The sequence below is a fragment of the Streptomyces sp. NPDC026538 genome (genome assembly GCF_055567535.1).
This window is the reverse complement of sequence record NZ_JBVHQG010000014.1, coordinates 230,687-287,387: the sequence shown is the minus strand read 5'-3', so window position 1 is coordinate 287,387 and position 56,701 is coordinate 230,687. Positions and strand designations below refer to the sequence as shown.

Annotated in this window: 48 protein-coding genes and 1 pseudogene (2 of these 49 cut by a window edge); 19 read left to right on the top strand and 30 right to left on the bottom strand. The window is 71.2% G+C overall.

What is annotated here, in order from left to right:
- Both ACZ4N4_RS40835 and ahcY read right to left on the bottom strand, forming a co-directional pair.
- Positions 1-259: the beginning of a hypothetical protein gene (locus tag ACZ4N4_RS40835; RefSeq protein WP_467598638.1), read on the bottom strand. The gene continues 359 nt to the left of window position 1, outside the view; the window shows 259 of its 618 coding nt (coding positions 1-259); the start codon lies at positions 257-259; the stop codon falls past the left edge of the window.
- Between the two features lie 251 nt (positions 260-510).
- Complete coding sequence (gene ahcY / locus ACZ4N4_RS40830; protein WP_453564556.1) at positions 511-1,968, bottom strand: adenosylhomocysteinase; 1,458 nt, start codon at positions 1,966-1,968, stop codon at positions 511-513.
- A gap of 468 nt (positions 1,969-2,436) precedes the next feature.
- Here ahcY and ACZ4N4_RS40825 point away from each other — a divergent pair.
- Positions 2,437-2,678 (top strand): annotated as a pseudogene (locus ACZ4N4_RS40825) (PTS fructose transporter subunit IIB); the annotation flags it as partial.
- Between the two features lie 181 nt (positions 2,679-2,859).
- Here ACZ4N4_RS40825 and ACZ4N4_RS40820 read toward each other — a convergent pair.
- The 6 genes from ACZ4N4_RS40820 to ACZ4N4_RS40795 all read right to left on the bottom strand — a co-directional run bounded on the left by ACZ4N4_RS40820 (position 2,860) and on the right by ACZ4N4_RS40795 (position 9,393).
- Positions 2,860-3,840 carry a cation diffusion facilitator family transporter gene (locus ACZ4N4_RS40820; RefSeq protein ID WP_467598635.1) on the bottom strand — a complete coding sequence of 327 codons (981 nt, stop codon included), beginning with the start codon at positions 3,838-3,840 and terminating at the stop codon, positions 2,860-2,862.
- A gap of 169 nt (positions 3,841-4,009) precedes the next feature.
- Positions 4,010-5,161 carry a mannose-6-phosphate isomerase, class I gene (manA, locus tag ACZ4N4_RS40815; RefSeq protein ID WP_453564561.1) on the bottom strand — a complete coding sequence of 384 codons (1,152 nt, stop codon included), beginning with the start codon at positions 5,159-5,161 and terminating at the stop codon, positions 4,010-4,012.
- Positions 5,162-5,439: 278 nt separating this feature from the next.
- Complete coding sequence (locus tag ACZ4N4_RS40810) at positions 5,440-6,567, bottom strand: SIS domain-containing protein (protein ID WP_467598632.1); 1,128 nt, start codon at positions 6,565-6,567, stop codon at positions 5,440-5,442.
- Between the two features lie 73 nt (positions 6,568-6,640).
- Positions 6,641-6,811: a Trm112 family protein gene (locus ACZ4N4_RS40805; RefSeq protein ID WP_020940431.1), complete on the bottom strand. Its 171-nt coding sequence runs from the start codon at positions 6,809-6,811 to the stop codon at positions 6,641-6,643.
- 71 nt (positions 6,812-6,882) lie between these two features.
- Positions 6,883-8,247 (bottom strand): phosphomannomutase/phosphoglucomutase, encoded by a 1,365-nt coding sequence (locus ACZ4N4_RS40800; RefSeq protein WP_467598628.1) that lies wholly within the window; start codon positions 8,245-8,247, stop codon positions 6,883-6,885.
- Positions 8,248-9,018: 771 nt separating this feature from the next.
- Positions 9,019-9,393 carry a DUF3499 domain-containing protein gene (locus ACZ4N4_RS40795; protein ID WP_450765716.1) on the bottom strand — a complete coding sequence of 125 codons (375 nt, stop codon included), beginning with the start codon at positions 9,391-9,393 and terminating at the stop codon, positions 9,019-9,021.
- Positions 9,394-9,722: 329 nt separating this feature from the next.
- On the opposite strand from ACZ4N4_RS40795, the gene ACZ4N4_RS40790 reads away from it, so the two are divergent.
- Entirely contained in the window at positions 9,723-10,175 is a 453-nt protein-coding gene (locus ACZ4N4_RS40790) for a metallopeptidase family protein (RefSeq protein ID WP_450765758.1), read from the top strand.
- Positions 10,176-10,223: 48 nt separating this feature from the next.
- On the opposite strand, the gene ACZ4N4_RS40785 is transcribed toward ACZ4N4_RS40790, so the two are convergent.
- From ACZ4N4_RS40785 to ACZ4N4_RS40775, 3 genes are all read right to left on the bottom strand, one after another.
- Positions 10,224-11,714 carry a DUF5719 family protein gene (locus ACZ4N4_RS40785; protein ID WP_467598625.1) on the bottom strand — a complete coding sequence of 497 codons (1,491 nt, stop codon included), beginning with the start codon at positions 11,712-11,714 and terminating at the stop codon, positions 10,224-10,226.
- Positions 11,711-15,376, bottom strand: coding sequence for a glycosyltransferase family 2 protein (locus tag ACZ4N4_RS40780; protein ID WP_467598622.1), 3,666 nt, complete (start codon positions 15,374-15,376; stop codon positions 11,711-11,713). The genes ACZ4N4_RS40785 and ACZ4N4_RS40780 overlap by 4 nt, the downstream gene beginning before the upstream one ends.
- A 183-nt stretch (positions 15,377-15,559) precedes the next feature.
- On the bottom strand, positions 15,560-15,823 hold the full coding sequence (locus ACZ4N4_RS40775) for a WhiB family transcriptional regulator (RefSeq protein ID WP_003975777.1): 264 nt from the start codon (positions 15,821-15,823) through the stop codon (positions 15,560-15,562).
- A 616-nt stretch (positions 15,824-16,439) separates the two neighbouring features.
- Here ACZ4N4_RS40775 and ACZ4N4_RS40770 point away from each other — a divergent pair.
- From ACZ4N4_RS40770 to ACZ4N4_RS40755, 4 genes are all read left to right on the top strand, one after another.
- Entirely contained in the window at positions 16,440-16,934 is a 495-nt protein-coding gene (locus tag ACZ4N4_RS40770) for a cysteine dioxygenase (RefSeq protein ID WP_362569832.1), read from the top strand.
- 33 nt (positions 16,935-16,967) lie between these two features.
- Positions 16,968-17,927, top strand: a complete 960-nt coding sequence (gene cofD / locus ACZ4N4_RS40765) for a 2-phospho-L-lactate transferase (RefSeq protein WP_467598617.1) — start codon at positions 16,968-16,970, stop codon at positions 17,925-17,927.
- Positions 17,924-19,270 (top strand): coenzyme F420-0:L-glutamate ligase, encoded by a 1,347-nt coding sequence (locus tag ACZ4N4_RS40760; protein ID WP_467598614.1) that lies wholly within the window; start codon positions 17,924-17,926, stop codon positions 19,268-19,270. The genes cofD and ACZ4N4_RS40760 overlap by 4 nt, the downstream gene beginning before the upstream one ends.
- Before the next feature lie 149 nt (positions 19,271-19,419).
- Complete coding sequence (locus tag ACZ4N4_RS40755; protein WP_467598612.1) at positions 19,420-20,433, top strand: DNA-3-methyladenine glycosylase family protein; 1,014 nt, start codon at positions 19,420-19,422, stop codon at positions 20,431-20,433.
- A gap of 235 nt (positions 20,434-20,668) precedes the next feature.
- Here ACZ4N4_RS40755 and manB read toward each other — a convergent pair whose 3' ends face one another.
- Both manB and ACZ4N4_RS40745 read right to left on the bottom strand, forming a co-directional pair.
- Positions 20,669-21,751 carry a mannose-1-phosphate guanylyltransferase gene (manB, locus tag ACZ4N4_RS40750; RefSeq protein WP_453564581.1) on the bottom strand — a complete coding sequence of 361 codons (1,083 nt, stop codon included), beginning with the start codon at positions 21,749-21,751 and terminating at the stop codon, positions 20,669-20,671.
- Between the two features lie 161 nt (positions 21,752-21,912).
- On the bottom strand, positions 21,913-23,301 hold the full coding sequence (locus ACZ4N4_RS40745; RefSeq protein WP_467598608.1) for a peptidoglycan recognition protein family protein: 1,389 nt from the start codon (positions 23,299-23,301) through the stop codon (positions 21,913-21,915).
- A gap of 111 nt (positions 23,302-23,412) precedes the next feature.
- On the opposite strand from ACZ4N4_RS40745, the gene ACZ4N4_RS40740 reads away from it, so the two are divergent.
- From ACZ4N4_RS40740 to ACZ4N4_RS40720, 5 genes are all read left to right on the top strand, one after another.
- Positions 23,413-24,168 carry a TIGR03089 family protein gene (locus ACZ4N4_RS40740; RefSeq protein ID WP_467598605.1) on the top strand — a complete coding sequence of 252 codons (756 nt, stop codon included), beginning with the start codon at positions 23,413-23,415 and terminating at the stop codon, positions 24,166-24,168.
- Between the two features lie 274 nt (positions 24,169-24,442).
- Positions 24,443-25,567, top strand: coding sequence for an LCP family protein (locus tag ACZ4N4_RS40735; RefSeq protein ID WP_453564588.1), 1,125 nt, complete (start codon positions 24,443-24,445; stop codon positions 25,565-25,567).
- A gap of 242 nt (positions 25,568-25,809) precedes the next feature.
- Positions 25,810-27,546 carry an LCP family protein gene (locus ACZ4N4_RS40730; RefSeq protein ID WP_467598602.1) on the top strand — a complete coding sequence of 579 codons (1,737 nt, stop codon included), beginning with the start codon at positions 25,810-25,812 and terminating at the stop codon, positions 27,544-27,546.
- Between the two features lie 193 nt (positions 27,547-27,739).
- A complete protein-coding gene (locus ACZ4N4_RS40725) occupies positions 27,740-29,428 on the top strand; it encodes an LCP family protein (protein ID WP_467598599.1) in 1,689 nt (562 codons plus the stop codon).
- Between the two features lie 233 nt (positions 29,429-29,661).
- Positions 29,662-31,224, top strand: coding sequence for an LCP family protein (locus ACZ4N4_RS40720; RefSeq protein WP_467598663.1), 1,563 nt, complete (start codon positions 29,662-29,664; stop codon positions 31,222-31,224).
- Between the two features lie 25 nt (positions 31,225-31,249).
- Here the strand turns inward: ACZ4N4_RS40720 and ACZ4N4_RS40715 are convergent, their stop codons facing one another.
- Positions 31,250-32,302, bottom strand: a complete 1,053-nt coding sequence (locus ACZ4N4_RS40715; RefSeq protein ID WP_467598596.1) for a glycosyltransferase family 2 protein — start codon at positions 32,300-32,302, stop codon at positions 31,250-31,252.
- A gap of 126 nt (positions 32,303-32,428) precedes the next feature.
- Here ACZ4N4_RS40715 and ACZ4N4_RS40710 point away from each other — a divergent pair, with 126 nt between their 5' ends.
- Entirely contained in the window at positions 32,429-33,931 is a 1,503-nt protein-coding gene (locus tag ACZ4N4_RS40710) for an LCP family protein (RefSeq protein WP_467598594.1), read from the top strand.
- 152 nt (positions 33,932-34,083) lie between these two features.
- Here ACZ4N4_RS40710 and ACZ4N4_RS40705 read toward each other — a convergent pair whose 3' ends face one another.
- Positions 34,084-34,632 (bottom strand): acyl-CoA thioesterase, encoded by a 549-nt coding sequence (locus ACZ4N4_RS40705; RefSeq protein ID WP_351738700.1) that lies wholly within the window; start codon positions 34,630-34,632, stop codon positions 34,084-34,086.
- Positions 34,633-34,751: 119 nt separating this feature from the next.
- Here ACZ4N4_RS40705 and ACZ4N4_RS40700 point away from each other — a divergent pair, with 119 nt between their 5' ends.
- Positions 34,752-36,041 (top strand): LCP family protein, encoded by a 1,290-nt coding sequence (locus tag ACZ4N4_RS40700; RefSeq protein ID WP_467598590.1) that lies wholly within the window; start codon positions 34,752-34,754, stop codon positions 36,039-36,041.
- A gap of 63 nt (positions 36,042-36,104) precedes the next feature.
- On the opposite strand, the gene ACZ4N4_RS40695 is transcribed toward ACZ4N4_RS40700, so the two are convergent.
- Positions 36,105-36,470, bottom strand: a complete 366-nt coding sequence (locus ACZ4N4_RS40695) for a four-helix bundle copper-binding protein (RefSeq protein ID WP_453564603.1) — start codon at positions 36,468-36,470, stop codon at positions 36,105-36,107.
- Positions 36,471-36,613: 143 nt separating this feature from the next.
- Positions 36,614-37,771, bottom strand: a complete 1,158-nt coding sequence (locus ACZ4N4_RS40690) for an acyl-CoA dehydrogenase (protein ID WP_467598587.1) — start codon at positions 37,769-37,771, stop codon at positions 36,614-36,616.
- Between the two features lie 178 nt (positions 37,772-37,949).
- Here ACZ4N4_RS40690 and ACZ4N4_RS40685 point away from each other — a divergent pair, with 178 nt between their 5' ends.
- Positions 37,950-39,293: a UDP-glucose dehydrogenase family protein gene (locus ACZ4N4_RS40685; RefSeq protein WP_467598584.1), complete on the top strand. Its 1,344-nt coding sequence runs from the start codon at positions 37,950-37,952 to the stop codon at positions 39,291-39,293.
- Between the two features lie 256 nt (positions 39,294-39,549).
- On the opposite strand, the gene ACZ4N4_RS40680 is transcribed toward ACZ4N4_RS40685, so the two are convergent.
- Positions 39,550-40,056: a CGNR zinc finger domain-containing protein gene (locus ACZ4N4_RS40680; RefSeq protein WP_453564610.1), complete on the bottom strand. Its 507-nt coding sequence runs from the start codon at positions 40,054-40,056 to the stop codon at positions 39,550-39,552.
- Positions 40,057-40,174: 118 nt separating this feature from the next.
- On the opposite strand from ACZ4N4_RS40680, the gene ACZ4N4_RS40675 reads away from it, so the two are divergent.
- Positions 40,175-40,534: a VOC family protein gene (locus tag ACZ4N4_RS40675; RefSeq protein WP_467598581.1), complete on the top strand. Its 360-nt coding sequence runs from the start codon at positions 40,175-40,177 to the stop codon at positions 40,532-40,534.
- 13 nt (positions 40,535-40,547) lie between these two features.
- On the top strand, positions 40,548-40,934 hold the full coding sequence (locus ACZ4N4_RS40670) for a VOC family protein (protein ID WP_467598578.1): 387 nt from the start codon (positions 40,548-40,550) through the stop codon (positions 40,932-40,934).
- Between the two features lie 122 nt (positions 40,935-41,056).
- Here the strand turns inward: ACZ4N4_RS40670 and ACZ4N4_RS40665 are convergent, their stop codons facing one another.
- The 4 genes from ACZ4N4_RS40665 to ACZ4N4_RS40650 all read right to left on the bottom strand — a co-directional run bounded on the left by ACZ4N4_RS40665 (position 41,057) and on the right by ACZ4N4_RS40650 (position 45,460).
- On the bottom strand, positions 41,057-42,157 hold the full coding sequence (locus tag ACZ4N4_RS40665; RefSeq protein ID WP_467598575.1) for a dipeptidase: 1,101 nt from the start codon (positions 42,155-42,157) through the stop codon (positions 41,057-41,059).
- 442 nt (positions 42,158-42,599) lie between these two features.
- On the bottom strand, positions 42,600-43,778 hold the full coding sequence (locus ACZ4N4_RS40660; protein WP_453564620.1) for a dipeptidase: 1,179 nt from the start codon (positions 43,776-43,778) through the stop codon (positions 42,600-42,602).
- 21 nt (positions 43,779-43,799) lie between these two features.
- Entirely contained in the window at positions 43,800-44,324 is a 525-nt protein-coding gene (purE, locus tag ACZ4N4_RS40655) for a 5-(carboxyamino)imidazole ribonucleotide mutase (protein ID WP_453564623.1), read from the bottom strand.
- Positions 44,321-45,460: a 5-(carboxyamino)imidazole ribonucleotide synthase gene (locus ACZ4N4_RS40650; RefSeq protein ID WP_467598571.1), complete on the bottom strand. Its 1,140-nt coding sequence runs from the start codon at positions 45,458-45,460 to the stop codon at positions 44,321-44,323. Before ACZ4N4_RS40650 ends, purE begins: the two co-directional genes overlap by 4 nt.
- 207 nt (positions 45,461-45,667) lie before the next feature.
- Between ACZ4N4_RS40650 and ACZ4N4_RS40645 the strand changes: the two genes are divergently transcribed.
- Positions 45,668-46,177, top strand: coding sequence for a GtrA family protein (locus ACZ4N4_RS40645; protein WP_467598568.1), 510 nt, complete (start codon positions 45,668-45,670; stop codon positions 46,175-46,177).
- A gap of 54 nt (positions 46,178-46,231) precedes the next feature.
- Here the strand turns inward: ACZ4N4_RS40645 and ACZ4N4_RS40640 are convergent, their stop codons facing one another.
- Both ACZ4N4_RS40640 and ACZ4N4_RS40635 read right to left on the bottom strand, forming a co-directional pair.
- Positions 46,232-47,506 carry an ATP-binding protein gene (locus tag ACZ4N4_RS40640; RefSeq protein ID WP_467598565.1) on the bottom strand — a complete coding sequence of 425 codons (1,275 nt, stop codon included), beginning with the start codon at positions 47,504-47,506 and terminating at the stop codon, positions 46,232-46,234.
- A gap of 149 nt (positions 47,507-47,655) precedes the next feature.
- Positions 47,656-48,333 (bottom strand): response regulator transcription factor, encoded by a 678-nt coding sequence (locus tag ACZ4N4_RS40635; RefSeq protein WP_007382513.1) that lies wholly within the window; start codon positions 48,331-48,333, stop codon positions 47,656-47,658.
- Between the two features lie 491 nt (positions 48,334-48,824).
- Here ACZ4N4_RS40635 and ACZ4N4_RS40630 point away from each other — a divergent pair, with 491 nt between their 5' ends.
- Positions 48,825-50,321 (top strand): oligopeptide:H+ symporter, encoded by a 1,497-nt coding sequence (locus tag ACZ4N4_RS40630; protein ID WP_467598561.1) that lies wholly within the window; start codon positions 48,825-48,827, stop codon positions 50,319-50,321.
- Between the two features lie 134 nt (positions 50,322-50,455).
- On the opposite strand, the gene ACZ4N4_RS40625 is transcribed toward ACZ4N4_RS40630, so the two are convergent.
- From ACZ4N4_RS40625 to ACZ4N4_RS40600, 6 genes are all read right to left on the bottom strand, one after another.
- Positions 50,456-51,769: a hypothetical protein gene (locus tag ACZ4N4_RS40625; protein ID WP_467598559.1), complete on the bottom strand. Its 1,314-nt coding sequence runs from the start codon at positions 51,767-51,769 to the stop codon at positions 50,456-50,458.
- A gap of 2 nt (positions 51,770-51,771) precedes the next feature.
- Positions 51,772-52,842, bottom strand: coding sequence for a hypothetical protein (locus ACZ4N4_RS40620; protein WP_467598556.1), 1,071 nt, complete (start codon positions 52,840-52,842; stop codon positions 51,772-51,774).
- The gene (locus ACZ4N4_RS40615) at positions 52,839-53,690 is read right to left on the bottom strand and encodes a COG1470 family protein (RefSeq protein WP_467598553.1); all 852 of its coding nucleotides are present in this window, start codon (positions 53,688-53,690) and stop codon (positions 52,839-52,841) included. Before ACZ4N4_RS40615 ends, ACZ4N4_RS40620 begins: the two co-directional genes overlap by 4 nt.
- A 29-nt stretch (positions 53,691-53,719) precedes the next feature.
- Positions 53,720-54,439, bottom strand: a complete 720-nt coding sequence (locus tag ACZ4N4_RS40610; protein WP_467598551.1) for an LPXTG cell wall anchor domain-containing protein — start codon at positions 54,437-54,439, stop codon at positions 53,720-53,722.
- Between the two features lie 310 nt (positions 54,440-54,749).
- On the bottom strand, positions 54,750-55,268 hold the full coding sequence (locus ACZ4N4_RS40605; RefSeq protein ID WP_453564651.1) for an ATP-binding protein: 519 nt from the start codon (positions 55,266-55,268) through the stop codon (positions 54,750-54,752).
- Between the two features lie 173 nt (positions 55,269-55,441).
- Positions 55,442-55,846, bottom strand: coding sequence for an STAS domain-containing protein (locus ACZ4N4_RS40600; protein ID WP_453565566.1), 405 nt, complete (start codon positions 55,844-55,846; stop codon positions 55,442-55,444).
- 303 nt (positions 55,847-56,149) lie between these two features.
- Here ACZ4N4_RS40600 and ACZ4N4_RS40595 point away from each other — a divergent pair, with 303 nt between their 5' ends.
- A protein-coding gene (locus ACZ4N4_RS40595; RefSeq protein ID WP_467598547.1) for an RNA polymerase sigma factor SigF crosses the window boundary here: on the top strand, positions 56,150-56,701 show its 5' portion. Its footprint extends 342 nt past the window's final position; the window shows 552 of its 894 coding nt (coding positions 1-552); the start codon lies at positions 56,150-56,152; its stop codon lies off the right edge, out of view.

Genomic DNA, 56,701 nt, shown 5'->3' with positions numbered 1-56,701 from the left:
CGGTGGGGTCCGTGCGGACCCAGGTGACGCCGTCGAGAGCGGCGCCGCGCACGCGCCAGCTTCCGGCGTGGAGTTCGAGGCGGATGGGGCGGCCAAGGTCGTCGAGGGCGAGGTCGACCGAGCCGCCGTGGTCACCGGAGGGGGTGATCACCTGGGAGACATAACGCCAGCCGGAGGGGCCGGGGGCGCACTGGAAGTGTTCTTCGCCGAGGAGGGTGTGATCGTGCGGATCATGGAGCGAATAACGGCCGCGGGGCATGGGGGGTCCTGAGTCTCGGCGGGCTGCGGGTCCGGGTGCCGGTCCTGCGGTACGGCCGCGCGGGTGGGTCGGCGGACCAAAGGGGCAGGCCCCCGACACGGGGGTGCGGGGGCCTGCCTCGACGGACCGGAGCGCCTGCCTCCGGGAGAGCGCGTCAGTGCACTGGCGTGCTCTCCCGGACGGCGGGCCACGGACTCAGCTGAGGCACCTCGGTCGCGGTACCTCAACAGCGGTACCCGAGTAGCGGTATCTCAGTAGCGGTAGTGGTCCGACTTGTACGGGCCCTCGACCTTCACGCCGATGTACGAGGCCTGCTCGGGGCGCAGCGTCGTGAGCTTCACGCCGAGTGCGTCCAGGTGCAGGCGGGCGACCTTCTCGTCGAGGTGCTTGGGCAGCGTGTAGACGCCGACCGGGTACTCGTCGGGCTTGGTGAACAGCTCGATCTGGGCCAGGGTCTGGTCCGCGAAGGAGTTGGACATCACGAACGACGGGTGACCGGTGGCGTTGCCCAGGTTCAGCAGGCGGCCCTCGGAGAGGACGATGATCACCTTGCCGTCGGGGAACTTCCAGGTGTGAACCTGCGGCTTGACCTCGTCCTTGACGATGCCGGGGATCTTGGCGAGGCCGGCCATGTCGATCTCGTTGTCGAAGTGACCGATGTTGCCGACGATGGCCTGGTGCTTCATCTTGGCCATGTCCGAGGCCATGATGATGTCCTTGTTGCCGGTCGTGGTGACGAAGATGTCGGCCTTGTCGATGACCTCGTCGAGGGTCGTGACCTGGTAACCGTCCATCGCGGCCTGCAGGGCGCAGATCGGGTCGATCTCGGTGACGATCACGCGGGCGCCCTGTCCGCGCAGGGACTCCGCGCAGCCCTTGCCCACGTCGCCGTAGCCGCAGACGACCGCGGTCTTGCCGCCGATCAGAACGTCGGTGGCGCGGTTGATGCCGTCGATCAGGGAGTGGCGGCAGCCGTACTTGTTGTCGAACTTCGACTTGGTGACGGCGTCGTTGACGTTGATCGCCGGGAACAGGAGCTCCCCGTCGCGCTGCATCTCGTACAGGCGGTGGACGCCGGTCGTGGTCTCCTCGGTCACGCCGCGGATCTCGGACGCCAGCTGGGTCCACTTCTGCGAGCCGTCCGTGATGGTGCGGTGCAGGAGTTCGAGGATGACGCGGTGTTCGTCGGACTCGGCGGTGTCGACGGACGGCACCTTGCCGTCCTTCTCGTACTCGACGCCCTTGTGGACGAGGAGGGTGGCGTCACCGCCGTCGTCCAGGATCATGTTCGGGCCGCCGGTGGGGGTGTTCGGCCAGGTCAGCGCCTGCTCCGTGCACCACCAGTACTCCTCCAGCGTCTCGCCCTTCCAGGCGAAGACGGGGACGCCCTGCGGGTTGTCCGGCGTGCCGTTCGGGCCGACGGCGATGGCGGCGGCCGCGTGGTCCTGAGTGGAGAAGATGTTGCAGGACGCCCAGCGGACCTCGGCGCCGAGGGCGACCAGGGTCTCGATCAGGACGGCGGTCTGCACGGTCATGTGCAGGGAGCCGGTGACGCGGGCGCCGGCCAGCGGCTGCGCGTCGGCGTACTCCTTGCGGATCGCCATCAGGCCGGGCATCTCGTGCTCGGCGAGGGTGATCTCCTTGCGGCCGAAGTCGGCCAGGGAGAGGTCGGCGACCTTGAAGTCCTGTCGGTTGTCGACAGTCGTCATTGCGAGCTGCTCCTCGGTATCGGGTCGAGGGTGGGTACGGCTGGTCTGCGCGGCGGCGGACACAGGGGTGCCCGAGAAGAGGACACAGGCATGCCCACGTGCGCGCAGCGCAGTCCGTCGGAGGCCCTCTCTCCCTCGGCCGGCCCGCATGGGACCGCCCGACCGCCATCAGCAGCGACGTCTGGCTCCGTCCCAAGCTACACCGGTGGGGCGGGCGTCCCCAGTCCGCCTCCGAACAGTTCACGCCGTTCGAGGGGGCGAGCGCCGTCGGATGGGCGGGATGTGAAGAGGTGATGAGGGTCTCGGCGAGGGGGTGCGCAGGGTCGAACAGAAGGGGATCAACCAGGACTTTCGCGTCTTTGGGCAGGGGTGGGGGTGTTGCAGGATGCAGGGAGATCGGGAGTTCCGATCGCGCGCACGGGGCGTCCGGGACGGCGTTTCGTGTGACGAAGGCGTGAGGAGATCGACGTGACCAGTCCGGCCGGCCCTCCCCCCACGGGCAGCCACGGTGACGAGCCGAAGAAGGTGAAGCTGCTGGCGGTGACCGCATGCCCGACAGGTATCGCGCACACCTACATGGCAGCCGAGAAGCTCGCGCAGGCCGCTCAGAGCCGCGGTGTCGAGATGAAGGTGGAGACACAGGGGTCCATCGGGGCCGAGACGTATTGGCCGACAACGATGTCAGAGACGCAGACGGCGTCGTGCTGAGCGAGGTCGGGTGATCGGATGACGGCGGGCCCGCCTCCCCGTTCGACGGGGGCGGCGGGCCATGTTCGGCGTGCGCTGAGCCAGAACCGTGGCCCCGGGGCACGGGCGCAGCCGCGGCCACAGCCGGTGGCGCGGACGCGACCGTAGGCGTCGCCCAGGACCATCGTGGCGGTCCGGGAAGGCTCAGTGGCCGGCGGGGTGGGGGGTCGGGCCGCCCGGGGTGGCTTCCGGGTCGGGGCCCTTGGCGGCCTCGGCCTCGTTGTAGATGTCGGGTTCGAGGTAGATCACGCGGGCGATGGGGACCGCGGTGCGGATGCGGGCCTCGGCGGCGTTGATGGCGTTGGCGACCTCGGCGGCCGTGTCGTCGTGCTGCACGGCGATCTTGGCGGCGACGAGCAGTTCCTCGGGGCCGAGGTGGAGCGTGCGCATGTGGATGATGCCGGTGACCGCGTCGCCGTCGACGATCGCGGCCTCGATCTTCTGGACCTGTTCGACGCCTGCGGCCTCGCCGAGAAGAAGGGACTTGGTCTCGGCGGCGAGGACGAGGGCGATCAGGACGAGGAGGACACCGATGCAGACCGTGCCGATGCCGTCCCAGACGCCGTCGCCGGTGAGCAGGGCGAGGCCGACGCCGCCGAGGGCGAGGACCAGGCCGATGAGGGCGCCGAAGTCCTCGAGGAGGACCACCGGCAGCTCGGGGGCCTTGGCGCGGCGGATGAACTGCGACCAGGACAGCTTGCCCCGCAGCTGGTTGGACTCCTTGATGGCCGTGCGGAACGAGAAGCCCTCGGCGATGATCGCGAAGACCAGGACACCCACCGGCCAGTACCAGTGTTCGACCTGGTGGGGGTGGCTGATCTTCTCGTAGCCCTCGTAGATGGCGAACATGCCGCCGACCGAGAAGAGGACGATCGAGACGAGGAAGGCGTAGATGTACCGCTCGCGGCCGTAGCCGAAGGGGTGTTGCGGGGTCGCTTCGCGCTGGGCCTTCTTGCCGCCGATGAGCAGCAGGAACTGGTTGCCGGAGTCGGCGACCGAGTGCACGCCCTCGGCGAGCATCGACGAGGAACCGCTGAAGGCGAACGCCACGAACTTCGCTGCCGCGATCGCGAGGTTGGCGCCGAGTGCCGCCACGATCGCCCTGGTGCCGCCTGACGCGCTCATGTGTCCGCGATGTCCCTTCTCGCCGTCGTCCGTCTACGCCGTCCAGGCGTGCGCTCGTCTTTGCCCGTGCTTTGCCGGATGGGTCATTCTTGCAGCCCTGCCGGGGAGCGGCTCGTCAGGTATCCACAATCCCGTACGACAATCAGACCCATCCGGAAACACGGATCCCTCAGACGATCACCGTGGCACGGAAGACCGTGCCCGCGCCCGAGACCTCCGCCTTTTCGCCCGCGGGGACGAACACCGACTGGCCGGGGGTCAACTCCTCCTCGCCCGCCCGGACCGCGCCGGCCGTGCAGAGCAGGATCTGCGGGGTCGACAGGGTCAGGTCGTGGGGGCCGACACCCTCGGGCAGGACGTACCGGGAGAGCCGGAACTCGTCGATCGGCGTCTCGTAGACCTCTTCGCCGTCCGGGGCGGCCTCGGGACGCAGCACGCCGGCGTCGCCCGCCTCGAAGCGGACGACACGCAGGAGTTCGGGGACGTCGACGTGCTTGGGGGTCAGGCCGCAGCGCAGCACGTTGTCGGAGTTGGCCATGATCTCGACGCCCAGGCCGTCGAGGTAGGCGTGCGGGATGCCGGCGCCGAGGAAGAGCGCCTCGCCGGGCTGGAGGCGGACGTGGTTGAGGAGCATGGCGGCGATCACGCCGGGGTCGCCCGGGTAGTGGTGGGCGAGGTCGGCGTAGGGCGCGTGGTCGCCGCCGAGGCGGGTGCAGGCGGCGGCGGTCTCGGCGACCGTGTGGGCCATCTCCTCACGGTCTGCGGTGAGGATCGCGGTGAGGACCTCGCGCAGGGCCGCTTCCTCAGGGTGGGCGCGCAGCAGGTCGACGTACGGCTTGAGGGAGTCGACGCCGAGGGCTTCGAGGAGTTCGGCGGCCTGTTCCGGGGCGCGGAAGCCGCACAGCCCGTCGAACTCGGTGAGCGCGCAGATCAGTTCGGGCTTGTGGTTGGCGTCCTTGTAGTTCCGCTGCGGGGCGTCCACCGGGATCCCGCGCCGCTCCTCGTCCTCGTAACCCTCCCGCGCCTGCTCCAGGTTGGGGTGCACCTGGAGGGAGAGCGGGGCGCCGGCCGCGAGGATCTTGAGCAGGAAGGGCAGCCGCGGACCGAACTTGGCCACGGCCGCCTCGCCCAGCTCGGCCTTCGGGTTCGCGTCGATGACCTCGCCGAGCGTGCCGCGCGCGGTGCGCGAGGGAGCGCCCGGGTGCGCGCCCATCCACATCTCCGCCTGCGGCTCGCCGCTCGGTTCGACCCCGAGCAGCTTCGGGATGGCGGTCGGGGAACCCCAGGCGTAGGGGCGGATGGTGTTGTCGAGGCGGTCCATGACTTCTCTCTGCCGGTTCTCTTACGTACGGGGCGGCCGGCGAACAGGGTCGCCTGGGGGACGCGGGGCGCGCCGTACAACGGCGTACGACGTTCCGCGATCCGCGATCCGCGACGGGTCCACGGCCACGTACGCCGGTGGACGAGCACGTACGCCGAGGTACGTGCGCGTGTACCGGTGTCCAGCGGCCGTGTTCACCGCGTGTTTCCCCACCGGTTCGCCTTCGGTACGGCCCTCAGGTCGTCCTTCGTACGGCGAGACCGGTGTCGGTGTCCATCTCAGGCCCCCGATGCGAGCGCCAGGTAAACGGCGGCGAAATCCGTGACGGCGATCAGTTCCGCGAGGGTCTCCAGCTCGTCGCCCTCCTCGGGCTCCAGCTCGCTGACCGGGGTGTCGTGGCCGAGTGCGAGCTCGCGGGCGGCGGGCGCGGCGGTGAGGCCGCCGAGGGGGCGGTCGCGCAGCAGCACCACGTGCGCGTGCAGCGCGGGGGCCTCCTCCACGCGGTCGCGGAAGAAGTCGTCCGGGTCGGCGCTGGCGGCGAGCGGGCCGGCCAGCAGGGCGTGGTGGGCCGCCAGCGCCTCGGGGAGTTCGGCGGCCAGGGCGGGGCGGCCGGCCAGTTCGGCGAGGGCGGCGGCGAAGCGGCGGCCCGCGGGGCCGGCCGAGACGCCCTCCGTCCAGACCACCGGGAGCGCGTCGGCGAGGTCCGAGGCGAGGGTCTTGGCGGGGTTGCTGTAGGTCACGATGGCCGGGCCGCAGCGCTCGGCGACCCGGTCGAGGCGGTCGGCGACCTTCTCCAGGTCCTCCGGCGGGGCGGTGACCAGGCCGATGCGGTCGAGGAGCACCAGCAGCGGAGTGAGCAGCGCCCACAGGACGCCCGGGGAGGAGCCGGCGAGCGGCTCGCCCTGGTCGTACGGGGCCGTCGCCATCGGTACGAACATGCCGTGGGCGCCGGCCACCGCCTCGGCGAGCGGGGTCCCCGCGGGGGCCACGGCGGCGACCGAGCAGCCGCGCCGGTAGGCCTGGTCGGCGAGGAGGGACAGGCTGGGTTCGGTGCCGTCCGGCGTGGCGATCAGCAGCAGGTCGACGGAGCCGGCCCAGCCGGGCAGCTCCCAGCGCAGGGCACCGGCGGCCGGGGCGACACCGGAGGGGGCCAGCCGGATGACCGGGCTGCCGGGGCCGGCCAGCGAGCCGAGGAGGTCGGCGGCGTGGGTGGCGGCGACCCCGGGACCCGCGATCAGGACGGCGCGCGGGCGGCCGTCCGGCTTCAGCTCCTGGACACCCGCCTCGATGGCGTGCCGGGCCGCGGTGCGGACGCGGGCGCCGGCCTCGGCCGCGCCGCGCAGCAGACCTCGGCGGTCTGCCTCGGCGAGGCCCTCCGGTGTGTCGAGCAGCGATTCGTCGAGCATGGGAGCGGCCTCCGGTTGCCGGGGTCCTGGTGCTTTGCGGTCGCGGTTGTGGCTGTGGTTGTGCTTGTGGTGCTTACGCGGGGCGGCGGGCCTCGTCGACGAGAAGGACCGGGATGCCGTCGCGGACGGGGTACGCCAGGCCGCAGTCCTGGCCGGTGCAGATCAGCTCGGCGTCCTGCTCCTTGAGGGGGGCGTGGCAGGCCGGGCAGGCGAGGATCTCCAGAAGGCCGGCTTCGAGCGGCATGGGGTTTCCCTTCGGGGAGTGGGCGTTCGCGTTCGGTCAGATTACCGCCGCCGCGCTGGGCGGGGCCGACCTCAGCCCCTGATGATCGCCAGTACCTCGTCCCGTACCTTCGTCATCGTCGCCTCGTCCCTGGCCTCCGCGTTCAGGCGCAGCAGCGGTTCCGTGTTGGACGGGCGGACGTTGAACCACCAGTCGGCGGCGGCGACGGTGAGCCCGTCCAGGTCGTCCAGGGTGAGGTCGTCGCGGTCCCCGTAGGCCGCCCGGATCTCCGCGAGGCTGGCCTGCTGGTCGGCGACCGTGGAGTTGATCTCGCCGGATCCGGCATACCGGTCGTACTGGGCGACGAGGGAGGACAGCGGGCCGCTCTGACCGCCGAGGGCGGCGAGGACGTGCAGGGCGGCCAGCATGCCCGTGTCCGCGTTCCAGAAGTCCTTGAAGTAGTAGTGGGCCGAGTGCTCGCCGCCGAAGATCGCGCCGGCCCTCGCCATCTCGGCCTTGATGAACGAGTGGCCGACGCGGGTGCGGACCGGCGTGCCGCCGTTCTCCCGAACCACCTCCGGGACGGTCCAGGACGTGATCAGGTTGTGGATGACGGTGCCCTTGCCGCCGTTCCGGGCCAGTTCGCGGGCGGCGACCAGGGCGGTGATCGCCGACGGCGAGACCGGCTCGCCGCGCTCGTCCACGACGAAGCAGCGGTCGGCGTCGCCGTCGAAGGCCAGGCCGAGGTCGGCCGACTCCTCGCGGACGCGCCGCTGGAGGTCCACGATGTTGGCGGGGTCGAGCGGGTTGGCCTCGTGGTTCGGGAAGGTGCCGTCCAGCTCGAAGTACATCGGGACCAGGGTCAGGGGCAGGCCCTCGAAGACCGTCGGGACCGTGTGGCCGCCCATGCCGTTACCCGCGTCGACCACGACCTTCAGGGGGCGGATGGAGGTCAGGTCCACGAGCGCGCGCAGATGGGCCGCGTAGTCCGACAACGTCTCGCGGGAGGTGATGGTTCCGGGTGTGGCTGCCGGCTCCGGCGCGCCTTCCTCCGACCAGCGCTCCGTCAGCTCCCGGATCTCCGTCAGACCCGTGTCCTGACCCACCGGGGCGGCTCCCGCGCGGCACATCTTGATGCCGTTGTACTGCGCCGGGTTGTGCGAGGCCGTGAACATCGCGCCGGGCAGGCCGAGTGCGCCCGAGGCGTAGTACAGCTGGTCGGTCGAGCACAGGCCGATCTCGGTGACGTCGACACCGCGGGCCGCCGCGCCGCGCGCGAAGGCGCGGGACAGACCGGGCGAGGAGGGCCGCATGTCGTGGCCGACGACGATCGCGGCGGCGCCGGTCACCTGTACGAACGCGGCACCGAACAGCTCGGCGAGCGCCTCGTCCCACTGGTCCGGAACCACCCCGCGCACGTCGTACGCCTTGACGATCTGCGACAGATCAGCAGCCACGGCCAACCCTCCTGAAGTCCTATCGGTCGCCCCAAACTACCTGCCCGGGGGCAGGGCTCGGACGCGGGATCCACCTGCGGACTCCGAGCCGACACCGGGCCGTGATCTGCGGCGATCCTTCGGCGGTCCCGCGCGATCCCAGGCGATCCATCGCGATCGAACACGGTCAGTCCCGCACAGCCGGCGCCGTACCGGCCGCCGCCACCAACTGGCCGACGGTGGCCGCCTGTCCGGGAGGCGACAGGCCGAACGCGGCGCCCTGGGCGGCACTGGAGAGCATCTGACCGGGCGGAGCGGGCGGCCATGCCCGCAGCCGACGGAGGCGACAAGTACGGCCGTCAGAAGGCCCGTCAGGCCCGCGCGGTGGGCTTTCGCCCGGACCCCGCCGGGCGGGATCAGGACGGCCGCGGGGGGCAGGGCGGCCACAAGGGCCGACCGGCCCAGGGGGTCGGTGACGGGTTCCGGTTCCTGGAGGTACACGGACACCTTCCGGATTCCGGCATGCGGAAAGCTATTTCCCGCCAGCCACATGGAATGGCCGACTCCGCGACGGCGACAGCGACAGCGACAGCGACAGCGACGACACGTCAATGCGCCCGCATCACCCGACAAGGCGGAGTGGGAGAACCGAACGAGGGCAACGGGGAGACCCAGTCGAGGGCAACGCGGAGAACCCGTCGAGGGGCAACGCGGAGAACCCGACGAGGCACAACGCGGAGAACCGGACGAGGCACAACGGGAGGAAGCCCCTGCGCGGCTGCGAGGAACGGCTCAGTTGTCCGGTGACCGAAGTACCCGCAGATGGCCGCGTCGCGCGACCTCCATCGGGTCCGCACCACGCCCGCCGCCGCCCGCCTCGGCCGCCCGCTCCTGGGGGCGGGCCGCCTCGCGCACCGCGTTGGCGAGCGCTTCCAGGTCGTCCCCGCTGGGACGGGCCGGGGCGGAGCCGTCGATGAGCCGGACGACCTCCCAGCCGCGCGGGGCCGTGAGGCGCTCGGAGTGCTCGGCGCACAGGTCGTAGCAGTGGGGTTCGGCGTAGGTGGCGAGCGGGCCGAGGACCGCGGTCGAGTCGGCGTAGACGTACGTCAGCGTCGCGACGGCGGGTCGGCCGCAAGCGGTTCGCGAACAGCGACGTACAGGGCTCACGACGTTGGACGGTACCGCACTCTTGAGCGGGCCGCGACGACTCTCCCCCAGGTCACTCCACCGTGTCGGGTTGTGAAACGCCCCACACACCCCTCCGGACACGCCCCGCTGACCTGCACGGACAGCCCTTTCCGGGATCCCGGGCCGGGCCGCATCCGGTCATAGGTCGGTACAAACACCGTCAATTGCCTTGAGCTCGCCGGTCTTGTGGAGATACGGAAACGAGCCCAACCTTGGCTGGAATGGTCATCCTCCGACATGTCACCCCGGGCGGTCCGGAGGCGTGGAGCGGCGCGCCCGGAGCCCGCGAGGACTACGCTTCACCAGTGATGGACAACCGTGTACCGCCCCGTGCCGCCGGCCCCGGGCCCCGTCGACGCGATCGCCACGGTCGGGGCATGCGCGGGCCGATCGCACCACCTCAGGTGCCGCTGGCCGCGAGCCGCGCCGACGTGTTCGCGGATCTGGTGCAGGACTCCGTGGAACGCCTGGAGCGGCGCTGGCCTCAGCTCGCGGACATCGATTTCCTGGTCCTCGAAGTGCCCCGGCTCCAGGACCGGCACGACGAGAGCTGGAGCGACGAGACGGTGCCGCTGGGCGGGATCATTCCCGCGCGCGAGGGACGCCGGGCGCGTGTGGTCGTGTACCGGCGGCCGGTCGAGATCCGCACCAAGGGCCGCGACGAGCGGGCCGCGCTGGTGCACGAGGTCGTCGTGGAACAGGTCGCCGAACTGCTCGGGCTCACCCCGGAGACGGTGGACCCCCGCTACGGCGAGGAGTGAGCGGGGGTCCCTTAGGCGCGGCCTGCCGGCACGGGCTGCCGGCACGGCCTACTTCTGCAGCACCGACACGTCCTGGTCCGCGTCCGGTACGGCCACCGTGCCGCGGTCGTCGGGGAGGGTCTGGATCGTGAAGCCCGGGATGCCGTCCTCGGTGGCGGCCAGGGTGCGGGCGCCGTAGACCGGGCCACCGGAGATCGGCTCCACGGTCAGCGCGTAGGTGCCCTTCAGGCCGGACGGGACCGGGGCCTCGACGTCCTGCGTGGTGCCGGACTTGATCGTGAACGTCTTGGACACCGCCGTGCCGCCACCGCTGCCCGCCGACGCCGTGACCTTGACCTTGGCGGTGCCGGTGGGGGCGGTCAGGGAGAGGGTGGTGCCCTTGCCGCTGTTGTCGGCGGACGTCGCGCGGGTGCCGACCGGCGCGGTCGCCGGGATGTACGCGGTCTCCTGCTTGCCGCTCTTGCCGCGGGTGATGCGCAGCGCGGCCACCACCGGGACGGACTGGTCGGTGGGCGTGAGGACCAGCGAACCCGCCTCGCCGCGGGTGACGTCGCCGAGGTCGGCGGCGGTGGTCATGCCCGCCTTCACGTGCAGCGTCTCGTTGCCGGCCGGGGTGATCAGCCCGTCCGGGGAGGCCAGGCGCACCTTCAGGTCGGCGTCGGAGTCGCCGTCGGTGAAGGCGATCAGCCGGACGTCCGTGGCGTCCTTGGGGATGCCCGGCAGCACCAGACTGCCCGCGGGGTCGGCGGAGGCGGCCAGCCAGTCGCCGCCGGTCTTGTCGTCCAGGGCCTGCACACTCGCGCCGACCCGCCCGCTGCGCACGTTCACGTGCACGGTCAGGTCGGTCTGCTTCTCGTCGGTGAGCGTGGACAGCAGGACCGGCTCGCCGGCGTGCGGCGCGACCGTGATGCCCTCCCCCACCGAGGACTTGAGCTGGCCGTCCTTGCCGTACAGCTCGATGTCGACCACGGCGGCGCTGTCGTCGGGGTTGGTGAGGTGGACGTAGTCGGTGCGGCCGGAGGCGGTGCTGGCGCCCGGGAACCAGAAGTCGGTGTCGGCGGAGGTGCAGTTGACCCCCTGGAGGCCGCGCCCGGTGCCTGCCGCGACCTCGGTGGTCTCCTGCACGGTCCAGCCGGGGGCGTACCTGCCCTCGGCGGTGCCGACGTAGGCGGGTCCGTCGGAGCCGGAGGTGTCCCCGGTGGCCGGGGTGCCGGGCGCCTTCGGGGTGAGGACGGGCTTGGACGCCTTCTTCTTCTTGCCGCTCGTCCCGTCCGCCGACTGCTCGGTGGCCGCCTTGAGTTCGGCCTTGCCGTCGCTCGTGGTGCCCTTGGTGACGGGCGTGAACGACGTGTACGACGTGTCGGCGATGTCGGACAGGCTCGGTGCCGGGCACAGCAGGGTGGTGCGCTCCACGGGCAGCTGGGCGGCCGCCTCGGCGGTGTGCGCGGGTGCGGCGGCAGGCGGGTTGAGCGCGGCGAACCCGGTGACCGCCGCGAGGGCGGCCGTACCGGCGAACAGGGACAGGGTGGTGCGGTTCACTGCTGGCTCCCGTCGTGGTGCTCGCCGCCGGTGCCCTGGTGGTGCTGGGCGGCCGGGTCATAGGCGGGGTCGTAGCCCTGCTGATACGTCGGGTCGTACGCCGGCTGCCCCTGCTGTCCGCCGTAGGCGTACGGGTCGTACTGGCCGGTCTGGTACGGGTCGTAGGTCTGCTGGTCGTAGCCGGCCGTCTGGTACTGACCGGTGTCCTGGTACTGGTCGGCGTAGCCGGGCTGGTAGCCGTCGGCCGCCGGGTAGGACGCGGGGTCCCATTCGTCGTAGGACGGCTGCTGTGGGACCGCGACCGGGGATTGCTCCTCCCCGGCGGCCGGGAAGTCGGCGCCGTCCTCCGTGGTCGCCTCCTCCTCGGACTCCGCCTGGGCGCGCAGGCGCCGGGCGCGGCGGCCCTCGCCCTCGACGGGCTGGGCGGGGATCGGCTGCTCCTCGGGGAGGTCGTCGTCGACGTCACGGCGGCGGCCGGGCAGGGCGAGGACGACCAGGACGACGGCGAGCGCGCCCTGGGCCCACAGCCAGACGGTGTGGGTGAACGGGGTGTCGTAGGTGACGTCCAGCTTCCCGCCGGAGGCGGGGAGTTCGAAGCCCTGGGCCCAGCCGTCGACCGTGGTGCGGGTCAGCGGCTTGCCGTCCAGGGTGGCGGTCCAGCCGGGTGCGGCCGAGTCGGCCAGGCGCAGGATGCGGCCGTCGGAGCCGGTCGGGACGGTGGTGTGGATGTCGACTGGTCCGGCGGCGACGGAGGCGGGGGTGCCCGAGCCGTTCGCGGAGACGATGGTCGCGCGGGAGACCTGCTGGTCGACGCGCCACAGGGCGCTGCCGTTCTGCTGGCTGAGACGGGACAGGCCGGGCGTTGCGTCCAGCACGCGCGTGATGTCACGCGGGGTGCCCTTGTGGACGAGGACGTAGCGCACCGCGAACCCGCCGAGCTGGTCGGCCTGGTCGGCACCGGAGCCGGCGACCAGGTTGGCGACGACCTTGTCGAGCTTGGCGTTCTCGCCGTCGGCGGCGGTCACCTCGGCGTCTCCCATGCGGGCGCCGGAGCCGCGCACCAGCATGTAGTCCACGCGCGCGGTGCTGTCGCTGTCGAGGACGAGGGTGCGGACCTGGTCGGTGGTGGAGCTGTCCTCGGCGACGAAGGCGGGCACCTGGGTGGCGTCGCGCCGTTCGACCGGGCCGTCGGCGCCCGCGATCATCCAGCCGGCCGCCAGGAGCAGCGGGCCGGCGGCCGAGGCGAAGGCGATGAGCGCGGCCACCGGCTGGCGCCAGCCGAAGCTCTGCTCGGCGACACGGGAGCGTGCCCCGTCGGCGCCGAGCGCGGCGGCGGAGACGATCGCGATGCCGTAGACGAGGGTCGCCGGGCCCGCCCAGGCGGACTTGTTGGACAGGACCGCGAAGACCAGGCCGACCAGGGCGACCGCCCAGGCGGCGCGGACGGCCGACTGGCGCTCGGAGCGCAGCAGGGCGGCCAGCGCGGCCAGGACGATGCCGATGAGCATCAGCGCGTCGACCGTGCCGGGGCCGCCCGGGCTGGCGCCGAGCAGGTCGAGGGCGGAGGCGGCCGAGGCGCCGTACTCCAGCCCGGCCTCCTTGAAGAAGCCGAACGGCAGCAGCGTCAGCGACCAGGGGGCGAGGACCAGCAGCGGGGTGCCGAGCTGGGTCAGCAGCCGCAGGCCGGAGGCGACCAGGTCGGAGCGGCGCACGGCGAGCACGACGACACCGAGGACCAGGGCGATCGGCCAGACGATCGGCGTGAACGCGGTGGTGATGGTCAGCAGCAGCGCGTACGCCCAGGTGGCACGCCAGCTGCCGCGGCCGCCGGAGGTGTTGGTGAGGCCGCTGGCGGCGATGCCCGCGCGGGCCATCAGCGGCAGCAGGACGGCGAGCACGGCGGTGCCGATGCGGCCGCCCGCGAGCGCGCCGGTGGCGGCGGGCAGGAAGGCGTAGGCGATGGCCGCCCAGGCGCGCAGCAGGCGCGAGGTGACCAGCGGCCGGGAGGCGAAGTAGGCGGTGAACCCGGCCAGCGGCACCGAGGCGACCAGCAGCACGGTCACGGCGAGACCGGTCGAGCCGAACAGCAAGGCGGCCAGCGAGGCGACGAGGGCGAGATACGGCGGGGCGGCCGGGGTGCCGCCGGCGCCGACCGCGTGCCAGGAGTCCAGGTAGCGGGACCACAGCTCGCCGGAGGTGCCCGGGGCGGGCAGCAGGGCGCCGCCCGCGAGCGCGCCGCTGCCGAGCAGTGCGCGGCACGCGACCAGCGAGAACAGCAGCAGCACCAGGAAGAGCACCGGGCCGGGTTTGCGGGCGATGCGCTTGAGGCGGGCGAACTGCTCGATCTCCAGGAAGTCGGCGTCGTCGCCGCCGGGCCCGGACTCGACCGCGCTGCCGTGCCGGCCGGCCGCGGACAGTTCGTCGTCGGCGCCGAAGAAGTTGCCCGCGACCTGCTCGACGGTGGCCCGCACGGTCGCGCCGGGCGGCGGGAACAGCGGGCGCAGTTCGCCCTTGTCGAGCTGGGAGGGGCCGCGCCTGCGCCGCCCGGCGATGATCCGCTCGGGGCGCAGCAGGGTGCCCAGCAGGCCGCGGATCTCGTCGAGGGCCTGGCCGGGGACCTTGCCGACGAGGTTGGCGACCGTGCGCAGCAGGGTGCCGAGGACCAGCCGCAGCAGGATCCAGGGCAGCGCGGTCGTGCGGGAGTTGACGAGCAGGGTGTAGACGGCGCCGGCCTTGTCGACCTTGTGCGGGGAGGCGGCGGTGCGGCCCGCGCAGTCGACGGCGCGGCGCTCGCGGGAGGCGGCCTCGGCGTGCCGTACGACCGCCTCGGGGGCGATCAGCACGCGGTGGCCCGCCGTGTGCGCGCGCCAGCACAGGTCGACGTCGTCGCGCATCAGGGGGAGCCGGCGGTCGAAGCCGCCGAGTTCCTCGAAGACGTCGCGGCGGATCAGCATGCCGGCGGTGGAGACGGAGAGCACGGGCCGGACGTGGTCGTGCTGACCCTGGTCCTGCTCGCGGCGGTCCAGGCCGGTCCAGCGGCGGCCGGAGTTGGCGATGGTGACGCCGACCTCCAGCAGCTGCCGGCGGTCGTACCAGCCGCGCAGCTTGGGGCCGACGACCGCCACGTCGTCGCGGCCCAGCTCCATCTCATTGTCGACGACCCGGAGCAGCTGGGCCAGGGCGTCGGGTTCCGGGGCGCTGTCGTCGTGCAGCAGCCACAGCCACTGGACGGGTTCGCCGTACGGCAGTTCGGGCATGTCGTAGGCGTCGTCGCGCCACTGGCGGGTGACCGGGTCCCAGCCGCTGGGCCGCTTCAGGTACGGCAGGTCGTCCGGGGTGAGGACGGGCGCGGTGCGGCTCGCCTCCTCGACGGCCTGGCCGAAGCCGGTGCGGCGGGCGAGGTGCACGACGTTGGCGTCGCCGAGGGACTCGGTGAGCAGCCGGGCGGAGTCGTCCGCGCTGCCGGTGTCGGCCGCCACCGCGTACTGGGCGGGGCGCTCCTGGCCGAGCAGCCCGGCGAGCGCGTCGGGCAGCCAGCGGGCGCCGTCGTGGGAGACGAGCACCGCGGTCACCACATGACGCGGGAACTCGGGCGGGCGGGTCGGGTCGAACCCCGCTGTGGCAGTTGTTGCCTGGGCTGCCTGGTGGCTGTGGACGGACATCGAGGTACGGGCCCCGGTTCGATGGACTGCGGTGGACTCCAGCGCCCGCTGGTGGCGGCGAGGCGTCTCGGACGAGCGCCCACACTATCGGCTGGGCATGTCGACGGCCCGCCCCCTGTGGACAACCCACGGGCGACGGGCCGTTCGCGCAGCTCGGTCGGGTGCGAGGGGCGGACGCCCGCTTCAGACGGCGGCCTTCTTGAGCCGGCGCCGCTCGCGCTCGGACAGTCCGCCCCAGATCCCGAACCGCTCGTCGTTGGCGAGGGCGTACTCAAGGCACTCGGACCGCACCTCGCAGGCGAGGCAGACCTTCTTGGCCTCTCTGGTGGAGCCGCCCTTCTCGGGGAAGAAGGACTCGGGGTCGGTCTGGGCGCAAAGCGCGCGCTCCTGCCAGCCGAGTTCCTCGTCCGCGTCGTCGACCAGCAGTTGCTGCACCAGCTCGGTCATGTGCGCCCCTCGTCTGTCTTTCATGTCCCCGTGCCTGGCCGTTACCGATTTCGGCTGAACGACACGAGTGAAATTACAAGTGTGCTGCTCCGGGCGAGTCAAGCCGAGATCTGCTATTGAGCCCGTTATTCACTCTGCGGAACCAAGGCCATGCGGAAAGTGTTCAAATCGGCATAAACCTCGACACGCAGACGAAGCCCATGAGGGCCCCCGACCCCATACAGGCCTTGTACGGAGAAGGACGCCCAGATGTTCGATCGCGTTCCGCAGTGACACACGCGCCCGGTTGTGCGCCATGTGTCCCGGGCGCCCGCTGAACAAACCTTTCGGCAGAGAGATGAACCGGATGAGGTGAAACATGTCCCACATACCGGGCGTCGAGTTGACACTGCGGGTGTGAACCGATGTCCTAGTGGGCATGCTCGCGAACTTGGCATCCACCTCGACCCGCACCGCCGGGTCCCACGGTGCTGCCCGCGCTCGCTGTAGCTGTTGCTGTTCCAGCTGTTGAGCCGTAGCCGTATCCCACCGCTCCAGCTGCAGACCGGGTCCCCAGGACTCGGTTTTCGCATCTCGTTCCCCGCTGACCTTCTTCACTGAGGAACCACCGCACCCCATGAACAGCGACAACGACCTGCAGATCGCCGGCGACATCCTCGAGGTCCCCCACCTGCTGCAGCCCCCGCGCGAGCACCCGGTCACCGTGGCCGAGTTCGCCGGCCTGGCCCGCACGATCGCCGCCGACCGCGCGCAGTGGGAGCACCTCGTGCGGTACGACGCGACCACGCGCTGGTACCACCGGCTGCGCACCGGCCCCGGCTACGAGGTGTGGCTGCTGTCCTGGGTGCCCGGTCAGGGCAGCGGGTCGCACGACCACGGCCGCTCGTCCGGGGTGCTGACCGTCCTGGAGGGCACGCTCACCGAGCACACCGGGCGCGGCACGCGCGCGCTGTCCGCCGGCGCACAACGGGTGTTCGCGCCGGGGTACGTGCACGAGGTGGTGAACGACGCGCTGGAGCCGGCGGTGAGCCTGCACGTCTACTACCCGGGCCTCACCGAGATGCCGATGCACACGGCGCAGAGCTGCGAGGCGCGACCCGTGACTGCGTGACGCGTTGTCGGAGCCACCTGCAAGACTTGGCGCATGCGCATTGTGGTTCTGGCAGGCGGTATCGGCGGTGCCCGGTTCCTGCGCGGTCTCAAGCAGGCCGTGCCGGACGCCGAGGTGACCGTCATCGGCAACACCGGGGACGACATCCACCTCTTCGGGCTGAAGGTCTGCCCGGACCTCGACACGGTGATGTACACCCTCGGCGGCGGCATCAACGAGGAACAGGGCTGGGGGCGGACCGACGAGACCTTCCACCTCAAGGAGGAACTCGCCGCCTACGGGGTGGGCCCCGACTGGTTCGGTCTGGGCGACCGGGACTTCGCGACGCACATCGTGCGCACCCAGATGCTGAGCGCCGGCTACCCGCTGAGCGCGGTGACCGAGGCGCTGTGCGACCGCTGGAAGCCGGGCGTTCGGCTCATCCCGATGACCGACGACCGGGTCGAGACCCATGTGGCGGTCGAGGTCGACGGCGAGCGCAAGGCGGTGCACTTCCAGGAGTACTGGGTACGGCTGCGGGCGTCGGTGCCCGCAGAGGCGGTGGTGCCGGTCGGCGCCGAGCAGTCCAAGCCCGCCCCGGGCGTCCTGGAGGCCATCTCGGAAGCGGACGTGATCCTCTTCCCGCCGTCCAACCCGGTGGTCTCCGTCGGCACGATCCTCGCGGTGCCCGGCGTCCGGGAGGCGATCGCGAACGCCGGGGTGCCGGTGGTGGGCCTGTCCCCCATCGTCGGGGACGCGCCGGTGCGCGGGATGGCCGACAAGGTGCTGGCGGCGGTGGGAGTGGAGTCGACGGCGGCGGCGGTCGCCGAGCACTACGGCTCGGGACTGCTGGACGGCTGGCTCGTCGACACCGTGGACGCGGGCGGCATCGCGCGCGTGGAGGCGGCCGGCATCCGCTGCCGGGCCGTACCCCTGATGATGACCGACCTGGACGCGACCGCGCAGATGGCACGGGAGGCGCTGGCACTCGCCGAGGAGGTGCGCGGGGCATGACCGACGCGATCGACGACGCGGCCGACCCGTCCGGGGACGCGGTGCCCGGGTACCGGGTGTGGGCCCTGGCCGGGCTCCCCGAGGTGCAGCAGGGCGACGACCTGGCCAAGCTGATCGCCGCGGCCGCACCGGGGCTCGCCGACGGTGACGTGGTGATCGTCACGTCGAAGATCGTCTCCAAGGCCGAGGGGCGGCTCGTCGAGGCGACCGACCGGGAGGCCGCGATCGACGCCGAGACCGTGCGGGTGGTGGCTCGGCGCGGGGCCCTGCGGATCGTGGAGAACCGGCAGGGGCTGGTGATGGCGGCGGCCGGGGTGGACGCCTCCAACACCCCGGCCGGGACCGCGCTGCTGCTGCCCGAGGACCCCGACGCGTCCGCCCGCGCGATCCGCGCGGGGCTGCGTGACACCCTCGGCGTCAACGTCGGAGTCGTCGTCACCGACACCTTCGGGCGCCCCTGGCGCGCGGGGCTCACGGACGTGACCATCGGCGCCGCCGGGGTGCGGGTGCTGGACGATCTGCGCGGGGGCGTGGACGCGTACGGCAACCCGCTGGTCGCGACGGTCGTCGCCACGGCCGACGAGCTGGCCGCCGCCGGTGATCTGGTCAAGGGCAAGGCGACGGGCCTGCCGGTGGCCGTGGTGCGCGGGCTCGCGCACGTCGTGGCCGAGACGGAAGACGAGGGCGAGGGCGCGCGGGCGCTGATCCGGGACGCCGCCAGTGACATGTTCCGGCTCGGCACGTCCGAGGCGGTCCGGGAAGCGGTGGCGCTGCGGCGGACGGTGCGGGCGTTCACCACCGACCCCGTCGACCCCGGGGCGGTACGGCGGGCGGTCGCCGCGGCCGTGACGGCACCGGCACCGCATCACACGACGCCGTGGCGGTTCGTGCTGCTGGAGTCCGAGGAGTCACGCGCCCGCCTGCTGGACGCGATGCGGGACGCGTGGATCGCCGACCTGCGGAAGGACGGCAAGTCCGAGGAGTCCATCGCCAAGCGGGTACGGCGCGGGGACGTGCTGCGGAACGCGCCCTATCTGGTGGTGCCCTGTCTGGTGATGGACGGGTCGCACACGTACGGAGACGCGCGGCGGGACGCGGCCGAGCGGGAGATGTTCGTGGTCGCGGCGGGGGCGGGCGTGCAGAACTTCCTGGTCGCGCTGGCCGGGGAGCAGCTGGGGTCGGCATGGGTGTCGTCGACGATGTTCTGCCGGGACGTGGTGCGGGAGGTGCTGGCGCTTCCGGCGGGGTGGGATCCGATGGGGGCGGTCGCTGTGGGGAAGGCGGCGGAGGAACCGCGGGCCAGGGCCGAGAGGGATCCAGAGGGCTTTATCGAGGTGCGATGAGGTGGTCGCGCCTTCGGTTCGGGGGGATGCGGCTCGGCGGCGACTGCGGGGGTGTGGGGGTTGATCGCGCCCACGCGGCGGTAGCCGCATATCGGACACAGCCCCGCACTCCCAAAAAAACGAGGCGCTTGAGGCCTAGGATCTCTTGAGTGGCTGGCCGGTTTTCTCCGAAACCCACCCGTACAAGTGTGCGGGGTGGGCACGTCGTCGTACCCGCTGTCGGAGTGCCTCGGCAGGCGACCGCGCCCGGTCGGGTTCGGCTGTGGAAGCCGGACGGGGCTCTTGATCTCGGGCTTGTGCTGGGGCCGCTCCGGCGGGGGCCCGGGGATCCGACGTTTCGGGCCACCTCCGACGGGTCCGTGTGGCGGGCCAGTCTCACGCCTGCCGGGCCGGGGACGCTGCGGGTCGCCGTGTACGGCGGCGAGGTGCGCGGGGAGGCCTGGGGAGCCGGTGCCGAGTGGCTGCTGGAGCAGCTGCCGGAGATGCTCGGCTCCGCCGACGACCCGTCCCTCTTCGTGCCCCGGCACCGGGTTCTCGCCGCTGCCCGGCATCGGCGGCCGGGGTTGCGGCTTGCGCGGACCGGGCTGGTGCTGGAGTCGCTGATCCCCTCGGTCCTGGAGCAGAAGGTCACCACCGACGAGGCGTACCGGGCCTGGCGTCTGCTGGTGCGCGGGTTCGGGGAGCGGGCACCCGGCCCCGCCGGGGTGGGCGAGCGGCCGATGTGGGTGATGCCGGCGCCGCGGACCTGGGCGCTGATTCCCTCCTGGGAGTGGCACAAGGCCGGCGTCGACAACAAGCGGGCGTCGACGATTCTGCGGGCGGTGCGGGTCGCCGCGCGGCTGGAGCAGGCCGTGGGGATGGCGGCGGAGGCCGCGCAGGCGCGGTTGGAGGTGGTGCCGGGGGTGGGGCCGTGGACGTCCGCGGAGACCGTGCAGCGCAGTCACGGGGCGCCGGACGCGGTGACGGTCGGGGACCTGCATCTGCCGGGGATCGTGGGGTTCGCGCTGGCCGGGGACCGGTATGCCGATGACGAGGCGATGCTGCGGCTGCTCGAGCCGTATGCGGGGCAGCGGCATCGGGCGGCTCGGCTGATCCTGCTGAGCGGGCAGGTGCCGAAGCGGCGGGTGCCGCAGATGCCGCGGTGGGACATCGGCCGGTTGTAAAGCGCCGGGGGCGGGAGTCGCTCACCGGCGCCGGCAGGGTGCCTCCCCCAGAGGGGATACCCACAGCGCCCACCCGTGCCGCCTGGGGGCACCTCCCAGGCCCTTGAGGCCTGGGGAGGCACGACTTTGCCCGCAGCCATGTGAGGGACGGCTGAGTAGCGCCCCTTGAGGGGCGCGGGGAACTGCGCGATCAGCCCCCGCGCGACCGCAGTCGGCGTACCTGCTCAGCCACCCCCTACTGGTCCGAGGAGAACCGCACCGCCCCCGCCGGGATCGTCGCGTCGCACCACACCCGCGCGCCCTCCCTGAGCTCGTTGTCGGCGCCGACGGTCGCGCCGTCGCCGATCACCGTGCCCGTGAGGACCGCGCGTTCGCCGACGCGGGCGCGGTTGCCGATCAGGGAGTCGGTGATGACCGCGCCGGGTTCGATCACGGCGCCGGGCAGGATCGTGGAGCCGAAGACGCGCGCGCCCTCCGCGACGAACGCACCCTCGCCCACCACCGTGCCGCCCGTCAGCTTCGCGTCCGGCGCGACCCGTGCCGTGGGCAGGATGAGGCGGTCGCCGCAGCGGCCGGGGACGGCCGGGGACGGGGCGCGGCCCAGGACCAGGTCCGCCGAGCCGCGGACGAAGGCCGCCGGGGTGCCGAGGTCCAGCCAGTACGTGGAGTCCACCATGCCCTGGAGATGGGCACCGGCCGACAGCAGCTCGGGGAAGGTCTCCCGCTCCACCGACACCGGGCGGCCCTGCGGGATGGTGTCGATGACCGAGCGGCGGAAGACGTACGCCCCCGCGTTGATCTGGTCGGTGACGATCTCCTCGGGAGCCTGCGGCTTCTCCAGGAAGGCGAGGACCCGGCCCGTCTCGTCGGTGGGCACGAGACCGTACGCGCGCGGGTCCGTGACCTTGGTGAGGTGGAGCGAGACATCGGCGTCCGTCGTCTCGTGCATCTCGACGAGCGCCCTGATGTCGAGGCCCGTGAGGATGTCGCCGTTGAAGATCAGGACCGGGTCGTCGGGGCCCGAGTGCAGACGGGCGGCCACGTTGCGGATGGCGCCGCCGGTGCCGAGCGGTTCCTCCTCGGTGACGTACTCGATGCGCAGGCCGAGTGCCGTGCCGTCGCCGAAGTACGGCTCGAAGACCTCCGCCAGGTAGCTCGTCGCGAGGACGATGTGGTCCACGCCCGCCGCTCTGGCTCTGGCCAGCTGGTGCGTGAGGAACGGCACGCCCGCCGCCGGGACCATCGGCTTGGGTGTGTGGACCGTGAGCGGGCGCAGCCGGGTGCCTTTGCCGCCGACCAGGAGGATCGCTTCTGTCACCTGTCGTCTCTGCTTCCTGCCGGGACCGGCCGAACTCTCTGTCGGCCGGCCAGTGTATGCAGACCGTGCGACGGCGCCTTCGACGGCCGCGCGCTGCCACGCGGCATGGGTGTGCGGTTTCCCCCGACTGCCCCCCGACGGCGTTGAACGCGGCCCCGTGCTCAGCGCCCCTGGAGGTGCGCGGAGCTGGTCCGGGCCGAGCCGAGTCTGGCGTAGAGCTTGGCGCCCGGACAGTCGGTGGCGTACCCGTCCCTATGGCCGGAGATCACGTTCAGTCGTACGTTCTTCCCCTTTGGGTAGAGATTGCCACCGCCGGACTTCAGATATGTCTTTCCCTTCGGATTGGCCCCGAAGAGCCCGAGCTTCCACGCGGTGAGCTTGGCGATGGCCGTCACGGCGGCGGCCGGCGGCTTGTGCGCGCCGAACGAGCCGATCACCGCGATGCCCATGCTGTTGTTGTTGAAGCCCAGGGTGTGGGCGCCCCGGACGGACTTCGCCACTCCCCCGGCGCGGCCCTCGTAGACGGTTCCGCACTTGTCGACGAGGAAGTTGTAGCCGATGTCCCGCCAGCCCATGCTCACCACGTGGTAGCGGTAGATACTGCGGATGACGGACGGGGCCTGGGAGCACTTGTAGCCATTACCGGAGGCGGTGTGGTGCACGAAGGCCGCCTTGACCTTTCCGGTGTAGACGAACCCCTTCTCGCGCAGTGACTCGTCGGCGCCCCAGCCACGGCGGGTGACGATCCTCGGACGCGGTCCGATGTACGGCTTCGCGCGCGGGACGCCGGTCAGCTCCGCCAGTTCGTCCTCGGTCTCCTGCCGGTTCAGGGCCGGGATCTCCGCGGCGCCGAAGGGCGCGAGGTCGGTGTTGACGGCCGCCGCCGCGTCGGCCTCGGTGCCGGTGCGGGGGACGTCGGCCGGCGGACCCTGGGGCGGGGCCTCCTCACCGGGGTCGACGAGTTCGAGGCGCAGGCCGGCCGGGAGCAGGTCGCGCCCGCCGCCGGTGGGGGTGCTGCCGCGCGGGCCGGGATCGTCGTCGAGTTGGGCACGCACGCGTACGTCGACGCCGTCCGAGTCGCCCACCCACAGGGGTGCGGTGCCGCCGTGCACATGGCCGGAGTCGGCCTCCTCCGTGTCCGGGTCGGCGCCGTGGTCGGCGTTGTGCGTGTCGACGTCCTGCCAGCCCGTCCACCGGCCGGTCTCGACGGACCGGGCGCGGACCTGGACCAGGCCGTGCAGTTCGGTTCCGGGGTTGTCCCAGCTGACGCCGACGAGCGAGAAGTGCTCCAGGTCGTCGCGGTACAGGCCCTGTTCGGGGGCCCGGCCGAGGACGCGGTCACGGGTGCGGGGGACGAGGGGCAGTGACCGGGTGCTGCCGGCGAGGGCCGCGGTCCCGGCGGCACGGCCGGTGGTCGTGGTGGCCCGCTCCGCCGGTGCGGCGGCCGCGGACGGCACGTTCAGCACGGCCGCGGGGAGGGTGAGGGCCGCCGCGCAGGTGACGCCGATCGAGGAAGTCAGGAATCCACGCATGCCCCTGATCTTGAACATAGTCAGACATATATGTCTATTGCGGAACTGACGGTCCGTCGGCAACGATTGCGCCGAACCGGTGGCCCCGCCGGTCGGTGCGGGCACCGGCCGCGGCGTACGCTTGCCCGGGTGAACGCCACCGATCGCACCCCAGCCGACCTGCTGCGTTCCGCGCTCGCCGCGGATCCCGGACGCCCCCTGGTGACCTTCTACGACGACGCCACGGGCGAACGCGTCGAATTGTCCGTGGCCACCTTCGCCAATTGGGTGGCCAAGACGGCGAACCTGCTCCAGGGCGACCTCGCGGCACAGCCGGGTGACCGGGTGGCCCTGCTGCTGCCGGCACACTGGCAGACGGCGGCGTGGCTGCTCGCCTGTTCGTCGGTGGGCGTGATCGCCGACGTGGCCGGGGACCCGGCGGCGGCCGACGTGGTGGTGAGCGGGCCGGATTCGCTGGAGGCGGCCCGGGCCTGCCGCGGCGAGCGGGTCGCTCTCGCGCTACGGCCGCTGGGCGGTCGTTTCCCGGTGGTCCCGGACGGGTTCGCCGACTACGCGGTGGAGGTGCCGAGCCAGGGGGACCGGTTCGCGCCGTTCTCGCCCGTCGATCCGGACGAGCCCGCGCTGATCGTGGCCGGTGCGGAGATGAGCGGGGCCGAGGTGGTGGAGCGGGCGCTCGGGGACGCACCGGGGCTGGACCTGACCGGGCCGGGGTCGCGCCTGCTGTCGGGGCTCGGGTTCGACACGTGGGACGGGCTGAGCGCGGGGCTGTACGCGCCGCTCGCCGTCGGGGGGTCGGTGGTGCTCTGCCGGCATCTGGAGGAACTGGGCGAGGAAGGCATCGCCAAGCGGATCGAGAGCGAGCGGGTGACCGCGACGGTTCGGTGAGGCCGTTCGCTGGGCGCGGGCCGCGGGCCGGTGAGGCCGTCGTGGGCCGGGGCCGTTCGCCGGGTGCGGGACGGTGGGGTTTTCGCGCAGTTCCCCGCGCCCCTGGAAGGGGCCGCTCATCCTTGTGAAGCAGTTACCGCAGCCCACGACCCCACCGGCCGGGTGCGGGCCGGTGGGGTTTTCGCGCAGTTCCCCGCGGCCCTGGGAGGGGCCGCTCACTCTTGTGGAGTAGTTACCGCGGCCCCCTGCCCCCACCCCCGGGCACTCTGGAGGAGTGACCGATGCCGGAGGGGCCACCGCGACCGGGGACGGCATTGCCCGGCGTCGGCGGCGGCGTTGGATTCGGGGTGCGGCGGTGGTCGCGGGACTGCTCGCCGCCGGCACCCTCGCCTGCGGCTGGGTGCTCTACGACCGGCTCAGCGACAACATCACCCCCGACGAAGCGGCCGCCGCCGAGCTCGCGCGCTACGAGCGGGAGCGTCCCACCGCGCTGGTGCGTGGCGCGCAGAACATCCTCCTCATCGGGTCGGACACCCGCGCCGGGGACGGGAACCGCCGCTACGGCAAGGACCTGGGCACCGAGCGGTCCGACACCACGATCCTGCTGCACCTCGCCGCCGACCGGCGCAGCGCCACCGCCGTGTCCCTGCCCCGGGACCTGATGGTGCACGTGCCGAGCTGCCTGCGGGGCGACGGCCGGCGCAGCGAGCCCTCGTTCACGCTGTTCAACTCGGCGTTCGAGATCGGGGGTTCGGCCTGCACCATCCGTACCGTCGAGAAGCTCACCGACATCCGGATCGACCATCACGTCGTCGTCGACTTCACCGGGTTCAAGGACATGGTCGACTCGGTCGACGGGGTGCAGGTGTGCCTGAAGGAACCGATCGACGACAAGGCGGCCAAACTGCGGTTGCCCGCCGGCCGGGTCACCCTCGACGGGGAGCAGGCGCTCGGGTACGTCCGGGCGCGCAAGTCGCTGGGCAACGGCAGCGACACCGAGCGGATGGAGCGGCAGCAGCTGTTCCTGGGGGCGCTGGTCAAGAAGGTGCGGGGCAGTGACGTACTGCTGAACCCGGCGAAGCTCTACCCGCTGCTGGACGCGGCGACCTCCGCGCTCACCACCGACCCCGAACTGGCCAGTCTGCGCGGTTTGTACCAGCTCGTCCGCGGGCTGCGCGACATCCCCACCGAACAGGTGCAGTTCCTCACCGTTCCGAGGGAGCCGTACGTGTACGACTCCAATCGCGACCAGCTCGTGGAGGGCAGGGCGGACGCGCTTTTCGCACTGCTGCGGGCCGACAGACCGGTGCCGGTCACCAAGAAGAACGCCCCCTCTTCCGAAAACTCCGAGGCGCCCGGGTTTCGCGGGAACACCGCCGCCGAGGACAGTTGCGGGTAATGCACCAGCCAAGGCGGCGAACTTGCCCGCCGTTCGTTGTCAGTTAAATGAGATGGATTGCCCGGTTGTAGGGAGGATGAATTTCTCACTGGCGTCACTCGACGCTGAACTGGACGGATAGTGTGAGCCCTCCGGTGCACCCGGCCGCGAGGTCCGTCCTGGGGTCGTGCACTGTTAACCGTGACCGAGCGCCTTGATGGGGGGAAGGCGCCGCGTGGCCCCGACGGAGGATTCGGACAACCGTGGACGCGCAAGGCCGTGGGCGGGCGGACGACATCGATCCCGCAGACCAGTGGGTACTCAATCCGAACACCGGCGAATACGAACTGCGACTGGCGCCTTCCGCACCGCAGTCGTCGGTACCCGGACCGCGCCGACCGACGTCGTCGCGCCCCGGTGCGGACGCGCCGCGGAAGACCGCGGGCCGGGACGTTCCAGGGCAGGCTTCCGGGCAGCTTCCGGGGCAGCGCAGACGGCGCGGCGAGCCCGAGCCGCCGGCGGGGCGGCGCTCCCGTCGGCCGGTGAAGAAGAAGTCGAAGGCCAAGAAGGTGCTGCTGTGGACCGGCGGTTCGATGGCCTTCGTCCTGGTCGCCGTCTCGGCCGCCGGCTATCTGTACGTGAAGCACCTCAACGACAACATCACGTCCGTCTCCGACGACGGCGCGAGCACCGGTGGCTTCAGCAAGGACAAGGCGATCAACCTGCTGGTGATCGGCACCGACAAGCGCACCGGCAAGGGCAACGAGGGGTACGGCGACACGGGCAGCGTCGGGCACGCCGACACCAACATCCTGCTGCACATCTCCAAGGACCGCTCCAACGCGACCGCGCTGAGCATCCCGCGCGACCTGATCGTGGACGTCCCGGACTGCCCGACCGAGCAGCCCGACGGCACCCAGAAGGTCATCCCGGGCACCACCGACGTCCGCTTCAACACCAGCCTCGGCCAGGACGGCCGCACGGCCAGCTGCACCGTGCGCACGGTGACGGAGCTGACCGGGATCAAGCCGGACAACTTCATGGTGGCCGACTTCAACGCGGTCAAGACGCTGACCGACGCGGTGGGCGGCGTCGAGGTCTGTCTCGCCAAGGACATCGACGACTCGGACTCGCATCTGAAGCTGTCCAAGGGCACCCACAACATCTCCGGCGAGACCGCGCTGGCCTTCGTGCGCACCCGGCACTCGGTCGGCTTCGGCGGTGACCTCAGCCGGATCCAGCTCCAGCAGCAGTTCCTGAGCGCGCTGATGCGCAAGCTCAGCTCCAACTCGACGCTCAGCAGCCCGACCAAGCTGCTGAAGCTGGCCGAGGTCGGCACCAAGGCGCTGACCGTCGACTCCCAGCTGGACAGCATCGGCAAGCTGAAGGACCTCGGTCTGGAACTCGGCAAGCTCAACCCGAAGAACCTGACCTTCACCACCGTCCCGGTCGTCGACAACCCGGCCGAGAAGGTCAAGGCGACCGTCGTGCTCAACGACACGAAGGCCCCGCCGGTCTTCCAGGCCATCAAGGGCGACGTCTCCTTCACCGCGGTCAAGAAGAAGCAGGCGCAGGCCAGCAAGGACGCGGCGGCCGCCCGGCTGGAGGGCACCAAGTCGGCGGCCTCCGAGGTGCGGGTGCGGATCCTCAACGGCGGGGCCGCGGACGGCAGCGCCCAGGAGGCCCTCAACTGGCTGCAGAACGAGCAGGGCGTCCTCAAGTCGGAGAACGCCGGCAACGCGGACGCCAAGCTCAGCAAGACCACGCTGGAGTACGCCCCCGACCAGGCCGCGCAGGCGCGTGAACTGGCCGACATCATGGGGCTGTCCGGCTCGGCGCTGAAGCCGGGCAAGAGCGTGACCAACTCGCAGGGGCTGCCCGCGATGACCCTGACGCTGGGCAAGGACTTCCAGGGGGCGGGGGTGTCCCTCACCACTCCGACGAAGGCGCCGGACGTGGACAGCAAGACCACCGCGGACAAGGTGACCTGCGCCAAGTAGCGACAACCGGCGTGCGGTAGCGGGGAGTTGCTCCGCGATGACACCAAGTCACAGCAAATAAGCAGGTAACCCTATGGGTCCGTCATGCGTCTAACCGGGCGCGGGGCGGACCCGTGTGGTCCGCGAAGCGTCCGATGGGGGGCGTCGGCGGCGGGCCGGTGCGCGCAATGCGCAGGGCGGGGAGGGCTGGAATTTGACGCAGAGCGATGTGCGGGGGGAAAAGCCTGCGGTCGAGGACACGAGGTCCCTCGCACCGAAGACATCCGGGGCGCCGGGCGGTGCGGGCGGCGGCCGTCGCAAGGGCGGCAAGAACGGCACGAGCGGCAAGAGCGGCGGACCCAACGGGTCACACGGCTCGAACGGCGGCCGGCGCAGACGCGGTCGGCGCGCGTTGCGCTGGTCGGCGACCGTGCTGTCGGTGGTGATCCTCGGCACGGCCGGTGCCGGCTACCTCTACTACCAGCACCTGAACGGCAACATCCACAAGGGCGAGCGCGACATCGGCGACGCCAAGGCGCGGAAGACCGCGGCCAACGCGGCCGGTCAGACGCCGCTGAACATCCTGCTGATCGGCTCCGACAGCCGTAACTCCGACGAGAACGTGAAGCTCGGCGGCGCCAAGTACGACCGGGGCAGCCCGCCGCTCGGGGATGTCCAGATGCTGATCCACCTGTCGGCGGACCGCAAGAACGCGGCGATGGTGAGCATCCCCCGGGACACCCGGGTCGACATCCCCAAGTGCACGGACCCGGACACCGGCAAGGTGTACCCGGCGACCAACACCATCATCAACGAGTCGCTGGCCCGCGGCGGTGCCGGCTGCACGCTGGCCACCTGGGAGAACCTCACCGGGGTCTACATCGACCACTGGATCACGATCGACTTCGCGGGCGTGGTGAAGATGGCGGACGCCATCGGCGGCGTCGACGTCTGTGTGAAGCAGAACGTGTGGGACCGGCCGACGGCCGCGGTGTCCGGCGGCTCCGGGCTGAAGATGACGGCCGGCACGCACAAGGTGAAGGGTGAGCAGGCCCTGCAGTGGCTGCGCACCCGGCACGCCTGGGGCAGTGACCCGCTGCGGGCCAAGGCCCAGCACATGTACCTCAACTCGATGATCCGGACGCTGAAGGGGCAGAACGTCTTCACCGACACCGGCAGGCTGATGGACCTGGCCGAGGCGGCCACCAAGTCGCTGACGGTCTCCGAGGAGATCGGCACCCCGAAGAAGCTCTACGACCTGGGCATGCAGCTCAAGTCGGTGCCGACGGACCGCATCACCTCGCTCACGATGCCGAACCTCCAGGACCCGCAGAACAAGGACCACCTCGTGCCGGACACCGCGAACGCCGACAAGATGTGGCAGATGCTCCGCGACGACGTGGCGTTCGACAAGAACGGTGACGCCAAGGAGAGCAAGAAGAAGAACACCGGGACCGCCGCGGCGACCAAGGCGCCCTCCGTCCCCGCCGCCCAACTCGGGGTGCTGGTGCAGAACGCCACCGGGACCTCGACCGAGGCCGCGGTCCCCCTTCGGGCCCGGACGATGGCCACGGAACTCGGTGCCAAGGGCTACACCAGGGCGACGGCGGACACCTCGTCGGCCACCGAGTCCGTGGAGAAGTCGGTCGTGGAGTATCCGAGCGCGGACCTGCAGGGCGACGCCCAGGCGGTCGCCAAGGCGCTGGGGATGCCGGTCGGCCAGGTGAAGCAGACCACCGATGTGTCGGGCGTCACGCTCGTCGTCGGTGCCGACTGGCGCGACGGGACGACGTATCCCCAGCAGTCCGCTCCTAAGGCCGGTGACCTGCCCGGCAACTCCGACGCCATCAACGGCTCGGACACCACGCAGTGCATGGACGTGTACGCGCCCTATCGGTGGTAGCCCGCGCGCCCGGCCCCATACAAGGTCGTTACAGGCGGCACGACCCCCTCACACACAGAACCGCACAGGTAAGCACAGGCAACTCCTAAACGACTGCATGACACTGCCGCCGTGCCCAGGTGCCCAGGTACCTGGGAGTCGGGTGCGGCGGCAGTGGCGAGCGGGAGGGCGGGCGGTTGGTGCGCGGCAATGTGCGAGGGGAGGTGTCCGGCGTGGCCGTGGTCGACGACACGATGACCCTGACACCCCAGGGCGGTGACGGTCGGCACGGTGACAGACGGCGCGGCGGCGGGGCGGACGGTGACCGCGGGCGGCGCAGACGCCGGGTGCTGCGCTGGTCGGCCTCGGTCGTGGTCCTGGCGATAGCCGGCACCGCCACCGCCGGATACCTCTACTACGAACACCTCAACGGCAACATCAATAAGGAGTCCCTGAACATCGGGGACGCCAAGGACCGCGCGGCCGGGTCGAAGGCGAACGCGGCCGGGCAGAGGCCCCTGAACATCCTGCTGATCGGCTCCGACGCCCGGGACACCGCCGAGAACCAGAAGCTGGGCGGCGCCAGGGACATCGGCACCGCCGCCCGCGCCGACGTGCAGATGCTGCTGCACGTCTCGGCGGACCGCACCAACATGTCGGTGGTGTCCATGCCCCGCGACACCCTGGTCGACATCCCCGAGTGCACGGACACCGACACCGGCAAGGTCTACGCGGCGGCCTCCGACACCATGACCAACTCGTCCCTGGAGCGCGGCGGCCCCGGCTGCTCGGTGGCCACCTGGGAGAAGCTCACCGACATCCACATCGACCACTTCATGATGGTCGACTTCTCGGGCGTGGTGTCCATGGCGGACGCGATCGGCGGGGTACCGGTGTGCGTCGACGCCGACATCTACTCGCACACCTCCACGGGACACGGCTCGGGCCTGAAACTGAAGAAGGGCACCACCGCCGTCAAGGGCGAGCAGGCCCTGCAGTGGCTGCGCACCCGGTACGGCTTCGAGGACGGCAGCGACATCGCCCGCACCAAGGCCCAGCACATGTACATGAACTCGATGGTCCGCCAGCTGCGCTCCAACGCGACCCTCAGCAACCCCGACAAGCTCCTCAAGCTCGCCGAGACCGCCACCAAGGCACTGACGGTGGACGACGGCCTCGGCACGGTCACCGAGCTCTACGACCTGAGCAAGGAGCTGAAGAAGGTCCCCACCCAGCGCATCACGATGACGACGATGCCGTGGGTGTACTCCTCGGACGGCAACCGCGTCCTGCCCAAACCCACCGACGCGGCCAAGCTGTGGCGGCTGGTCCGCGAGGACATCGCCCTCGACGGCAAGGACAAGAAGAAGACGACGACCACGACGACGAAGGTCACCGACAAGGCGGCTGCCGACGACCGGATCGCCGTACAGGTGCAGAACGGCACCAGCGGCGGCACGGAGTCCGCGGTCACCGGCCGGGCCGCCGCCGTCACCGAACTGCTCGTCGGCAAGGGCTTCACGAAGGCGGCCGCCGACACCTCGGCGCCGCTGAGCGAGGACCGGACGCTGGTGCGCTATCCGAGCGCCGACCTGGCGGGCGACGCCCAGCGGGTCGCGAAGGTGCTGGGCGTCCCGGCCGGCCAGGTGAAGAAGTCCACGGACGTCGACGGGGTCACGCTGGTGGTGGGCGCCGACTGGCGCTCGGGCACGAAGTACACCGCCGACGACGATGACACCACGCCGGCCTCGGCGAGCGCCCTCAACGCCGCGGACACCAAGGCGTGCATGCACGTCGACCCGGACTACACCTGGTAGTCCGGGTCGCTCTGCGGGCGGGTGCTCAGCCGGAGGAGGAAGGGCTGAGCACCGCGGGACGGCGGGACGCGATGACCCGCTTCGCCAGGGCCTTGGGGCTGGTCAGGAAGCCGTACCCCCACGACATGTGCATGGTGGCGAGGGCGAGCGGGATCTGGAGCCGCGCCTTGAGGGGCAGCCCCTTGCCGGCCGGGAGCGACCCGGCGGCGATCGCGGCGAGATAGCCGCCGGGGATCACGAACCCGAACGGGGTGACCAGGGCGCCGACGACCAACCCGGCCGCTATCGCGCACACCGCCGTGGGCGGGGCGAGGTAGCGCAGGTTGATGGAACCCTCGTGGTAGCGGGCGACGACGTGCCGCCAACGGCCGTAGTCCTTGTACTGCTTGGCGAGCGCCTTCATGCTCGGCCGCGGCCGGTACGACACCCGCAGCTCCGGCGAGAACCAGATCAGGCCGCCGGCCTCGCGGATCCGGAAGTTCAGCTCCCAGTCCTGGGCGCGGATGAACTCCTCGTTGTAGCCGCCCTGTTGCTCCAGGGCCTCGCGGCGGAAGACACCGAGGTAGACGGTCTCGGCGGGACCGGCCTCGCCGCCCGTGTGGAAGGCGGCGTTGCCGACGCCGATCTTCGAGGTCATGGCCGCCGCGACCGCGTGCTCCCAGGCGTTCTCGCCCTCGGCGTGCATGATGCCGCCGACGTTCTGCGCGCCGGTCTCCGCCAGGAGGCGGACAGCGGTCGCGATGTAGTTCGGGGAGAGCATCCCGTGGCCGTCCACGCGCACCACGATCGGATGCCGGGAGGCCTTGATCGCGGCGTTCAGCGCGGCCGGGGTGCGGCCGGTCGGGTTCGGGACGGTGTGCACGCGCTTGTTTTTGAATGACGCAGTCTCGGCCACGAGCTGCGCCGCGATCTCGTCCGTGCGGTCCGTGGACGGACCGAGGGCGATGACGACCTCCAGCTCACCGGCGTACTCCTGCGCGAGGATCGCTTGGACGGCCCCACGCAGATGCCGCTCCTCGTTGAGGACGGGCATGATCACAGAAACTGCGGGGTGCCGCACGTCGGGCTTGGCGTTCATAGGGGACTCACGTTACCGCGAACGGGGGACACCGGTGCGCGCCGCCGGTGCCAAGCCGCGGGCTGAAGGTCGTATCGGCCTACGGTGCTCACGGATCCCACGTACGGCCTCGTCCGGAGGTGTCCTTTGGCCGCCAGCCCGCCCCGGTCCCCCGCCCGGCCCGCCCGGCCGCAGCGTCGACCACAGCCCACCCGTCAGGCCCCGCGGCCGCCGGTACGACCCGCAAGGCCCCGGCGGCCGCGCTGGGCCATGCGGGCCGTGACCACACTCTCGGTGGTGGTGCTGGCGTCGGCCGGGATCGGACACTCCGTGATGGCCAGTCTCGACGCGGACATCGCGCGGGTCGACCCGTTCAAGGACATGAAGAACCGCCCGGCCCCCGGCCACGGCATGAACGTCCTGCTGGTCGGCACCGACGGCCGCGACAAGATCACGGAGCGGGAGCGGCGGAAGTACCGGCTGGGCGGGGCGCCCTGCCACTGCACGGACACGATGATGATCGTGCACATCTCGGCGGACCGGGAGCGGGCGACGGTCGTCAGCCTGCCGCGCGACTCGTACGCCGAGGTGCCGCCGCACACCGACGAGACGACGGGCCGGGCGCACAGCGCCCACCCCATCAAGCTGAACGCGGCCTACGCGGAGGGCGGCCCGCAGCTGACCGTCCGCACGGTCGAGGCCATGACCCACCTGAAGATCGACCACTATCTGGAGGTCGACTTCATCACGTTCATGCGGACCGTGGACGTGCTCGGCGGGGTCCGGATCTGTACGCCCCAGCCGCTGAAGGACTCCTACACCGGCCTCGACCTCTCCGCCGGCACGCACAAGCTGAACGGCGGCCAGGCCCTGCAGTTCGTCCGCTCCCGGCACGTCGACGGCGCGAGCGACCTCGGCCGGATGAAACGGCAGCAGCGGTTCCTGGCCGCGCTGATCGAACGGGCGTCGTCGTCGGGAGTGCTGCTCAACCCCATCAAGTTCCGGGACGTGACGCGAGCGGTGCTGGGCTCCGTACGCGCCGACATGGGCTTCGGCACGGACGAACTGCTGGACCTCGGCCGGGCGATGCGGAACTTCTCCCCGTCCTCCTCCGAGTTCACGACCGTCCCCATCGGGCAGCTGGGGTACGCCGTGAAGGGCATCGGCTCGACGCTGAAGTGGGACCAGGCCAGGTCGGACCAGCTGTTCCAGTCCCTGCGCGAGGACAAGCCACTGGCGCCGCCGGCACCCGCGCGGCCGGCCCGTCCGGCGCCGGCGACCGTGGAGGTGGCGCCGGCACAGATCCATGTGCAGGTGGAGAACGGCACGGGGACGGCGGGGCTCGGGCGGCGGATGGACGCGGCACTGGCGGCGGCGGGGTTCGCGACGAACCACCAGCCGGTGACCGCCGCCCGGCACGACGTGCGGCGGACGGTGATCTCCTTCGACCCCCGCTGGGACCGCTCGGCCCGGTCGCTCGCGACGGCCCTGCCGGGGAGCCAGCTGCGGGCGGTGAAGGGGATGGGCCCGGTGCTGCGGGTGACGACCGGGGCGGACTTCAAGGGGCCGGCGAGTGTGCGGAAGGTACGGGCCGAGTCCCCCGCACAGGGGGAATCCTCTGTGATCAGGGGAGATGAGACGGTGTGCTGAGGGTCGTGTCTCGGCCGCGGGTGCGCGGGGGTTGTTCGCGCAGTTCCCCGCGCCCCTGAAGGGGCGCTCGTGCGTGCGTGGGGGTTGTTCGCGCAGTTCCCCGCGCCCCTGAAGGGGCGCTCGTGCGGCGTCCCTTCTTTCAGGGAGCCGCGCTAGTCCTCGAACCCCTCGGCCACCCTGCGCTCGCGCAGCTCGCGGATCTCCCGGCGGCGCGCCAGCCGGTGCGTGCGCCTGATCTGGGCCTCCTGATTGCGCCGGCGGTCCCGGTCGGTCTCCGGTATCACCGGCGGTACCCGGCGCGGCTTGCCGTCGGCGTCGACCGCCGCGAAGACCAGGTAGGCCGAACCGACCTGGGTGGCGGGGTTGGACTCGTTCCAGCGTTCGGCGAGGACCCGTACGCCCACCTCCATGGACGTCCGGCCGGTCCAGTTGACCTGCGCCTTGACATGGACCAGGTCACCGACGCGGACCGGCTCCAGGAACGCCATCTCGTCCATGGACGCGGTGACGGCGGGACCGCCCGAGTGGCGCCCGGCGACCGCGCCCGCCGCGTCGTCGACGAGCTTCATGATCACACCGCCGTGCACCGTGCCGAGGAGGTTGGTGTCGTTGTGGGTCATGATGTGGCTCAGCGTGGTCCGGGAAGCGGACGTCGGCTTGCCGGGAATATCGGACTCCGCCTCGGGGGCCTGGTCTGTCATGGCCCCTACCTTATGCCGAAGTGACAATCACGGAATTTGTGTCGGGTTCGCAACAGCGCGGCCCTGATTTCCCGACGACCCTTGTAAGAGGTACCGGCGCTGCCTGCACACTGGGGCCCATGAACGAATGGCCCGAGGGACGGTCGAACGACAACCGCGGAAACCGGTACGGACGCGGTAGCGCAAGCGCGCAGCCTGAGGGCGCCCGCGTGATGCGCCAGGTACGACGCGGGGAGCCGTCGGCGCCGCCGTACGGCGCGCCGCAGCAGGGGGGCGGCGGCTACGCCGGCGTCCCGCAGCAGCCGGCGTACGGCAACGGGTACGACGACGGCGCCGGATACGACAGCGGCTACAACACCGGCCAGGTCTACGGCGGCGGCCCCGGGAGCGGAGGACCCGGCGGCACCCGTGAGCGCGGCCCGCGTCCGGCTCCGAACTGGCGCAAGCGGATCAAGTGGACCGCGATCGTCGTCCTGAGCGTGCTGATCGTCACATCCGTGGCGACCTACTTCTGGGCCGACTCCAAGCTGCACCGGGACGTCGACCTGTCGAAGGTCATCGACCGTCCCGCCGCCGGCGCGGGCACCAACTACCTGATCGTCGGTTCCGACAGCCGCAAGGGCATGTCGGCCGACGAGAAGAAGAAGCTGCACACGGGTTCGGCCGAGGGTCAGCGCACGGACTCGATGATGATCCTGCACGTCGGCGACAACGGCGACACGCTGATCTCCCTCCCCCGCGACTCGGACGTGGAGATCCCCTCGTACAAGGGGTCCACGTCCGGCAAGGTCTACCAGGGCACCGGCCGGCACACGAAGCTGAACGCGGCCTACGCGGAGGACGGCCCGACCCTGCTCGTGCGCACGGTCGAGTACAACACCGGGCTGCACATCGACCACTACGTGGAGATCGGCTTCGCCGGCTTCGCGGACATCGTGGACGCGGTCGGCGGGGTCACGATCGACATCGACAAGGGCTTCACGGACAAGTACTCGGGCGCGAACTTCAAGGCGGGCAAGCAGACCCTGAACGGCGAGGAGGCCCTCGCCTTCGTCCGCACCCGGCACGCCTTCGCCGCGTCCGACCTGCAGCGCACCAAGAACCAGCAGAAGTTCCTGGCGGCGCTGGCCCACCAGGTGGCCACCCCCTCGACGGTCCTGAACCCCTTCAAGCTCTACCCCACCCTCGGCGCGGGACTGGACTCCCTCACCGTCGACAAGGACATGAGCCTGTGGGACCTGGCCTCCATGTTCTTCGCGATGAAGGACGTCAACGGCGGCGACGGCACCTCGATGAACATGCCGGTCTCCGGCTCCACGGGCGGCAACCTCGTCTGGGACAAGGCGAAGGTCAAGACCCTGGTCGACGAGCTGAAGAACGACCAGAAGGTCACCGTCACCGGCAACTGAGACCGGTCGTACGCGGTTCGGGGGCGCCCTGCGGGGTGCCCCCGACGCCGTTTCAGCGGGGTGTCACATGGACGCGCCGGCCATCGAGCGGCACATCTCGGCGCAGCGGCGACACGCGTCCGCGCAGCGCTTCATCTGCGGGTCGTCCGGCATGGACATACACGCCTCGGCGCACATGTCGCAGGCCCTGGCGCACATCGCGCACATCTCGGCCGACAGGGGCGAGCGCCGCATCATCATGTCGGCGCACATCCGGGTCACCTCGGAGCAGTCCATCAGCGCGCGCATGATCCTCATGTGGGCCTGGCCGCCGTCCATGGACATGCAGGAGCTCATGGTCTCCTCACACATCGTGTGGGCGGCCATGCACGCGTTGACGCACTCCTGCATCTGCTTGCTCATGGCGGTCATGGGTCCGGTCTGGGTCATGGCTCCTCCAGGGGAGAGGGGGAAGGGCCCGGGGCAGGCCCCGTTCGTCTTCGTTCCTAAGCCCGACCGATCGGTAGCGCCATTCGGCGACAGAGCGGGAAAAGGCGCCCCGGGGGGCGCCTTTCCGGTGAATTCCTTGCGGGTTACGGCAGGTTCCGGGCCATCACGATCCGCTGAACCTGGTTCGTGCCCTCATAAATCTGGGTGATCTTCGCGTCACGCATCATGCGCTCGACCGGGTAGTCGCGGGTGTAGCCGTAGCCGCCGAGGAGCTGGACGGCGTCCGTGGTGACCTCCATGGCGGTGTCGGAGGCGAAGCACTTCGCCGCGGCGCCCTGGAAGGTCAGGTCGGCGTCGCCGCGCTCGGAGGCGGCCGCGGCCTGGTAGGTGAGGGCGCGGGCGGCGGCGATCTTCATGGCCATGTCGGCGAGCATGAACTGGATGCCCTGGAAGTCGCCGATCGGCTTGCCGAACTGCTTGCGCTCCTGGACGTAGCCCTTGGCGTAGTCCAGCGCGCCCTGCGCGACGCCCAGCGCCTGGGCGGCGATGGTGATGCGGGTGTGGTCCAGGGTCTTCATCGCGGTGGCGAAGCCGGTGCCCTCCGCGCCGATCATGCGGTCGGCGGGGATGCGGACGTTGTCGAAGTAGACCTCACGGGTCGGCGAGCCCTTGATGCCGAGCTTCTTTTCCGGGGCTCCGAAGGAGACGCCCTCGTCCGACTTCTCGACGACGAACGCGGAGATGCCCTTCGAGCGCTTGGACGGGTCGGTCACGGCCATGACGGTGTAGTAGTCGGACACGCCCGCATTGGTGATCCAGCGCTTCACGCCGTTGAGGACGTAGTGGTCGCCGTCGCGGACCGCCTTCGTCTTCATGCCGGCCGCGTCGGAGCCCGCCTCCGGCTCGGAGAGGCAGTACGAGAACATCGCGTCGCCCTTGGCCAGCGGCGCCAGGTACTTCTTCTTCAGGTCCTCGGAGCCGGAGAGGATCACCGGGAGCGAACCCAGCTTGTTCACCGCCGGGATGAGGGAGGAGGAGACGCAGGCGCGGGCCACCTCCTCGATCACGATGACCGTGGCGAGCGCGTCGGCGCCGGCACCGCCGTACTCCTCGGGTACGTGCACGGCGTGCAGGTCGTTGGCGACCAGCGCGTCGAGGGCCTCCTGCGGGAAGCGGGCCTCCTCGTCGACCGCGGCCGCGTACGGGGCGATCTTCGCCTCGACCAGCGCGCGGACGACGTCGCGGAGCATGTCGTGCTCCTCGGACGGGCGGTACAGGTCGAAGTCAGCCGATCCGGCCAAGGTCTCTCACTCCAGACGCAGTGGTGCTGACGCTAATTACTGTTAAGTAACTCAAAGTTTAGAGCGCAGCCCACGGAACGGTGACGTGAGGTACGCGACAGCGGGAAAGTTGCCCGCAGTAGGGCCCGGTTATGCTCGGCCCCGCAGCAGCATCAACGTCCCCGAGCTGGAGCATTCCATGAGCCTCAAGATCACTGTGATCGGCACCGGTTATCTCGGCGCCACGCATGCCGCGGCCATGGCGGAGCTCGGCTTCGAGGTGCTCGGCCTCGACGTCGTACCGGAGAAGATCGCCCTGCTGGAGCGCGGCGAGACCCCGATGTACGAGCCGGGCCTCGACGAGTTGCTGCGCAGGCACGTGGCGGGCTTCGAGGGTTCCAGCGGGCGGCTGCGCTTCACCACCGACTGGGCCGAGGTGGGTGCCTTCGGCGACATCCACTTCGTCTGTGTGAACACCCCGCAGAAGCACGGCGAGTACGCGTGCGACATGTCGTACGTCGACTCCGCGATCGCGTCGCTGGCCCCGCATCTGACCGGGCCCGCGCTCGTGGTCGGCAAGTCGACCGTGCCGGTCGGTTCGGCGGAGCGGCTGGCCGCCTACCTCGCCGAGAACGCGCCCGCGGGCGCCGACGCCGAACTCGCCTGGAACCCGGAGTTCCTGCGGGAGGGCTTCGCCGTCCAGGACACCCTGCACCCCGACCGGATCGTGGTCGGCGTGCGCAGCGAGCGTGCCGAGAAGCTGCTGCGCGAGGTGTACGCGACGCCGGTGGGCGAGGGCACGCCGTTCGTCGTGACCGACTTCCCGACGGCCGAGCTGGTGAAGACGTCCGCGAACTCCTTCCTCGCCACCAAGATCTCCTTCATCAACGCCATGGCCGAGGTGTGCGAGGCCGCGGGCGGTGACGTGGCCAGGCTGGCCGAGGCGATCGGGCACGACGACCGGATCGGGAAGAAGTTCCTGCGCGCCGGGATCGGGTTCGGCGGCGGCTGCCTGCCGAAGGACATCCGCGCCTTCATGGCCCGCGCGGGTGAGCTGGGCGCCGACCAGGCGCTGACCTTCCTGCGCGAGATCGACTCCATCAACATGCGGCGCCGGGGGCAGATGGTCGAGATGGCCCGCGAGGCGCTCGGCGGCGGGTCGTTCCTCGGGAAGCGGGTGGCGGTGCTCGGCGCGGCCTTCAAGCCGGACTCGGACGACGTGCGGGACTCGCCGGCGCTGAACGTCGCCGGGCAGATCCATCTGCAGGGCGGCCAGGTGACGGTGTACGACCCGAAGGGCATGGCGAACGCCCGGCGGCTGTTCCCGACGCTGGGCTATGCGGAGACGGCGCTGGAGGCCGTGCGGGGGGCCCATGTCGTGCTGCACCTGACGGAGTGGCGGGAGTTCCGGGAGCTGGATCCGGCGGAGCTGGGTGCGGTGGCCTCGGCGAAGGTGGTCCTCGACGGGCGGAACGCACTGGAGCCGGAGGTCTGGCGGCGGGCGGGGTGGACGTACCGGGCGATGGGGCGGCCGACCGCCTGAGGCCGCGGGTGCGTGGGGGCTGGTCGCGCCCACGCGGCGGTGGCCGCACATCGACACGGACCCGCACATCGACACGGACCCGCGCATCGACACGGACCCGCGCATCGACGCGGCCCCGCGCGCCTGACCGGGGTGTCACCCATCCGCCCAGGACAGAAGGACGACACCGGTTCGGCCGAGGCTCAGTCGGCCGAACCGGTGTCGTGTCGCATTCTGCACCATGCGGCACAGGTGTGGCCGGTGAACTGCCTGTGCCTTACTTGTCCTTGGCCCGGTACCGGCGCATCTTCGCGCGCGCCCCGCACACCTGCATCGAGCACCAGCGGCCGCGTCCGGCTGGGCTGCGGTCGTAATACGCCCAGTGGCAGGTGTCGGCCTCGCAGGCCTTGAGGCGCATCCAGGTGCCCTCGACCAGGGCCGTGGCGACGGCGGCGGCGATCCGGGAGAGCAGCGGGGCCGAGCCGGCGGGGGTGAGGGCCGCCGAGCCGTCCGCGGGGTCGACGGTGACATACAGGGGGGCCTGCGCGAGCAGTTCACCCAGCGGGGTGACCTCGCGGTGCGGGAGGTGTCCGGCGTGCGCGAGCAGGGCGGCGCGCAGGGACTCGCGCAGGGCGCGGGAGAGCGGGAGTTCGGCCTCCGTGATGCCGAGGCGCGCCCTGCCGTCCGGCGTGTCGAGCGCGTCGGCGCCCGACTCGATGTCCAGCGTGTTCACCAGGGTCTCGACCAGGGCCAGGCCGCCCGGCGCGGGCGATCTCTCACTCATCCCTGCAAGCCTCCCGAATTCCCTTGCGAGGTTACCCCCGCTGCGGGAGCATGCGGTAACGGTGACTGGTTACCCGGCTCTGCAGGTAACACGCAACTCGGACCTCGAGGAGGAAGTCATGGCTCTCGCCAAGCTCGGTGCCGTCGTCCTGGACTGTCCCGACCCGCCCGCGCTCGCCGGTTTCTACGCCGGGGTGCTGGGCGGCAGTGTCGAGGGGGACGCGGAGTGGGTGGATCTGACGGTGCCCGGCGGGCAGGCGCTGGCCTTCCAGAAGGCGCCCGGTTTCGTGCCGCCGAAGTGGCCCGCGCCCGACGACTCCCAGCAGTTCCACCTGGACCTGACGGTGGACGATCTGGACACGGCCGAGAAGGCGGTGCTGGAGCTGGGCGCGAGGCCGCTGGACGCGGCGGACAGGGGACGCACTTTCCGGGTGTACGCCGACCCGGCCGGGCACCCGTTCTGTCTCTGCGCCTGCTGAACCAGGAGGACTCATGGCGATCGTCGCCCGTCTGCGCAACGTAGTGATCGACTGTCCCGACCCGCTCGCGCTGGCCCACTTCTACGCCGCCGTCGCCGGAGGTACCCCGGTGGCGGAGGACGACGAGTGGGTCGTCCTGCAGGTACCGCACGGACCGCGGCTGGGCTTCCAGCGGGTGGCGGGGTACACGCCGCCCGAGTGGCCGCGGGCCGACCGCAACGCCCAGCAGCTCCATCTCGACTTCGACGCGGGGGCGACCTGGGAGGAAGTGGACGCGGCCCACGAGAAGGTGCTGGCGCTGGGAGCACGGCCGCTGGACCTGGAGGACCGGGAGAAGAAGGACTTCCAGGTGTACGCCGATCCGGCCGGTCACCCCTTCTGCCTGTGCCGGATCCCCTGACCTCCTGACCCCCCTGACCTCCTGACCTCCTGACCTCCTGACCTCCTGACCTCCTGGCTGATCTTGATCCTGATCGCCCTGATCCGGATCTCCCCTGATCACGCCGTCCGGATCGGCCGGGCTCACGTCTCCGCGTCGGCCGGTCCCGGTCTGCCCGGGATCGGCTCGCGGCGGCCTTGGGCCGCGCGCGCGGTGAAGTCGGCGCTGCGCAGGACTCGCTGGACGTTTCCCCAGGTCAGCAGGGACAGCTCGGCGTCGGACCAGCTTCGCCTGAGCAGTTCGGCGACCAGGTGCGGGTAGCAGGAGGTGTCGGCGAGCTCGCGGGGGTGGGCGGCGCCGGAGTCGTAACTGCCGGACAGCGCGACGCACTCGGGGCCGGCCACGGTACGGACGTGGTCGAGATGGTCGGCGACGTCCGCGACGGTCGGCCCGGACTGCTCGGCGGTGAGCGGCACCATGCACAGGCCCCGCTGCTCGCCGAGCTGCGCGAGCAGCCCGTCGGAGAGGTTGGCGGGGTGGGGGCGTACGGCTGCGGCGGCGGAGCGGGTGCACAGGACCGGCGTCTTGGACAGGGCGAGCACCCTGGCCAGGACGCTCTCCGGGGCGCCGGACAGGTCGGCCAGCACACCGAGCCGGTTCATCTCACGGATCACTTCCTCGCCGAACCGGGTCAGCCCCTCCCGGTCCGCCCAGTCGGCGCCGGCCAGCGAGAGCACGCGCAGGCCGAGGGAGTTCAGGACGCGCAGGATGCCGAGGGAGTTGTCGACGGCCGCGGCGGAGGCGGGGCCGAGCACCACGGCGACCCGGCCGCAGTTGCGGGCGTCGATGACCTGCCCGGCGGTGCGCACCAGCCGGAGCCCCTCCGGGTGCGTCCCGACCACCCGGCGCACCAGGTCCAGCTGTTCCAGCGTGGCCCCCACGGCCCGGTCGCCGCGCTCCTGCTCCGGCAGGTCCAGGGACCAGAACAGCGCCCCCACGTGCCCCTCGCGCAGCCGGGGCACGTCCGTGTCCACGGCCGCCTCGCCCAGCTCCAGGTCGTACCAGGGCAGCGGCCCCAGCGCCCGCGGCAGCCCGCTGTAGCCGTCCGCGACCGGGTGCGCGTCCAGCAGGACGCGGGCCCGTTCCAGGAACTCGGTGTCGGCCACCGAGGGGAAGGGGTCGTCCGGGAAGCTGTCGTCCTCGCCGACCTCGGTCGTGGCGGGAATGTCGTGGAGGTCGGCCATTGCGGGCTCCGTACGTCGTCGTGAGCTACGTCGTGATGGGGCTGTAGCCCACCGTCGCACGCCCGCCCGGGAGGGTTCCTGGTGGACGCGGCGTTCGGGGGTACGGACGTCGGGCCCGGCCACCCGAACCGGCGGCCGCACGCACCCGACCGGCCGGCCGTCCCGACGTCCCGCTCGCCCTCCGCCCGGCCTACCGGCGGAGGGCGATTCGTTCTCCGTGGGCTGACGGCCCTTCAGTCACCCCGCTCACGGGAGAGGCCGGCACCGACCTGCGCCGCCGACGTGCCCTGTGGACGACCTGCTGCGGGTCATCCGCGACCTCGCGGCGCTGACGGTGTTCTTCTCGGCCTTCTCGACCCCGGTGGCCCGCGCCGGCATCCGGGTGGGTGTGCCGCCGGAGGTCCGCCGGCTCGGCGCGGTCGGCGGCGGCGGCGGCCGGACCTCAGCCGTCCAGCGACTCGATCGTCGCGTTCGACGGTCCCCGTGTCGCCTGGAGGTCCCGGGCCACGTCCTCCGCCGCGCCCAGGACGCGGACCGCGTTCTGCCAGGTGAGCTTGGCCAGGTCGGGGCGGGACCAGCCGCGGTCGAGGAGTTCGGCGATCAGGTTGGGGTAGCCGGAGACGTCGTTCAGGCCGTCGGGGGTGAAGGCCGTGCCGTCGTAGTCGCCGCCGATGCCGATGTGGTCGATGCCGGCGGTCTCGCGCATGTGGTCGAGGTGGTCGGCGACCGTGGCGGTCGTCGCGACCGGGCGGGGGTGGCTCTCCTCGAAGGCCCGGTGGACCTTCATCGCGTCCTCGGTGGTGTCGAGGTGGTGGAAGCCGTGCGCGCGCATGTTGTCGTCGGCCGCCGCCGTCCAGTCGACCGCCGCCTGGAGCACGAACTTCGGCACGAAGGTCACCATCGCCACACCGCCGTTGGCGGGGAGGCGTTCGAGGACGTCGTCCGGGATGTTGCGGGGGTGGTCGCAGACGGCCCGGGCGGAGGAGTGCGAGAAGACCACCGGGGCGGCGGTGGTGTCGAGCGCGGCCCGCATGGTCGTCGCGGCCACATGGGAGAGGTCCACCAGCATGCCCAGGCGGTTCATCTCCCGCACCACCTCGCGGCCGAAGGCGGACAGACCGCCGACCTTCGGCTCGTCCGTCGCCGAGTCCGCCCAGTCGTTGTTGTCGTTGTGGGTGAGCGTCATGTAGCGCACGCCGAGGGCGTACAGGCCACGCAACGTGCCCAGCGAGTTGTCGATGGAGTGGCCGCCCTCCGCGCCCATGAGGGAGGCGATCCGGCCCTCGGCGCGCGCCGCCTCCATGTCGGCGGCGGTCAGCGCGGCCCGCAGGTCGGCCGGGTAACGGGCGATCAACTGGCGTACGCAGTCGATCTGTTCGAGGGTCGCCGGAACCGCGCCCGGCAGGTCCGAGCGGACGTACACCGACCAGAACTGCGCGCCCACTCCGCCCTCGCGCAGGCGAGGGATGTCGGTGTGCAGATGCGCGTTCTGGTGGCCGGCGATGTCACGGGCGTCGAGGTCGTAGCGGACCTGCTCGCGCAGCGCGTAGGGCAGGTCGTTGTGGCCGTCGACGACCGGGAACTCGCGCAGCAGGGACCGGGCTTCGTCGGATGAGGTCATTGCGTATTGCTTCCCGGTGTCCTACTTGCCGAAGCCGAAGCCGTCCGAGCCGCTTTCGACCTTTGACCGCAGGCGCTTGCCCTTCTCGGTCGCCTGGTCGTTGAGGTCCTGCTGGAAGTCCCGCATCCGGGCCAGGAGGTCCTCGTCGTGCGTGGCCAGGATGCGGGCGGCCAGCAGGCCCGCGTTACGGGCGCCGGCGACCGAGACCGTGGCGACCGGGACACCGGCCGGCATCTGCACGATCGACAGCAGGCTGTCCATGCCGTCGAGGTACTTCAGCGGGACCGGGACGCCGATGACCGGGAGGGGGGTCACGGAGGCGAGCATGCCCGGGAGGTGGGCCGCTCCCCCGGCACCCGCGATGATCACCTTCAGACCGCGCTCCGCCGCCTGCTCGCCGTAGGTCACCATCTCGCGCGGCATGCGGTGCGCGGAGACGACGTCGACCTCGTACCCGATCTCGAACTCGTCCAGGGCCTTCGCGGCGGCCTCCATGACGGGCCAGTCGGAGTCCGAACCCATCACGATGCCAACAACAGGGCTCATTGGGTGATCGTGCCTCTCAGGTAGCCGGCAGCGTGACGTGCGCGTTCGAGAACGTCGTCCAGGTCGTCGCCGTAGGTGTTGACGTGCCCGACCTTGCGGCCCGGCTTCACGTCCTTGCCGTACATGTGGATCTTCAGTTTGGGGTCGCGGGCCATGCAGTGCAGGTACGCGGAGTACATGTCGGGGTAGTCGCCGCCGAGGACGTTGACCATGACCGTCCACTTGGCGCGGGGCCGCGGGTCGCCCAGGGGCAGGTCGAGAACCGCTCGCACATGGTTGGCGAACTGGCTGGTGATGGCGCCGTCCTGGCTCCAGTGGCCGGAGTTGTGCGGGCGCATCGCCAGCTCGTTGACGAGGATGCGGCCGTCGCGGGTCTGGAACAGCTCGACGGCGAGGTGGCCGACCACGCCCAGTTCCTTCGCGATCCGCAGGGCCATCTCCTCGGCCTGGAGGGCGAGGGACTCGTCCAGGTCGGGGGCGGGCGCGATCACCGTGTCGCAGACGCCGTTCACCTGCTGGGACTCGACCACCGGGTAGGCGACGGCCTGGCCGTGCGGGGAGCGTACGACGTTGGCGGCCAGCTCGCGGACGTAGTCGACCTTCTCCTCGGCGAGGACGGGCACGCCGGCGCGGAACGGGTCGGTGGCCTCCTCGGCGGTCTCCACGACCCAGACGCCCTTGCCGTCGTAGCCGCCGCGGACGGTCTTCAGGACGACGGGGAAGCCGTCGCCCTCGGCCGCGAACCGGACCACGTCCTCCGCGTCGGTCACGATCCGGTGCCGTGGGCACGGGACGCCGATCTCGGTGAGCTTGGCCCGCATCACGCCCTTGTCCTGGGCGTGCACCAGAGCGTCGGGGCCGGGGCGCACGGGGATGCCGTCCGCCTCCAGGGCCCGCAGATGCTCGGTGGGCACGTGCTCGTGGTCGAAGGTGATCACATCGCAGCCGCGCGCGAACGCGCGCAGTGTCTCCAGGTCGCGGTAGTCGCCGATGACGACATCGCTCACCACCTGGGCCGCGGAATCCTGAGGAGTGTCACTGAGGAGCTTGAACCTGATGCCCAACGGGATGCCCGCTTCGTGCGTCATACGCGCGAGCTGGCCCCCGCCGACCATGCCGACTACGGGGAACGTCACACCCCCAGGGTATCGGCCGCGCCACAGTGGCCTGATTCCGCGCCCGCGACCAGGGTTCTTACCGGCCGCTTCGCCTCCTCTTGCCCCGCTTTTCCGGTGCTCTTTCCAAGCCGTTCCCGAGCTGTGTCGTCATCCACCGGCATGGGACATACTGGATCGTTAGCATGGCTGGATCGCCATCACCTACGGACAGGAGCCCGCACAACCATGGAACGTGGTTCCTCGGGGCTGCAACGGCTCGTACGCGAGGTCGCCAAATTCGGCGCCGTCGGCGGCGCCGGCATTCTCGTCAATCTCGGCGTCTTCAACCTGGTCCGGCACCTCACCGAGCTTCCGGTGGTGCGGGCGAGCGTGATAGCCACCGTCGTCGCCATTGTGTTCAACTACCTGGGCTTCCGCTACTGGACGTACCGGGACCGTGACAAGGGCGGCCGCACCAAGGAACTCACCCTGTTCCTGCTGTTCAGCGCGGTCGGCCTGGTGATCGAGAACGGTCTGCTGTATCTCGCGACCTACGGCTTCGGCTGGGACAGCCCGCTGCAGAGCAACGTCTTCAAGTTCGTCGGCATCGGCGTGGCGACGCTGTTCCGCTTCTGGTCGTACCGCTCGTGGGTGTTCAAGGCGCTGCCGGCCCGTGAGACGGTCGCCGACGCGGAGGCGATCCTGGAGCAGGCCGCCGACTCCCCGGAGCCCAAGCCCAGGCAGCGGGTCTTCTGAGTCTTCCCAGCGGATGAGTCTTCCTGGCTGAGTCTTCCCAGCCGATGAGTCTTCCTAGCGGACCGTCGGCCGGTCGTCGTCCGGCAGTTTGTGGGTCGGCGGGGTGCGGGACAGGAACAGACCGAACACCGGCGGCTGGGCCTGGAGCAGTTCCAGACGGCCGCCGTCGGCCTCCGCGAGGTCACGGGCGACGGCCAGCCCGATCCCGGTGGAGTTACGGCCGCTGATGGTGCGCTCGAAGATGCGGTTGCCGAGATCCGCGGGCACTCCGGCGCCCTCGTCGGTCACCTCGACGACCGCCTGATTGCCGGTGACCCTGGTCCGCAGGGCGACCGTGCCGCCGCCGTGCATCAGCGAGTTCTCGATCAGTGCGGCCAGCACCTGCGCGACCGCGCCGGGCGTGCCCACCGCCCGCAGATGCCGTTTGCCCGAGCTGACGATCGCCCGGCCCGAGCTGCGGTAGGCGGGGCGCCACTCGGCGAGCTGCTGCTGGATGACCTCGTCCAGGTCGAAGGAGACCGCGGAGCCGGTGCGCGGGTCGCGGGAGTTCGTCAGCAGCCGCTCCACGACATCGGTCAGCCGCTCCACCTGCGTCAACGCCACGTTCGCCTCCTCCTTCACGGTGTCCGGGTCGTCGGTGAGGGTGATCTCCTCGAGCCGCATCGACAGCGCGGTCAGCGGGGTGCGCAGCTGGTGGGAGGCGTCGGCGGCCAGCCGTCGCTCGGCGGTGAGCATCCGCCCGATCCGCTCGGCGGAGGAGTCCAGCACATCGGCGACCCGGTCCAGCTCCGGGACGCCGTACCGCTTGTGCCGGGGGCGCGGGTCGCCGGAGCCCAGCCGCTCGGCGGTCTCGGCGAGGTCGGTGAGCGGGGAGGCGAGCCGGTTGGCCTGCCGGATGGCCAGCAGCACGGCGGCGATCACGGCGAGCAGCGCGACGGCCCCGATGATCAGCAGCGTGCGGCCGACCTCCCGGGTCACCGTGGACCGCGGCTCCTGGACGGTGACCGTCTCGCCTTCCTCGCCGTCGACGGTGTAGTGGATGACATCGCCCTCGGGCCTGACCCCGAGCTCGATCGGGGCCTTGCCCGGGATCCGGATGACGGCGTACTGGTCCTTGCCGACCTGGCTGTGCAGTATCTCGGCGGTGACGTCCTCGTCCCCGAGGATGCGGCTGTCGACGATGCTGGCGAGCCGGAGCGCCTCGGAGTCCACCCGCTCCTGGGCGCTGTTGCTGATGGTCCGCGACTCGACGATCACGAGGGACACGCCGAAGACCGCGATGACGACCAGTACGACGGCGAGGGTGGACTGGATCAGACGACGACGCACGGCACTCTCCGGGAAACGACGGCTTCAGCGCACCGCAGGGGCGCGGGACGCCGACACGTGCGGCTCCGCCGCGTGGGCGCGACCAGCCACATTCGACGGTCGGTCACGCACCTGCCCGAGCCCTCCACGGCGCAACGCGCGTAGCCGACCTAGCTCTTCTCGAAACGGAACCCGACACCACGCACCGTAGCGATGTACCGCGGGTTCGCCGCATCGTCGCCGAGCTTCTTGCGCAGCCACGAGATGTGCATGTCGAGCGTCTTGGTCGAGGACCACCACGTCGTGTCCCAGACCTCACGCATCAACTGGTCACGAGTAACCACCCGTCCGGCGTCCCGCACCAGCACCCGCAGCAGGTCGAACTCCTTCGCGGTGAGCTGGAGTTCCTCGTCCCCCATCCACGCCCGGTGCGACTCGACGTCGATCCGCACACCGTGCGTGGCCGGCGGCTGCGCGGGCTCCGCGGCGCCGCGGCGCAGCAGCGCCCGTACCCGGGCGAGCAGTTCGGCGAGCCGGAACGGCTTGGTGACGTAGTCGTCGGCGCCCGCGTCCAGGCCGACGACGGTGTCCACCTCGTCGGCCCGCGCGGTCAGGATGAGGATCGGTACGGCGTGGCCCTCGGCACGCAGCCGGCGCGCGACCTCCAGGCCGTCCATGCCGGGAAGCCCGAGGTCGAGCACGACCAGGTCGATGCCGCCCTGCATTCCGGCGTCGAGCGCGGTGGGTCCGTCCTCGCGCACCTCGACCTCGTAACCTTCCCGGCGCAGTGCGCGGGCCAGCGGCTCCGAAATGGACGCGTCGTCCTCGGCGAGCAGTACACGGGTCATGAGGTGATGGTAGTCCGATTACGCGCTGTGCCGGGGTGTGATCGGCACCAGGGATTCTTACCTTGGGGCACAGTGGTACGAACCTGTGGGCGAGAGGTGAGACGGTAGAGGGGCCTTCGAAAGCGGGTGCACGGTTCCCCCGACACCTGTGATCCGTGTCTCAAGTCCTTCCATATACGGCAGTGTCCTGACGTACAGTGACGTGAACGCCTGTAGTACACCCGGGGACCTTTGGTGGGCTTCTTGACACTGAAGGTCTCTTTTGTGTGCGGGTCGGCCCTGGCCGGCCTTGAAAGGAATGACCTCTGGCCGGGCTCCGGACGCGACGCAGCGTCACGGAGCGTGGATCCCGGTGGTCGCCGTCCGCCGCTCCGTGATCCGGGGTGGACTCCCCTGGGCGTGGGGTGGACGGTCCGACCCGCCGGTGCCGGCCGCTCCCCCCACGGGCGCGCACAGCCCCACCGCGCGTCCCGACCAGCAAGGAACGACCCATGGCGTCCAGCCTGACGAAGGACTCGGTCCGACCGGGCACCCCCGGTTCCGAGAAGACCTTCTTCGGCCACCCCCGCGGACTGGCCACTCTCTTCATGACCGAGATGTGGGAGCGATTCTCCTACTACGGCATGAAGGCCCTGCTCCCGCTGTACCTGGTCGCTCCCGGCGGCCTGCACATGACCGCGGCCACGGCGACGGCGATCTACTCCGTGTACCTGTCGCTCGTGTACCTGCTCGCCCTGCCCGGCGGCTGGTTCGCCGACCGTGTGCTCGGCCCCCGTAAGACGGTCGCCGTCGCGGGCGCGATCATCATGCTCGGCCACCTGACGCTGGCGCTGCCCAGCTCCGGTACGTTCTTCGCGGGCCTCGGCCTGGTCGCCATAGGCTCAGGTCTGCTGAAGGCCAACATCTCCACGATGGTCGGTCACCTGTACGACGGTCCGGACGACCCGCGCCGTGACGGTGGCTTCACGCTCTTCTACATCGGCATCAACCTGGGCGCCTTCGCCGCGCCGCTGGTCATCGGCACGGTCGGCGAGAACTACAACTGGCACCTCGGCTTCGCGCTGGCCGCGCTCGGCATGGCGCTGGGTCTCGCCCAGTTCCTGCTCGGCACGCGGCACCTGAGCTCGCGTTCGAACATCGTCCCGACGCCGCTGTCCGCCGCGGAGAAGAAGGCGACGCTGACGAAGGCCGGCTTCTGGGCCGCCGTCGCCGCGGTCTTCTACGTCGTCGTGGGTGTCTCCGGCGTCTACACGCTGAACTGGCTGCTGGTCCCGATCACCGTCGCCGGTCTGCTGATCCCGGTCATCGTCATCGCCCGCATCAAGCGCGACAAGGACCTGGACCGCGCCGAGCAGTCCAAGATGAGCGCGTACATCTGGTTCTTCGTGGCCGCGGCCGTCTTCTGGATGATCTACGACCAGGGTGGCTCGACCGTCTCCCTGTTCGCCGACGCCTCCGCCAAGAACACCATCTTCGGCTGGAACTTCCCGGTCTCCTGGTACCAGTCCGTCAACCCGGTCATGATCATGGCGTTGGCACCGGTCTTCGCCTGGGCGTGGCTGGCGATGGCGCGGCGTGGCAAGGAGCCGAGCACGGCCGTGAAGTTCGCCGGTGGTCTGGTGCTGATCGGTGCGTCGTTCTTCCTGTTCCTCGCGCCGCTGTCGATCGCCGACGGCGGTCACAAGGCCGCCGCGATGTGGCTGGTCGGGATCTACTTCGTGCAGACCGTGGGTGAGCTGATGCTGTCCCCGGTGGGTCTGTCCGTGACGACCAAGATGGCTCCGGCCAAGTACGCGTCCCAGATGATGGGCGTGTGGTTCCTGGCGGTCACCGCGGGCGACGCGACGACCGGTCTGCTGTCCATCGCGGGCGTCGACCTCAACAAGACGGGGATCGTGGCGTTCCAGGCGGTGCTGGCGGTGCTCGCCGGTGCGGCGGTGTGGGTGTACCGGAAGAAGGTCCGGGAGCTCATGGGCGACGTTCACTGACGTCTTCGACAGAGGGCCACCGGGATTTTGGGATCCTGGTGGCCCTCTTGCGTTTTCGGCTATCCGTTGTGTGTGGCTGGTCGCGCCCGCGCGGCGGAGCCGCACATCAGATACAGCCCCGCGCCCCTGAAGAATCAGCGCGTCCTCTTTCGCGGCATGAACGTGAACACCGCGCCGCCCAGCAAGATCGCCGTTCCTGCCACCAGACCGAGCGCCTTGACTGCCCCGTTGCTGCTGTCACCCGTCTCCGCCAGGCCGCCGCTGCTGCTCGAACCGCCCGACGAACCGCCCGACGTCGACGAACCCCCCGACGCGCCGCCCGCCTGCTCGGTCGTGTCCAGCGTCAACGACACCTCCGACTTGGTCGGCGTGCACGTCGTCGTCGTACCGAGCGCGTTGACCGTGAGCACGCCCGGCGACAGCGTCGACTCGCCGCTCGCGCCCGGCTTGTACGTGCCCGTCAGGTCCGGGATGTCGATCGGGTCGCCGGACTTGATCGCGGAGGAGTTGGTGGGGCCCTCCACATGGACCGTGCCCTTGTCCGCGCCGCCCAGGACCACCTCCATCGACGGCTTCACCGAGTCCGCCGGGATGTCCGCGGGGCTGTCCATCACCGACCCGTTGAACTGCACGGTGAGGTCGAAGCTCCCGCCGTTCTTCTTGGCGTTGATCTGCACCGGCGAAGTCGCGTTCTTGTCGCCGATGGGCGTCTTGCAGGCGTAGGGGACGTCGACCTCCTTGCCCGTGAAGTCGGTCTGGCCGGTGCCCGTGCCGTCGGAGGAGGAGGCGGACGGGGAGGCGGAGGCCGAGGCGGACTCCGAGGCCGAGTCGGAGGGGCTCGCCGAGGCGGACGGGGAGGCCGGGCCGGTGTCGGTCGGGGACGCCGAGTCGCTGGAGCCGCTGCCGGTCACCTCGATCGTCGCCGCCTTCTGCACGGTCGCCGAGGGGGTGCACACGGTGTCCGTCCCGAACGCGTTGACCTTGTACGCGTCCGGGGTGAGCGTCACCTCGCCGGGTGAGGTCAGTTTCAGGGTGCCCGTCATGTCGGACAGCACCATGTCGCCGCCCTTGGGGATCGCCGGGTTCTCGCGCGGCCCCTGCAGGGCGATGTCGGCGGTCTGGGCACCGGCCGCCTTGAGCGTGCCGGACGGCTGGACCGAGTTGGCGGGCAGGTCGATGATGTCCGGGTTCTTGGACGCGGCCTGCACGAACTTCCAGGTGATGTCGACCGTGTCGCCGACCTTCGCGGTCGCGGGCGCGGTGATCGCCACCTTCGTGGTCCCGTCGACGGGGTCGGCGACACCGGCGGGCGGTACGCAGTGGGTCGCGAACGACACCTCGGCCGCCTGTGCGGTGCCGGCGGCCGCGCCGAGCAGGGCGCCCGCCCCGGCGAGGACCAGTGCGGCCGCCGCCGCACCCGCTCTGACCGGTGTCACTCTCCTTCGCATGGTCACGTGGTTCCCTTCCTGGTGGGAGTCGTGGGACTCGTGGAACTGTCGTCGTGCGGTGCGGAGAGCCGACCGGCCGCCGTGCCCGGATCGTTGTCCGGGGTGAACCACGGCAGGGTCGAGGTCGTGTCGGGCGCGGGCTCCGGCGCGCGCAGGCGGGGCAGGCGCAGGGTCGGGCGGTGCACGCCCCGGTGACGGAGGCCGCCCGCGCGGGGCGGCCGCACCCGGTCGACCACCGCCATGCCGATGCGGAAGACGGCGGCCGGTACGACCACGCAGAGCAGGAGCCAGAACAGGGTCACGCCCCAGGGGCGGCCCACGCCCCAGGGCTGTTCGGCGAGGACCTTGCCGTCGTACCTGAGGGAGACGGTGTAGTCGCCGTGCGCCCCGGCGGAGAGTTCGACGGGCAGCTTGATCCGCGCCTTCTTGCCGGGTGCCAGGGTGCCGCGCCACTGCTGCTCGTCCCACTGCGGGGCGAACACACCGTGTGCGGTGCCGACTTGGAAGACGGGGTCCTTGAGGGGGGTGGCGCCCGCGTTGCCGATGGTGAAGACGAGGGTGCGGGAGGGGGGTGCGCCGAACCAGGTCAGCAGGCCCGAGGAGCCGTCGAGGCGGGTGTCGGTGAGCATCGCGAGACGGCCACCGGTGGGCTCGGCGGGCAGCGCCTTCACGGGGTGCCCGGCGACCTGGAAGACGGCGTCCGCGTCGGCTTTCGCGCCGGTCACGGTGGCCACGTGCACCACGCAGGGGCAGGGCACCGGTGGCTCGGCGACCGGGAGCTGCTTGCCGAAGCCGCCCTTCGCGTCGGTGGTGACGGCGCGCCCGTCGGCGTTGGCACAGGAGTTGGTGCCGCCGATCACGCCCCGGGCGGGGGTGGCCTGGCCGCAGATCAACATCATCAGCAGGGTGTGCGGCCGCCAGCCGGTGCCGCTGACGGTGATGGACCCACCGGTGCCGGCCTGCGCCTCGGAGACCTTCACGGCCGGCCCGCCGGCGGCCGCGGCCAGGGGCGTCAGGAGCAGTGCGAACACCGCCGCCAGCGCCGTCGATATCGCGATCGCACGCGCTCTCACCTCGCCGCTCCCGTCAACTCGGTCTCCATGGGCAGGGGTTCGGCCGCCGCCTGGCCGGCACGGCGCCTGCGCCGTCGTACGACCGTCACGGCGGCGGCAGCCGCCGGCGCGCCCGCGGTCCCCGCGACCGCGCCCCAGGGCACGAACCGCGCCCGGGCGTCCGCCGTGTCGTGCGCGCCGCCCGCCGCCGTCGCCGTCAGCCGGACCTCGACCGCGTCCAGGGCGGGGTGGTCTGGCCAGGGCTCGCCGAGTTCGGTGCGGCTGCCGGGGGCGAGGCGGACCGGGAGGGTGCGCGGGGCCCGGTCGAGGAGGTCCCGGCCGAAGACCCCGTCCGCGTGCACCGCGAGCTTCGGCACGAGGGCGGTCGTACCCCTGTTGACCAGCTCGTAGGTGATGCGGTCACCGTGGACGGCGACATGTTCGACGGTCAGCGCGGTCAGGGTGGGGCCGCCCACGCGCAGCCGGACCCGGACGGTGGCGGTGCGGCCGTCGGTGTCCTTGGCGACGAGCGCGCCGGGGAGGTCGCCGGGGGCGGCACCGGCCGGGACGGTCACCGTGAAGGGGACGTCGGCCCGGGTGCGCGCGGGAACCCGGACGCTCGGCCCGGCGAAGGTGACGGGGACCCCGGTGCCGGACAGCCGTACCGTGACCGGGTGTCCGCCGCGGTTGGTCACCGACACGGTGTCCTGGAGGACGGCCCCGGGGGCGCCCTCGGCGTAGAAGGACGGGCGGCCGCCGCCCGCGGGCACGAGTGACCAGCCGCCGGCCGCCGCCGCGCGCGGGGCGGTGGCGAGCAGGATCAGCGCGGCGAGGCCGAGCACACGGGTGACGGACTGGGCGGACGGCATGGGCGGCTCCGGCGGTCGGACCCCGAGGGTCAGCGGCGTACGGGCTGGTTCCGCCGGGTCAGCCAGAGGGCGCCGGCCGCGCCCGCGAGCAGCACGGTGCCGCCGAGGGTGCCGAGCGCGACGAACGAGTCCTCGGGACCGGTCTTCGGGAGGGTGCCCGCGGAGTCGGCGCCGGTGCCGCCGGACGACGAGCCGGAGCCGGTCGAGCCGCTCGAGCCGGTGGAGCCGCCCCCGCCCGCGGCGCTCACGTCCAGGGTCAGGGACGGGCCGGGGTTGTTGGTGGGGGTGCAGGTCGTCGTCGTGCCGAGCGCCTTGATGGTGAGGATGCCCGCCGTGAAGGTCACCTTGCCGGTCTTCTCCGGCGTGTAGGTGCCGCTCAAGTCGTTGATCTTGATGGGGGTGTTGGCGGGTATCGCGGCCTGGTTGGGCGAGCCGGTCACGTTCAGGGTCCCGCTGTCGGCGCCGCCCAGCTTGATGGTGGCGCTCGGGTTCATCGCGCCCTTGCCGAGTTCGACCGGGCTGGAGGAGACGCCCTTCTGCCAGGACATCGTGATCTTGTAACCGCTGCCGCTCCGGACGCCCTTGATGTCGATCGGGGAGACGGCGCTCTTGTCGCCGATCGGCGTCTTGCAGGCGTAGTTGACGTCGACGACGGTGGCGTGCGCCGCCGGGGCGGTGAGCAGCACCGCCGAGCCGGCGAGGGCGGCGGCGGACGCGAGCACGGCGGTGCGTTTCGGGTACGACGACACGGTCGGTCCACCCCATTCGCTACTGACGAGGTATCAGATTCGGCCGTCAAGGTACGCCGGGGCCCATGAGGAGGGAAGAGAAAGGGCGTGGCGGAAGTGTGAGTGCCCCGTGAGGGGCGCGGGGGAATCGATCCCGTCAGCGAAAGCACACCCCAGGGGCGCGGGGGAATCGATCCCGTCAGCTGAAGCGCCCCCTAGGGGCGCGGGGCTCTGTCGATGTGCGACTCCGCCGCGCGGGCGCGAGCAACCACAAACAACCCGCAGTCGCCACCAGGCACCACGCGGCACCCCCTTGGGCGCACGCCGTCCCCTACGCCGGCGCCCCCAGCTCCGCCCAGACCGTCTTCCCGGTCTCCCCGGACGCCCGGACAACCCCCCAGTCCAGGCACAGCCGCTGCACGATGAACATCCCGTGCCCTCCCGGCCGTCCCGCCCGGTGCGGGGTCCGCGGCGCCGGCTGCCCGGCCCCCCGGTCGGAGACCTCCACCCGGATCACCTTGTTGTCGCAGGCCAGGACCAACTCGTCCGGCCCCTCCGCGTGCAGGCACGCGTTGGTGACGAGCTCCGAGACGACGAGCAGTACATCCTCGGCGGCGGCCCTGCGGTCGGCGGACGCGGCGGGCAGCCAGCCCCACGCGTACAGCGCCTGCCGGGCGAAGTCGCGGGCGAGCGGGACGACCCCGCTCTCGCCGGCGAGGCGCAGCCTGCGGACCTGACGACCCCCCGACGAGGCGGACGGCACGTCGGACGCCGCCCCCTCGGACATCCCGGAAACGCCGCTGGTCTCCGGGCCGCGGTCGCCCGGCGGGTAAGGCCGGGTGGTGCTCATCAGCGCTTCACCTCACCGTTTCACCGGTTCACGATTCATAAACTCGCGTTGCTGCACTTCGTACGGGCCCGTCGTAGGGCCTACTCAACCGGGGCCGGGACGACCGCCGACAGATCTCTCCTGCCCGGGCGATCCGCCGGGACACCCCCTGGTTGCGAACACCGGGCCGGAACTCAGCTCTCGTCGCCGCTCGCGCCGGTCTCGCCGGCTCCGTCGGTCAGGGCCGCCTCGACGGAGTCATGGACGGTGAAGACCGCCTCTGCCCCCGTGATCTCGAACACCCGGGCGACGACGGGCAGCATCCCGGCGAGGTGCACCCCGCCACCGGCGGCATCGGCCCGTAGCCGGGCGCCGAGCAGCACGTTCAGCCCCGTGGAGTCGCAGAACTCAAGGCGTGAGCAGTCGACGACAAGGCGCGAGAACCCCTTGTCGAGGAGATCGTCGAGCGGCTCGCGCAGCAGATCGGCGGTGTGGTGATCGAGCTCACCCGCCGGAATCACGACGGCGCTGGGCCCCTCTTCCCGCACCTCCACCAGCAGCCGGCCCGACTGTGCGCTGCCGACCGTCCCGTGGTCCATTGCCGTCTCTCTCCCGAGTTCGTGACCTTTTGCCACCGTCTGACCGATGTCTGACGATGCCCACCGATGTCCGCCGAACGCCGTGCCGACGCCCTCGAACATTACGCCTTCTCCACGCTCTCCGACACCCGAACAACCTCGCACAATCGGACAAATGCTAATAGAACGGACTTGCGACTGACTCGCCGAAGCGGGTAGGGCTAGTACAGACACCTAAACCGACACGGCCGGCTTTGGAGGCGCCGCACTCCGCAGTGCACGCACGGCTTCGGCAGCCTTATGCCGAGAACGATGGAGGACACCATGTCACCCCGGCTCGACGCATCGCATACCCGGACGGCGACGTCGACACCCCCACCGGAACAACTGGATGCCATCGAGGGATCCCTCGCGGGGCTCGACCTCCCCGAGATCCCCCCGTACGACGAGGTCGACGCGGTCGACGCGCGCGCCCTGTCCAAGACCCTCTTCGAGCGGCTGGAGTCGCTGGAGGAAGGCACGTACGAGTACTCGTACGTACGCAACACGCTCGTCGAGCTGAACCTCGCTCTCGTCAAGTTCGCCGCCTCCCGGTTCCGCTCCCGCAGCGAGCCCATGGAGGACATCATCCAGGTCGGCACGATCGGCCTGATCAAGGCGATCGACCGCTTCGAGCTCTCCCGCGGCGTCGAGTTCCCCACATTCGCGATGCCTACCATCATCGGCGAGATCAAGCGTTTCTTCCGCGACACGTCGTGGTCGGTGCGGGTCCCGCGCCGCCTCCAGGAGCTCCGTCTCGACCTCGCCAAGGCGGGCGACGAGCTGGCCCAGAAGCTGGACCGCGCCCCCACGGTCGCGGAACTGGCGGAGCGCCTC

Excerpts from the sequence above, each read along its gene's own strand:
- ACZ4N4_RS40820 (WP_467598635.1), bottom strand. The coding sequence starts at position 3,840 with ATGAGCGCGTCAGGCGGCACCAGGGCGATCGTGGCGGCACTCGGCGCC.
- ACZ4N4_RS40675 (WP_467598581.1), top strand. The coding sequence starts at position 40,175 with ATGGCTCTCGCCAAGCTCGGTGCCGTCGTCCTGGACTGTCCCGACCCG.
- cofD (WP_467598617.1), top strand. The coding sequence starts at position 16,968 with ATGCGCATTGTGGTTCTGGCAGGCGGTATCGGCGGTGCCCGGTTCCTG.
- ACZ4N4_RS40745 (WP_467598608.1), bottom strand. The coding sequence starts at position 23,301 with ATGTTCAAGATCAGGGGCATGCGTGGATTCCTGACTTCCTCGATCGGC.
- ACZ4N4_RS40680 (WP_453564610.1), bottom strand. The coding sequence starts at position 40,056 with ATGAGTGAGAGATCGCCCGCGCCGGGCGGCCTGGCCCTGGTCGAGACC.
- ACZ4N4_RS40700 (WP_467598590.1), top strand. The coding sequence starts at position 34,752 with ATGAACGAATGGCCCGAGGGACGGTCGAACGACAACCGCGGAAACCGG.
- ACZ4N4_RS40615 (WP_467598553.1), bottom strand. The coding sequence starts at position 53,690 with ATGCCGTCCGCCCAGTCCGTCACCCGTGTGCTCGGCCTCGCCGCGCTG.
- ACZ4N4_RS40780 (WP_467598622.1), bottom strand. The coding sequence starts at position 15,376 with ATGTCCGTCCACAGCCACCAGGCAGCCCAGGCAACAACTGCCACAGCG.
- ACZ4N4_RS40660 (WP_453564620.1), bottom strand. The coding sequence starts at position 43,778 with ATGACCTCATCCGACGAAGCCCGGTCCCTGCTGCGCGAGTTCCCGGTC.
- ACZ4N4_RS40805 (WP_020940431.1), bottom strand. The coding sequence starts at position 6,811 with ATGCCGCTCGAAGCCGGCCTTCTGGAGATCCTCGCCTGCCCGGCCTGC.
- ACZ4N4_RS40630 (WP_467598561.1), top strand. The coding sequence starts at position 48,825 with ATGGCGTCCAGCCTGACGAAGGACTCGGTCCGACCGGGCACCCCCGGT.
- ACZ4N4_RS40715 (WP_467598596.1), bottom strand. The coding sequence starts at position 32,302 with ATGAACGCCAAGCCCGACGTGCGGCACCCCGCAGTTTCTGTGATCATG.
- ACZ4N4_RS40685 (WP_467598584.1), top strand. The coding sequence starts at position 37,950 with ATGAGCCTCAAGATCACTGTGATCGGCACCGGTTATCTCGGCGCCACG.
- ACZ4N4_RS40790 (WP_450765758.1), top strand. The coding sequence starts at position 9,723 with ATGGACAACCGTGTACCGCCCCGTGCCGCCGGCCCCGGGCCCCGTCGA.
- ACZ4N4_RS40625 (WP_467598559.1), bottom strand. The coding sequence starts at position 51,769 with ATGCGAAGGAGAGTGACACCGGTCAGAGCGGGTGCGGCGGCGGCCGCA.
- ACZ4N4_RS40665 (WP_467598575.1), bottom strand. The coding sequence starts at position 42,157 with ATGGCCGACCTCCACGACATTCCCGCCACGACCGAGGTCGGCGAGGAC.
- manA (WP_453564561.1), bottom strand. The coding sequence starts at position 5,161 with ATGGACCGCCTCGACAACACCATCCGCCCCTACGCCTGGGGTTCCCCG.
- ACZ4N4_RS40695 (WP_453564603.1), bottom strand. The coding sequence starts at position 36,470 with ATGACCCAGACCGGACCCATGACCGCCATGAGCAAGCAGATGCAGGAG.
- ACZ4N4_RS40635 (WP_007382513.1), bottom strand. The coding sequence starts at position 48,333 with ATGACCCGTGTACTGCTCGCCGAGGACGACGCGTCCATTTCGGAGCCG.
- ahcY (WP_453564556.1), bottom strand. The coding sequence starts at position 1,968 with ATGACGACTGTCGACAACCGACAGGACTTCAAGGTCGCCGACCTCTCC.
- purE (WP_453564623.1), bottom strand. The coding sequence starts at position 44,324 with ATGAGCCCTGTTGTTGGCATCGTGATGGGTTCGGACTCCGACTGGCCC.
- ACZ4N4_RS40705 (WP_351738700.1), bottom strand. The coding sequence starts at position 34,632 with ATGACAGACCAGGCCCCCGAGGCGGAGTCCGATATTCCCGGCAAGCCG.
- ACZ4N4_RS40605 (WP_453564651.1), bottom strand. The coding sequence starts at position 55,268 with ATGAGCACCACCCGGCCTTACCCGCCGGGCGACCGCGGCCCGGAGACC.
- ACZ4N4_RS40760 (WP_467598614.1), top strand. The coding sequence starts at position 17,924 with ATGACCGACGCGATCGACGACGCGGCCGACCCGTCCGGGGACGCGGTG.
- ACZ4N4_RS40720 (WP_467598663.1), top strand. The coding sequence starts at position 29,662 with ATGACCCTGACACCCCAGGGCGGTGACGGTCGGCACGGTGACAGACGG.
- ACZ4N4_RS40670 (WP_467598578.1), top strand. The coding sequence starts at position 40,548 with ATGGCGATCGTCGCCCGTCTGCGCAACGTAGTGATCGACTGTCCCGAC.
- ACZ4N4_RS40810 (WP_467598632.1), bottom strand. The coding sequence starts at position 6,567 with ATGCTCGACGAATCGCTGCTCGACACACCGGAGGGCCTCGCCGAGGCA.
- ACZ4N4_RS40770 (WP_362569832.1), top strand. The coding sequence starts at position 16,440 with ATGAACAGCGACAACGACCTGCAGATCGCCGGCGACATCCTCGAGGTC.
- ACZ4N4_RS40645 (WP_467598568.1), top strand. The coding sequence starts at position 45,668 with ATGGAACGTGGTTCCTCGGGGCTGCAACGGCTCGTACGCGAGGTCGCC.
- ACZ4N4_RS40600 (WP_453565566.1), bottom strand. The coding sequence starts at position 55,846 with ATGGACCACGGGACGGTCGGCAGCGCACAGTCGGGCCGGCTGCTGGTG.
- ACZ4N4_RS40775 (WP_003975777.1), bottom strand. The coding sequence starts at position 15,823 with ATGACCGAGCTGGTGCAGCAACTGCTGGTCGACGACGCGGACGAGGAA.